42 protein-coding genes (2 of these 42 cut by a window edge) are annotated in these 57,671 nt (G+C 73.7%); 21 read left to right on the top strand and 21 right to left on the bottom strand.

Translation table 11 applies throughout. The annotated features are described in order from the left end of the window. The 3 genes from ACIPN7_RS17835 to ACIPN7_RS17825 all read right to left on the bottom strand — a co-directional run. Nucleotides 1–1,725 carry the 5' portion of a beta-galactosidase gene (locus ACIPN7_RS17835; protein WP_400544983.1) on the bottom strand. It extends 648 nt beyond the left edge of the window, so only the first 1,725 of its 2,373 coding nucleotides appear in the window; it begins with the start codon at nucleotides 1,723–1,725; its stop codon lies off the left edge, out of view. Between the two features lie 90 nt (nucleotides 1,726–1,815). Continuing rightward, on the bottom strand, nucleotides 1,816–3,513 hold the full coding sequence (locus tag ACIPN7_RS17830) for an acyltransferase (RefSeq protein ID WP_400544980.1): 1,698 nt from the start codon (nucleotides 3,511–3,513) through the stop codon (nucleotides 1,816–1,818). A gap of 71 nt (nucleotides 3,514–3,584) precedes the next feature. Next, nucleotides 3,585–4,178 (bottom strand): hypothetical protein, encoded by a 594-nt coding sequence (locus ACIPN7_RS17825; protein ID WP_400544977.1) that lies wholly within the window; start codon nucleotides 4,176–4,178, stop codon nucleotides 3,585–3,587. A gap of 134 nt (nucleotides 4,179–4,312) precedes the next feature. Between ACIPN7_RS17825 and ACIPN7_RS17820 the strand changes: the two genes are divergently transcribed. The 3 genes from ACIPN7_RS17820 (at nucleotide 4,313) to ACIPN7_RS17810 (ending at nucleotide 8,063) form a co-directional block, all read left to right on the top strand. Then, nucleotides 4,313–4,519 (top strand): EF-hand domain-containing protein, encoded by a 207-nt coding sequence (locus ACIPN7_RS17820; RefSeq protein WP_400544974.1) that lies wholly within the window; start codon nucleotides 4,313–4,315, stop codon nucleotides 4,517–4,519. 140 nt (nucleotides 4,520–4,659) lie between these two features. After that, nucleotides 4,660–5,454 (top strand): ABC transporter ATP-binding protein, encoded by a 795-nt coding sequence (locus ACIPN7_RS17815; RefSeq protein WP_400544971.1) that lies wholly within the window; start codon nucleotides 4,660–4,662, stop codon nucleotides 5,452–5,454. Continuing rightward, a complete protein-coding gene (locus tag ACIPN7_RS17810; RefSeq protein ID WP_400544968.1) occupies nucleotides 5,454–8,063 on the top strand; it encodes an ABC transporter permease in 2,610 nt (869 codons plus the stop codon). Before ACIPN7_RS17815 ends, ACIPN7_RS17810 begins: the two co-directional genes overlap by 1 nt. Nucleotides 8,064–8,146: 83 nt before the next feature. Here ACIPN7_RS17810 and ACIPN7_RS17805 read toward each other — a convergent pair whose 3' ends face one another. The 9 genes from ACIPN7_RS17805 to ACIPN7_RS17765 are packed head-to-tail and all read right to left on the bottom strand — an operon-like array spanning nucleotide 8,147 to nucleotide 16,832. After that, nucleotides 8,147–8,530 (bottom strand): YciI family protein, encoded by a 384-nt coding sequence (locus ACIPN7_RS17805; protein ID WP_400544965.1) that lies wholly within the window; start codon nucleotides 8,528–8,530, stop codon nucleotides 8,147–8,149. Nucleotides 8,531–8,534: 4 nt separating this feature from the next. After that, the gene (locus ACIPN7_RS17800; protein ID WP_400544962.1) at nucleotides 8,535–9,419 is read right to left on the bottom strand and encodes an oxygenase MpaB family protein; all 885 of its coding nucleotides are present in this window, start codon (nucleotides 9,417–9,419) and stop codon (nucleotides 8,535–8,537) included. 50 nt (nucleotides 9,420–9,469) lie between these two features. Next, the gene (locus ACIPN7_RS17795; protein WP_400544959.1) at nucleotides 9,470–10,408 is read right to left on the bottom strand and encodes a Ppx/GppA family phosphatase; all 939 of its coding nucleotides are present in this window, start codon (nucleotides 10,406–10,408) and stop codon (nucleotides 9,470–9,472) included. A gap of 10 nt (nucleotides 10,409–10,418) precedes the next feature. After that, nucleotides 10,419–11,222 carry an HpcH/HpaI aldolase/citrate lyase family protein gene (locus tag ACIPN7_RS17790; RefSeq protein WP_400544956.1) on the bottom strand — a complete coding sequence of 268 codons (804 nt, stop codon included), beginning with the start codon at nucleotides 11,220–11,222 and terminating at the stop codon, nucleotides 10,419–10,421. After that, nucleotides 11,207–12,016 (bottom strand): 2-oxo-hept-4-ene-1,7-dioate hydratase, encoded by an 810-nt coding sequence (gene hpaH, locus ACIPN7_RS17785; RefSeq protein WP_400544953.1) that lies wholly within the window; start codon nucleotides 12,014–12,016, stop codon nucleotides 11,207–11,209. The genes ACIPN7_RS17790 and hpaH overlap by 16 nt, the downstream gene beginning before the upstream one ends. After that, complete coding sequence (gene hpaD, locus ACIPN7_RS17780; protein ID WP_400544950.1) at nucleotides 12,013–13,110, bottom strand: 3,4-dihydroxyphenylacetate 2,3-dioxygenase; 1,098 nt, start codon at nucleotides 13,108–13,110, stop codon at nucleotides 12,013–12,015. The genes hpaH and hpaD overlap by 4 nt, the downstream gene beginning before the upstream one ends. Nucleotides 13,111–13,114: 4 nt before the next feature. After that, on the bottom strand, nucleotides 13,115–14,623 hold the full coding sequence (hpaE, locus tag ACIPN7_RS17775) for a 5-carboxymethyl-2-hydroxymuconate semialdehyde dehydrogenase (protein WP_400544947.1): 1,509 nt from the start codon (nucleotides 14,621–14,623) through the stop codon (nucleotides 13,115–13,117). After that, nucleotides 14,620–15,351: a GntR family transcriptional regulator gene (locus ACIPN7_RS17770; RefSeq protein ID WP_400544945.1), complete on the bottom strand. Its 732-nt coding sequence runs from the start codon at nucleotides 15,349–15,351 to the stop codon at nucleotides 14,620–14,622. The genes hpaE and ACIPN7_RS17770 overlap by 4 nt, the downstream gene beginning before the upstream one ends. Next, nucleotides 15,348–16,832 carry a fumarylacetoacetate hydrolase family protein gene (locus tag ACIPN7_RS17765; protein ID WP_400544943.1) on the bottom strand — a complete coding sequence of 495 codons (1,485 nt, stop codon included), beginning with the start codon at nucleotides 16,830–16,832 and terminating at the stop codon, nucleotides 15,348–15,350. Before ACIPN7_RS17765 ends, ACIPN7_RS17770 begins: the two co-directional genes overlap by 4 nt. 94 nt (nucleotides 16,833–16,926) lie before the next feature. On the opposite strand from ACIPN7_RS17765, the gene ACIPN7_RS17760 reads away from it, so the two are divergent. The 5 genes from ACIPN7_RS17760 to ACIPN7_RS17740 all read left to right on the top strand — a co-directional run bounded on the left by ACIPN7_RS17760 (nucleotide 16,927) and on the right by ACIPN7_RS17740 (nucleotide 25,235). After that, entirely contained in the window at nucleotides 16,927–18,843 is a 1,917-nt protein-coding gene (locus ACIPN7_RS17760) for an FAD-binding monooxygenase (RefSeq protein ID WP_400544941.1), read from the top strand. Nucleotides 18,844–19,088: 245 nt separating this feature from the next. Then, nucleotides 19,089–21,938 (top strand): immune inhibitor A domain-containing protein, encoded by a 2,850-nt coding sequence (locus tag ACIPN7_RS17755; protein WP_400544940.1) that lies wholly within the window; start codon nucleotides 19,089–19,091, stop codon nucleotides 21,936–21,938. A 216-nt stretch (nucleotides 21,939–22,154) separates the two neighbouring features. Then, on the top strand, nucleotides 22,155–23,819 hold the full coding sequence (locus tag ACIPN7_RS17750) for a thiamine pyrophosphate-binding protein (RefSeq protein WP_400544939.1): 1,665 nt from the start codon (nucleotides 22,155–22,157) through the stop codon (nucleotides 23,817–23,819). A gap of 130 nt (nucleotides 23,820–23,949) precedes the next feature. Further along, a complete protein-coding gene (locus ACIPN7_RS17745) occupies nucleotides 23,950–24,516 on the top strand; it encodes a hypothetical protein (protein WP_400544937.1) in 567 nt (188 codons plus the stop codon). A gap of 65 nt (nucleotides 24,517–24,581) precedes the next feature. Beyond that, the gene (locus ACIPN7_RS17740) at nucleotides 24,582–25,235 is read left to right on the top strand and encodes a response regulator (RefSeq protein ID WP_400544935.1); all 654 of its coding nucleotides are present in this window, start codon (nucleotides 24,582–24,584) and stop codon (nucleotides 25,233–25,235) included. A gap of 18 nt (nucleotides 25,236–25,253) precedes the next feature. Here ACIPN7_RS17740 and ACIPN7_RS17735 read toward each other — a convergent pair whose 3' ends face one another. Beyond that, nucleotides 25,254–26,945, bottom strand: a complete 1,692-nt coding sequence (locus ACIPN7_RS17735; protein ID WP_400544933.1) for a GAF domain-containing protein — start codon at nucleotides 26,943–26,945, stop codon at nucleotides 25,254–25,256. Between the two features lie 158 nt (nucleotides 26,946–27,103). Between ACIPN7_RS17735 and ACIPN7_RS17730 the strand changes: the two genes are divergently transcribed. Next, a complete protein-coding gene (locus tag ACIPN7_RS17730; protein ID WP_400544931.1) occupies nucleotides 27,104–27,982 on the top strand; it encodes a universal stress protein in 879 nt (292 codons plus the stop codon). A gap of 96 nt (nucleotides 27,983–28,078) precedes the next feature. Continuing rightward, nucleotides 28,079–28,864, top strand: a complete 786-nt coding sequence (locus ACIPN7_RS17725; protein WP_400544929.1) for a lytic transglycosylase domain-containing protein — start codon at nucleotides 28,079–28,081, stop codon at nucleotides 28,862–28,864. Here ACIPN7_RS17725 and ACIPN7_RS17720 read toward each other — a convergent pair. Beyond that, nucleotides 28,861–29,484: a TetR family transcriptional regulator gene (locus tag ACIPN7_RS17720; protein WP_400544927.1), complete on the bottom strand. Its 624-nt coding sequence runs from the start codon at nucleotides 29,482–29,484 to the stop codon at nucleotides 28,861–28,863. The two genes, ACIPN7_RS17725 and ACIPN7_RS17720, sit on opposite strands and share 4 nt — an antisense overlap. 97 nt (nucleotides 29,485–29,581) lie before the next feature. Between ACIPN7_RS17720 and ACIPN7_RS17715 the strand changes: the two genes are divergently transcribed. Together ACIPN7_RS17715 and ACIPN7_RS17710 are read left to right on the top strand one after the other, a co-directional pair. Next, complete coding sequence (locus ACIPN7_RS17715; protein ID WP_400544922.1) at nucleotides 29,582–31,474, top strand: RICIN domain-containing protein; 1,893 nt, start codon at nucleotides 29,582–29,584, stop codon at nucleotides 31,472–31,474. A gap of 56 nt (nucleotides 31,475–31,530) precedes the next feature. Then, nucleotides 31,531–32,190, top strand: coding sequence for a hypothetical protein (locus ACIPN7_RS17710; protein WP_400544919.1), 660 nt, complete (start codon nucleotides 31,531–31,533; stop codon nucleotides 32,188–32,190). Here the strand turns inward: ACIPN7_RS17710 and ACIPN7_RS17705 are convergent. Continuing rightward, nucleotides 32,166–32,993, bottom strand: a complete 828-nt coding sequence (locus tag ACIPN7_RS17705; RefSeq protein WP_400544916.1) for a tryptophan-rich sensory protein — start codon at nucleotides 32,991–32,993, stop codon at nucleotides 32,166–32,168. The genes ACIPN7_RS17710 and ACIPN7_RS17705 overlap by 25 nt on opposite strands. Nucleotides 32,994–33,121: 128 nt before the next feature. Here ACIPN7_RS17705 and ACIPN7_RS17700 point away from each other — a divergent pair, with 128 nt between their 5' ends. Further along, the gene (locus ACIPN7_RS17700) at nucleotides 33,122–34,594 is read left to right on the top strand and encodes an SDR family oxidoreductase (RefSeq protein ID WP_400544913.1); all 1,473 of its coding nucleotides are present in this window, start codon (nucleotides 33,122–33,124) and stop codon (nucleotides 34,592–34,594) included. On the opposite strand, the gene ACIPN7_RS17695 is transcribed toward ACIPN7_RS17700, so the two are convergent. The 3 genes from ACIPN7_RS17695 to ACIPN7_RS17685 all read right to left on the bottom strand — a co-directional run bounded on the left by ACIPN7_RS17695 (nucleotide 34,589) and on the right by ACIPN7_RS17685 (nucleotide 35,863). Next, the gene (locus tag ACIPN7_RS17695; protein ID WP_400544910.1) at nucleotides 34,589–35,077 is read right to left on the bottom strand and encodes a hypothetical protein; all 489 of its coding nucleotides are present in this window, start codon (nucleotides 35,075–35,077) and stop codon (nucleotides 34,589–34,591) included. The two genes, ACIPN7_RS17700 and ACIPN7_RS17695, sit on opposite strands and share 6 nt — an antisense overlap. 95 nt (nucleotides 35,078–35,172) lie before the next feature. Further along, nucleotides 35,173–35,583: a nitroreductase family deazaflavin-dependent oxidoreductase gene (locus tag ACIPN7_RS17690; RefSeq protein WP_400544907.1), complete on the bottom strand. Its 411-nt coding sequence runs from the start codon at nucleotides 35,581–35,583 to the stop codon at nucleotides 35,173–35,175. A gap of 58 nt (nucleotides 35,584–35,641) precedes the next feature. Then, nucleotides 35,642–35,863 carry a hypothetical protein gene (locus ACIPN7_RS17685; protein WP_400544904.1) on the bottom strand — a complete coding sequence of 74 codons (222 nt, stop codon included), beginning with the start codon at nucleotides 35,861–35,863 and terminating at the stop codon, nucleotides 35,642–35,644. A gap of 263 nt (nucleotides 35,864–36,126) precedes the next feature. Between ACIPN7_RS17685 and ACIPN7_RS17680 the strand changes: the two genes are divergently transcribed. Beyond that, nucleotides 36,127–36,855, top strand: coding sequence for a PadR family transcriptional regulator (locus ACIPN7_RS17680; protein ID WP_400544901.1), 729 nt, complete (start codon nucleotides 36,127–36,129; stop codon nucleotides 36,853–36,855). Nucleotides 36,856–36,996: 141 nt separating this feature from the next. Then, nucleotides 36,997–37,473 carry a hypothetical protein gene (locus ACIPN7_RS17675; protein WP_400544898.1) on the top strand — a complete coding sequence of 159 codons (477 nt, stop codon included), beginning with the start codon at nucleotides 36,997–36,999 and terminating at the stop codon, nucleotides 37,471–37,473. A 172-nt stretch (nucleotides 37,474–37,645) separates the two neighbouring features. Here ACIPN7_RS17675 and ACIPN7_RS17670 read toward each other — a convergent pair whose 3' ends face one another. Beyond that, nucleotides 37,646–43,918: a carboxypeptidase regulatory-like domain-containing protein gene (locus ACIPN7_RS17670; RefSeq protein WP_400544895.1), complete on the bottom strand. Its 6,273-nt coding sequence runs from the start codon at nucleotides 43,916–43,918 to the stop codon at nucleotides 37,646–37,648. Between the two features lie 139 nt (nucleotides 43,919–44,057). Next, a complete protein-coding gene (locus ACIPN7_RS17665; RefSeq protein WP_400544892.1) occupies nucleotides 44,058–46,553 on the bottom strand; it encodes a glycoside hydrolase family 2 protein in 2,496 nt (831 codons plus the stop codon). Between the two features lie 230 nt (nucleotides 46,554–46,783). Between ACIPN7_RS17665 and ACIPN7_RS17660 the strand changes: the two genes are divergently transcribed. After that, on the top strand, nucleotides 46,784–49,231 hold the full coding sequence (locus ACIPN7_RS17660; RefSeq protein ID WP_400544889.1) for a X2-like carbohydrate binding domain-containing protein: 2,448 nt from the start codon (nucleotides 46,784–46,786) through the stop codon (nucleotides 49,229–49,231). 53 nt (nucleotides 49,232–49,284) lie between these two features. Here the strand turns inward: ACIPN7_RS17660 and ACIPN7_RS17655 are convergent, their stop codons facing one another. Next, entirely contained in the window at nucleotides 49,285–51,477 is a 2,193-nt protein-coding gene (locus ACIPN7_RS17655) for an alpha-galactosidase (RefSeq protein WP_400544886.1), read from the bottom strand. Nucleotides 51,478–51,589: 112 nt separating this feature from the next. Here ACIPN7_RS17655 and ACIPN7_RS17650 point away from each other — a divergent pair, with 112 nt between their 5' ends. The 5 genes in view from ACIPN7_RS17650 to ACIPN7_RS17630 are tightly spaced (at most 45 nt apart) and all read left to right on the top strand, a layout consistent with a single transcriptional unit that may run on beyond the window. Further along, nucleotides 51,590–52,549: a carbohydrate ABC transporter permease gene (locus ACIPN7_RS17650; RefSeq protein ID WP_400544883.1), complete on the top strand. Its 960-nt coding sequence runs from the start codon at nucleotides 51,590–51,592 to the stop codon at nucleotides 52,547–52,549. Nucleotides 52,550–52,594: 45 nt separating this feature from the next. After that, nucleotides 52,595–53,560: a carbohydrate ABC transporter permease gene (locus ACIPN7_RS17645; protein WP_400544880.1), complete on the top strand. Its 966-nt coding sequence runs from the start codon at nucleotides 52,595–52,597 to the stop codon at nucleotides 53,558–53,560. Continuing rightward, nucleotides 53,557–56,010 carry a glycosyl hydrolase family 95 catalytic domain-containing protein gene (locus tag ACIPN7_RS17640; RefSeq protein WP_400544877.1) on the top strand — a complete coding sequence of 818 codons (2,454 nt, stop codon included), beginning with the start codon at nucleotides 53,557–53,559 and terminating at the stop codon, nucleotides 56,008–56,010. Before ACIPN7_RS17645 ends, ACIPN7_RS17640 begins: the two co-directional genes overlap by 4 nt. Then, nucleotides 56,007–57,032, top strand: a complete 1,026-nt coding sequence (locus ACIPN7_RS17635) for an acetylxylan esterase (RefSeq protein ID WP_400544874.1) — start codon at nucleotides 56,007–56,009, stop codon at nucleotides 57,030–57,032. The genes ACIPN7_RS17640 and ACIPN7_RS17635 overlap by 4 nt, the downstream gene beginning before the upstream one ends. 13 nt (nucleotides 57,033–57,045) lie before the next feature. Beyond that, a protein-coding gene (locus ACIPN7_RS17630; protein WP_400544871.1) for an ABC transporter substrate-binding protein crosses the window boundary here: on the top strand, nucleotides 57,046–57,671 show its start. 733 nt of this gene lie beyond the right edge of the window; 626 of the gene's 1,359 nt are visible here — the first part of the coding sequence; it begins with the start codon at nucleotides 57,046–57,048; the stop codon falls past the right edge of the window.

Genomic DNA, 57,671 nt, shown 5'->3' with positions numbered 1-57,671 from the left:
CGCCAGGGCGGGCGGCAGGAGGACGAGGGTCGTGTCGCCGACGACGACCTCGGCGGCGAGCCCCGGCGCCGCCGTCGGCGTCACGACGACGCGGGTGCCCGGGCCGGGCAGCGGCTCCGTCCGGAGGATCTCCGCTCCCCGGACGTCCGCGGCGTCGACACCTTCGAGCTGGAGCTCGACGTCGACGCCGTCCGTCGTCGCGAACAGGAAGACCGGGCCGCGCTCGGTGTCGAGCCGCGTGATCGGCTGCGCCGGCACGGTGAGCGCCGGCACGGACCCGAAGGGCTGCCGCAGCGGCCAGGCCGCGGACACGCCGGAGCGCAGGGTGGTGGCCGCGGTCGGGACGGTCACAGGGTGCGCGCCGAGCTCGACGTCGAACCGCACCGCCTCGACGTCCGCGAGCGCCGCGACCGCGGGCTGGTGGTTGTTGACGAAGAGGTAGCCGCGCTCGCCGTCGCCCCGCACGGACCAGCGCACGTCGGCAGCTTCGTCGTCCGGCAGCACCGTCGGGTAGGTCGCCAGGTCCGGCCCGAACGTCTCCAGGAAGAGGTGCTGGCGGCGCAGCCGGTGGTAGTGCGGGCGCTGCTGGCCCGCCGCGCCGACGGGCGCCCAGAAGTCGTAGTCGCGCACGGGCAGGTCGTTGGGGTATCCGGTCGCGTGCGACTCCTGGGTGGTGGAGCGGTCGCCGAGCACCTGGGTGCCGCCGTGGTAGAGGTAGTAGCCCTGCCACGCGGAGCCGCTGCCGAGCTTCGTCAGGGCGAGCGCCGCAACGTCGTCCGCGTCCACGTGGGGGCGCCGGTGGTAGGCGACCTGCATGCCGCCGCCGAGCTCGCAGGTGGCGAACGGCCACGGGTCGGCGGCGCCGTCCGCCGCCTGGGCCGTGACGGGGCCGTCGCGCAGGTCGGCGCCGACGGTGAGGTCGTCGCGCACGGTGCTGAACGCGTAGTGGGTGGCGCCGAAGGCGGGCCACCCGGTGGACGACTCCTCCCAGAAGCCGTCGGAGTAGCCCGCGTACACCGGCAGCACGCGGCCGCGCGGCAGGCGGGCACCGCCCCAGCCCGTCGCGAGCCACAGGGGCACGCGCAGGCCGGCGGCCTCGGCGAGGTCGCGGAGCGTCGCGAGGTGCTCGGGCTGGTCGTAGAGCTCGTTGTCGACCTGGATGCCGAGCACCGGGCCGCCGGGCTGCCCGGGCGAGTGCAGCAGGCCGCGTACCTGTTCCTCGATCGCGGCGTACCAGCCGCGGACGAGCTCCACGTAGGCGGGGTCGTTCGTACGGTGCACCACGGGCAGGGCCTGCAGCCAGTCCGGGAAGCCGCCGTTGCGCGTCTCGCCGTGCGCCCACGGGCCGATGCGGAGCACGACGTCGAGGCCGGCGCGGCCCGCGGTCTCGACGAACCGGCGCAGGTCGCGCTGCCCGTCCCAGCGCACCTGCCCGCGCACCTCCTCGTGGACGATCCAGAGCAGGTAGGTCGCGACCACGGTGACGCCCCCGGAGCGCATGGTGCGCAGCTCGGTCTCCCACCGTTCGGGGCGGTCCCGGCTGAAGTGGTACTCACCCATGACGGGGAACCAGGGCCGCCCGTCCCGCTCGACGTACCGGTCGATCACGCGGACGGCGCCCGGGGTGCCGACGGGGTCGCCCATCTCCAGGGGCGCGGGCCGCACCGGCTGCGCCGCCGGGACGGTGACATGACGGACGGTCGGCTGCGCGGGGACGTGGCTCACGCACGCGACCCTACGAAGCCTCGCCCCGCGATGACATGCACGGATCGACGCCGGACCTGGACGATCGCGCGGCCGGCACCCGCGCCCGGGTCACCGCGCCCCGGCGACCGGCGTGATCCGCACCAGCGGGTCCGGGTTGTGCACGCCCCGCGGCCGGTAGCCGAGGGAGTCCGCGACGCCGAGGTAGTCGGCCAGGTACCAGACGATGCTCAGCCACATCTCGGTGCCCTGCAGCCCGGGGACGCCGTCCGGCCCGGTGCCACGTGGGGCGAAGGCGAGACCGGCACCGTCCGCCCAGCTCTCCAGCGCCCGGTCGAGCTGGGTGCGGGCCCAGGCCTCGCCCTCGGCGCGCCGGTGCGCGGTCTGCTTCGCCGCGAGCCAGAGCGGGTGCACGATGTCGAGCACGTTGCAGGCGGTCCAGCCCTCGGGGGTGGCCAGCACGGGGTCGGCCGCGTGCTCCAGCACCGTGTCGACCGCCGCCTCCGGGTAGGGCAGCGGCAGGCCGAGCTGGGCGTACGAGCCACGCGTGAGACGGTAGAACCCGTTCACGGCCTGGAGCCAGCGCGACCCGGGCTGCGGCGCGCCCCACAGGCCCGTGGCCGGGTCCGCCTTCGCGGTCAGCCAGCCCAGGAGCCCGTACAGCGGGCCGACGCCGCCGGCGGGCAGCTCCTCGGCGAAGTCGGCCATGTTGAGGGCGCAGGCCGTGGCCAGCGAGTCGACGGCGGCGCCGCTCCCCCAGGCCTGCGCGCCCCAGTCCCGCGCCTCCAGGGCGTCGACGACGTCGCGGTCGCCCAGCGCGTGCACCGCGCGGACCGGGTGCGGCAGGCGTCCGCCCAGCAGCCGCACCGCGTAGCCGACGCTGAGCACGTGGTAGGCGGCGTCGCCGTCGGTGGCCGACAGACCGTCGTCCGACAGGCCCTGGTCGGAGAGGTCGCCCTCCGGGATCAGCCCGCTCGCGGGGTCCTGGCGGGCGGTGAGCCGCCGGACCAGGTCGGCGGCCTCGAACCCGGGCGGCGGGGTGCCGAGCAGCAGGTCGGCGATCTCGACGGCGTCCGCCCACGGCCGGACCGCCGGGCGAAGGGGCCCCGCGGCGGCGGACGGGCGGTCCACGAACCTGCCGTCCTCGTAGCAGCGGGCCAGCACGTCGCCGGCCTGCTCGCGGGCGCGGTCGCCGAAGGCCGCCAGCCGGGCGGCGAAGTCACCGGCGGTCGCGCCCTTCGTCTCCGCGCGGCGGTCGCGCAGCACCCGGGCGGGGTTGCCCGCGACGACCGCCCAGTCGGGCACGTTCTTGGTGACGACGGCGCCGGCCGCGACGACGACGTGGTCGCCCACGGTCACGCCGTCGAGGATCGTGGCGTTCGAGCCGATCCACACGTCGTCGCCGATCGTGATGCCCTTGCTCCAGGTGTCCTGCTGGAAGACCGGGCGGTCGTTCGCCATCTGGTGGTTGAACCCGAGGATCGAGCTGTGCGCGCCGATGCGAACGCCGTCGCCCATCCGGATCTCCCCGCGCACGACGGCGAACGGGTTGACCGAGCAGTCCGCCCCGATCGTCAGTTCGCCCGAGAGGTAGGCGAGCGCCGCGACGTAGGTGCGGTCGCCGAGGGCGAGCCGGTCGCAGTAGACCGCGGCGTTCGGGGCGACGAACACGCCCGCGCCGAGCTGCGCGCCGGCGTCGGCCAGCTCGCGCTGCCGGGCGGCCTGCGCCTCCCCCTCCGCCGAGGCGGGGTCGTACTCCCAGGGGAGAAAGTCGACACGTCGGACGCCTTGGGCCGCTGAGTGATCCACGCCGCAAGCCTATCGACGTGGTGGACGGCCCCACCCGACCGGCCGGTCCCTGCTCGCCGGGACGGACCGGCTCACCGGCGCAGCCCCAGCGCCCGCAGCTCCAGGTCGGCCAGCCGCCGCACCACGTCCGGGTCGTCGTCCCGCCACGCCCGCACGGGGTCGTCCGAGATCCTGGTCAGGGCCCGCAGCGGCTGGTTCGTCAGGGCGCGCAGCGCCAGCAGCGCCGGGTCGGCCCCGACCAGCCGTCGGCCGGCGCTCGCCCGCCGCACGAACCGCACCCGCAGCGGCACGTAGAGCACGGCCACCAGCAGCACCGGGACGAGGAACACCGCGAGCCCGGCGAGCAGCGCGACGTCGGCCACCGTCTCGGCCTGGGAGCGGCCCGCCTCGGCGAGGCTCTCGGCGGCGTCAGCGGCCCCGCTGAAGGGTGCGGCCAGGTCGTCGCCCACCCCGGGGATGCCGTCGATCCGGCCCCCGACGTCGTGGAACCGGGCGGCCATGTCGTCGGCGGCCGTGGCCGTCGCGCGGCCGGGCCGCCCGAGCTCCAGGGTCGCCGCCCAGACCTCGCGGCCGGCCCACGCCCAGGCCGCGATCCAGGCGAGCAGCAGCAGGTCACCGAGCACCTGGCGGGCGCCCCTGGCCGGCGCGGCGGCATACAACCTCATGGTCCGGACCTCCGGGTGTCGACGTTCGGCACGCCGCACCGTATCGGACTTACCGCCCAGCAATTCCACAACCGATCAAACCGATATGTGGTTGCATACTCTCCGAATTGTTTCCGACTTTGCGAGGTAACAGCATGGCTGCCGACGAGCTCACCCGGACCTTCGTCGAGTTCGACTCCGACGGCGACGGCCGCATCACCGCGGACGAGTTCCGCCAGGCGATGGCCACGCGCGGCGAGGAGACCACGGACAAGGACGTCGACCAGATCTTCGGCAAGGCCGACCACGACCAGGACGGCAAGATCGATCTGGCCGAGTTCACGATCGCCTGGGACGCCTGAGCCCACCGGCCCGAACGCGGACGCCCCCGGACCCTGACCCGGCGGCCCGGGGCGTACGACCTGGGTATGACCCAGGGGCCGACCAAGACCAGCCCGGGGCCGGACGCGCTCCGGTACCGCCGCTCCGTAGCGTCCTTCCCATGGACACCACCGTGTACGCGCCCGGGTCGTCACCCGCAGTGCGCGCCCGTTCCCTGACGAAGACCTATGGCAAGGGTGAGGCGATCGTGCGCGCCCTGGACGGCGTGGACGTCGACTTCGAGCAGGGCCGGTTCACCGCGATCATGGGCCCCTCGGGATCGGGCAAGTCGACCCTGATGCACCTGCTGGCCGGCCTGGACTCCGCCACCGGCGGACAGGCCTTCCTCGGCGAGACCGAGATCACCGGCCTGAACGACAAGGCCCTCACCAGGCTGCGCCGGGACCGGATCGGGTTCGTGTTCCAGCAGTTCAACCTGCTGCCGATGTTCACCGCCGAGCAGAACATCACCCTGCCCGTCGAGCTCGCCGGCGCGACCCTGGACCACGCCTGGCTGAACACCCTCGTGGAGACCCTGGGCCTGACCGGGCGCCTGACCCACCGCCCCGGCGAGCTCTCCGGCGGGCAGCAGCAGCGCGTCGCGATCGCGCGTGCCCTGATCGCGCAGCCCGACGTCGTGTTCGCCGACGAACCCACCGGCAACCTCGACTCCCGTTCCGGCGCGGAGGTCCTGTCCTTCCTGCGCCGTTCCGTGCGGGAGCTGGGCCGCACCATCATCATGGTCACCCACGACCCGTCCGCTGCCGCGTACGCCGACCGGGTCGTGCTGATCGCCGACGGCCGCATCGCCGGCGACATCAGCGACCCCACCCCCGAGTCCGCCATGGCCGGGCTCGACGCCCTGCGCACCCTCGAGCCTGCCGTCACCACCGGTCCCGCCCGGACGGGTGCGTGATGTCGAACTCCTTCCCCACCGCACGCCTCACCCTGGGGCAGATGCGCCGCAGCACGGGCCGGCTCACCGCCGCCGGTGTGGCCATCCTGATCAGCACCGCCTTCGTCACCGTGACGCTGCTGGCCGGCGGCGTCATCAACGGCACCACCCACGACATGGTCGCGGCCGGGTACGCGCGGGCCGACGTCGTGGTGACCAGCCCGGACGGCGACGCCGACGGCATCACCGACGGTGACGTCCGGGCCGTCGCCGCGCTCGACGACGTCGCGGCCGTCCAGCCGGTCACGACCTGGTTCGGCGACCTGCGCAACGGCGGCAAGGGCGGCTTCCAGGCCTTCGCCCCGGTGCCCGCCGACCCGCGCCTCTCGCCCCTGGAGCTGACCGACGGCGCCTGGCCGACGGCCGCCGGCGAGGTGGCCCTGTCCACGACGGTCGCCGAGCGGATGGAGGTCGCCGTCGGCGACACCGTGACGCTCAACCGGACCGTCTACCCCGACGGCTGGGCCGAGAGCCAGGCCGACGACCCGGCCGCGGAGCTCGGCGACCCGAAGGACGTCACCGAGACGCTGACCGTGACGGGTGTCGCCGACGACCCCTACGGCGCCTACACCTCCTACGGCGGCGCCGCAGCGGTCCCGGCCGCGACGCTCGACGCGTGGAACGCGGCCGAGCCCTACGCCGACCCGGTCACCGAGCTGCTCGTCGCGCTCGACACCCCGCTCGACGGCGGCGAGGTCCCGGCGGGGCTGCGCGACGCGCTCCAGGGGGCCGTCCCCGACGCCGCGGGCGACGCGACCGTGCAGACCGTCGAGCAGGTGGCGACCGAGCGGACCGCGGAGCAGACCGGCGGCCAGGACCTCGTCTTCCTGGTGTTCGTCCTGACGTTCGCCGCCATCGCCCTGCTCATCGCGGCCATGGTCATCACCAACACGTTCCAGGTGCTCGTGGCCCAGCGCACCCGCACCCTGGCCCTGCTGCGCTGCATCGGCGCGGACGCCGGCCAGCTCTACCGCAGCGTGCTGCTGGAGGCCGCGATCCTCGGTGTCGTCGCGTCGGCGGCGGGCATCGTGGCGGGTGCCGCGCTGGCGCAGATCGCGCTGCTCGTCGCGCCGTCGTTCGACCTCGGCGTGCCGCTGCCGACCACCATCGCCCTGACCTGGCAGGCGGTCGTGCTGCCGCTCGCCGTCGGCGTGGGCGTGACGGTCCTGGCGGCGCTCGCCCCGGCCCGCTCGGCCACGCGGGTCGCGCCGCTGGCCGCGCTGCGGCCCTCGGACGCGCCGACGCTGCGCGCCCGCACCGGACGGGCCCGCCTGGTGATCTCGCTCCTGTGCGTGGTCGGCGGCTTCGCGGGACTCGCGGTCGGCGTGGCCCTCGGGATGAACGACGCGCCGCAGTTCGGCCTGCTCGCGGCCGTGGGCGGCGGCTCGCTCGCCTTCTTCGGCGTGGTGCTGAGCGCCGTGCTGTGGCTGCCGCGGGTCGCGGCGAGCCTCGGCGCCCTCGTGTCCCGCACCGGCCCGGCGGCCCGCCTGGCCGTCGCCAACACGCTGCGCAACCCGCGGCGGACGGCGGCGACGTCGACCGCGCTGCTCATCGGCGTCACGCTGGTCACCATGATGTCCACGGGGGCCGCGAGCGCCCGGATGTCGGCGGACAGCCTGCTCGACGAGACGTTCCCGTACGACGTGAGCGCGTCGCCGTCCGACCCGAGGTACGTCGACGACGTGCACGAGGCCGTCGCCGGCACGGACGGGGTGACCGACACCGTGCTGGTGACCAACACGAGCGTCACTCTTGCCGGGGTGGAGGACATGTCGGTCGCGGGCGCCGACCCGCACGACCTCGCGGCCGTCGTGAACGTGGCCGAGGAGGCGGAGCGGCTGACCGAGGGCTCGATCCTGCTGACGCAGGACGCCGCGGACTCGCTGGACCTCGCCGAGGGCGACCGCACCACCGTCGAGGGTCCCGGCGGCACCGTCGACCTGACGGTCGTCATCACCACGGCCGACCCGCTCAGCAGCATGATCACGGCCGCGGACCTGGACCGGATCGCCGGCGAGGACGCGTGGAGCGACGTCTGGGCGCACATCGACGGCTCGGATCCCGCGGCGGTGCTCACGGACGTGCAGGACGCCGTGGCGGAGGTCGACGGCGGGGCGTTCGTGATGGGCCCGGCGGCCCAGGCGGCGCAGTTCCGCCAGGTCGTGGACGTGATCCTGGGCATCGTGGTGGGCCTGCTCGCGGTGGCCGTGGTGATCGCCCTGATCGGCGTCACCAACACCCTGTCCCTCTCGGTCATCGAGCGCACCCGGGAGTCCGCGACCCTGCGGGCGATCGGGCTCGGCAAGGACCAGCTGCGGGCCATGCTCGCGGTCGAGGGCATGCTCATCGCGGGCGTCGGCGCGGTGCTCGGCATCGTGCTCGGGCTGGTGTTCGGCTGGGCCGGGGCGGCCACCGCCCTGTCGCTGATGGGTGACGTGCGGTACGCCGTGCCGTGGACGGACATCGCGCTGGTCCTGGCCGTCGCCCTCGTCGCGGGGCTGCTGGCCTCCGTGGTCCCGGCGCGGGCCGCCGTCCGCACCTCGCCGGTCGCGGCGCTCGGCGTGGAGTGAGCGTCCCGCGCTGACGACGGCGCCCGGGCACGGTAGACCGTGCCCGGGCGCTCGGTCGTTCGGGCCCTCGGTCGTCAGGCCGCTCAGTCGTCGGGCATGCTGCGGCGGTCCCCCACCTGCCCGGCCGCGAGCGGGAACGCGAGCGAGCCGGCGGCCACCCACCACTCCAGCACGTCGTACACGAGCCGGCCGGCCGCGACGGACGGGTCGCCGTCGGACAGCCGCGCGGCCTCGTCCGGGGAGCACGCGAAGATCGACATGCCGCGGTACGACGGGTCGCTGCGGAGGTCGAACGGCCCGTTCACCACGAGCAGGCCGCGGCGCCGCAGGTCGGCCCGGTAGGCGAGGTGGCGCGCCTGGAGCTCGGTGAGGGCGTCGTCCGTGATGCCGGGGGCGTCGGGCGGACGCCGCAGGACCACGACCGTGTACACGTCGAAGGCGTCCGGGACGTCGGGGGCGCTCGCCATGTCCTCAGGCTACTGAGGCCCAGCGCTCCCGGCCTCCGGCGGAGCCGAGTCCCCACCGCACGCCCCGGACCGCGACCGCCCCCGCGGGTCCGCCCAGGTTCCGGCTGAACCAGGTCTCGACGTCCAGCTCGGCACGCGCCCAGGCGGGCAGCAGCGCCACGGACCCGGCGGCGAGCAGGCGGTAGGGGCCGCGGGCGGCCCGGGGCAGCGGCGGCTCGCGCAGCAGGAAGTGCGCGGTGTCGAGGGCCTCGGGCGTGGCAGCGAGCTCGTCGCGATAGGACCGCAGGCAGTCGGCCAGCTCGGCGACCGTCTCCGGGACCACCACGGCGCCGAGCGCGCGGGCGACCTGACCTGACTGCGCCACGTACTCGTCCGCCTCCGCCGGGCTGAGCGGCCGCTCGCCGTAGCGCTGGTGGGCGGCCAGGAACGAGTCGGCCTCGGCCACGTGCACCCAGGTGAGCAGGTGGGGGTCGCTCGCGCGGTAGGGGCGCCCGTCGGGTGCCCGGCCCCGCACGCGGTCGTGCACCGCGCGTACGCGGTCGACCATCTCCTGGGCGTCGTCCGCGGTGGCGAACGTCGTGGTCGCGAGGAAGGTGGAGGTGCGGGCCAGCCGCCCCCAGGGGTCGCCGCGGTAGCCGGAGTGGCCGGCCACCCCCGCCATCGCCAGCGGGTGCAGCGACTGCAGCAGCAGCGCCCGCAGCCCGCCCGCGAACGTCGCCGAGTCGGCGTGCACCCGGCGGATCGGGCTGCCGGGCGGGAACCAGCGCGGTCCCGGGGTGAGGTGGATGCGGTCGCGCGCCTCGAACCCCTGGGGCCCGGCCACCTTCGTGAAGAGGGCGTCGCCCACCCGGGCGCGCAGGCGCTCGACGGGACTCGTGACACGGGGCATGCCGCCAGTATCCGCCCGGGACGTCCTCAGCCGGTCATGCGGGAGCGACGTCAGCCCGCCGCGAGGTGCGGCATGAGGTCCAGGCGCTCCAGGATGACGCCCTCGCGCAGTGCCCAGGGGCAGATCTCCAGCTCCGGCAGGTCGAACACGTCCATGCAGGCCTCCGCGACCAGCGCGCCGGGCACGATCTGGTGGGCCCGGCTCGGCGAGACGCCGGGCAGCCCGGCGAGGTCGGCGGGTGCGGTCCGGACCAGCTCACCGATCCGTTCGCGCAGGTCGTCGAGCCGCAGCGTCCGCGGCACGAGCGGCCCGTCCCCCGCGGGCGCGGCGCCGCAGATCCGGGCGAGCGACCGGAAGGTCTTCGAGGTCGCGGCCGCGCGGTCGGGGCGGCCGGAGCGCAGCAGGTCGCCGGCGTTGCGCGCGATGTCGGCGCGCAGGTCCCGGCGCAGGGCGCGCAGCGCCCCGGCGTCGGGCGCCGTGCCGAAGTGCGTGCGGGCCAGGCGCGCCGCCCCGAGCGGGAGCGACCACGCGGCGTCCGGCGCCTCGTCGGCGCCGCCGGCGATCTCCAGGGAGCCGCCGCCGATGTCGAAGACGGCGAGCCGCCCGGCCGACCAGCCGAACCACCGGCGCACCGCGAGGAACGTGAGCCGGGCCTCGTCCGCGCCGCTGAGCACCTCCAGGAGCACCCCGGTGCGCTCCTGCACGGTCCGCAGCACCTCCTCGGCGTTCACCGACTCGCGCACGGCGGACGTCGCGAACGCCAGCGTCTCCGCGCAGCCCCGGTCCTCCGCGACGCGCACGGCCTGCGCGGTGAACCCCACGAGGGCCTCCACGCCCGCCGGGCCCACGGCGCCGGCGTCGTCCAGGTGCTCCGCGAGCCGCAGCGGCTCCTTGTACGACGACGCGGGCAGCGGCGCGGCGCCCCCGTGGGCGTCGACCACCAGCAGGTGACCCGTGTTGGAACCGATGTCGAGGACGCCCAGACGCATGGACCGAACGCTACCCGGCGTCCTGCGGGGGACGGGGTCCGGTCCACCGGTCCGCGAGCGCCTCCGCGCCGCGGGCCAGGAGCGCGACGTCGGCCCCGACGAGCACGAACGACGCGCCGTCGTCCAGGTAGGCCTGGGCGACGGCGGGGTCGAAGGCGTTGACGCCCACGGGCTTGCCGGCGCTGCGCACGGCCTCGAAGGTGCGGTGCACCGCCGCGGTGACGGCGGGGTGGGTCTGCTGCCCGAGCACGCCCATCGACGCGGCCAGGTCGGAGGGGCCCACGAAGACGCCGTCCACCCCGTCGACGCCGGCGATGCGCGCCGCGTTCTCGACGCCCTCGACGGACTCGACCTGCACGAACAGCGAGACGTGCCGGTCGGCGTCGGCCAGGTAGTTCTCGACGCGGTTCCAGCGCGCGCCGCGGGACAGGGCGCTGCCGACGCCGCGCACGCCGCGCGGCGGGTAGCGCACGGCCCGGACCACGTCGTGGGCCTGCTCGGCGGTGTCGACCATGGGCACCAGCACGTTCTGGGCGCCCAGGTCGAGGAGCTGCTTGAGCACCACGGGGTCGCCCGACGGCGCCCGCACCACCGGGGTGACCGGGTACGGGGCGACCGCCTGGAGCAGGGCCGTCGTGGTCTCCAGGCCGATCGGCGAGTGCTCGCCGTCGATCAGCAGCCAGTCCAGGCCGCCGCCCGCGCAGATCTCGGCCACCACGGGGCTGCCGGAGCACACCCACATGCCGGCCAGCGGCCGGCCTGCGGCCTCGATGCGGTCGCGGAACGTGGGCGGGAGGGTCAGACGAATCGGCACGAGACGGTCCCCAGCTCTCGGTAGTCGGCCAGCACGGTGTCCCCCGGCTCCACCCACATCGGCCGCGTGAAGGAGCCGGCCAGGACGATCTCGCCGGGCTCCAGCGCCGCGCCGTGCCGGGCGAGCTTGTTGGCGAGCCAGGCGACGCCGGCCGCGGGGTGGTTCAGCACGGCGGCGGCGACGCCCGACTCCTCGATGACCTCGTTGCGGTACAGGAGCGCGGCGACCCAGCGCAGGTCGGTCTCTCCCACCCGCACCGGGTTGCCGCCGTAGACCATGCCGCCCATCGCGGCGTTGTCGCTGATCGTGTCGACGATGGTGCGGCCGGCCAGCTCGATGCGCGAGGACAGGATCTCCAGCGCGGGCACCACGTACTCGGTGGCTCGCAGCACGTCGAACACCGTGGCGTCCGGCCCGGCCACGCGCTGGTTCAGCACGAAGGCGAGCTCCACCTCGACCCGCACGTTCGAGAACCGGGCGTGCTCGATCACCGAACCGTTCTCGAACACCATGTCGGCGAAGATCGCGCCGTAGTCCGGCTCGGTGATGCCGGTAGCCGCCTGCATGACCTTCGACGTGAGCCCGATCTTGCGGCCCACCGGGCGGCGTCCGGCCTCGATGCCGCGCCGCCGCCAGGTGTTCTGCACGGCGTAGGAGTCCTCGATGGTCATGCCGGGGTAGCGCGCCGTCAGGAGCGGCACCGTGGCGCGCTCGGCGTCCGCGCGGGCCAGCTCGTCGGCGATCGCGGTGACCGTCGTGTCGTCGAGCGTGCGGCCGTCCGCCTGGCCCGTCACAGCTGGTGCCCCAGCTTGTACTCGCCCTGCTTCCAGGAGGGCAGCGCATCGGCGTCGTCCTCCGGGCGCGTGTACGAGAACCCGTCCGCGCCGATCGTCACGGCCATCTCCGAGGTGTCGGTGCGGGCGACGACCGGCTGCGGCACGCCGTCCAGGTCCAGCACGAGCGACGCCTCGGTGTACCAGGAGGGCACCACGGGGTTGCCCCACCAGTCGCGGCGCTGGTTGTCGTGCACGTCCCAGGTGACCACGGGGTTGTCGGGGTCGCCCGTCCAGTAGTCCTGCGTGTAGATCTCCACGCGGTGCCCGTCCGGGTCGCGCAGGTACAGGTAGAAGGCGTTGGACACGCCGTGCCGCCCGGGCCCGCGCTCGATGCGGTCGCTCAGGCGCAGCGCGCCGAGCTTGTCGCAGATCGCGATGATGTTGTGCTTCTCGTGCGTGGCGAAGGCGACGTGGTGCATGCGCGGACCGTCGCCGCCGGTCATCGCGGTGTCGTGCACCGTGGGCTTGCGGCGCAGCCACGCGGCGTAGGTGGTGCCCTCGGCGTCCTGGATGTCCTCGGTGACGCGGAAGCCGAGGTCCTCCATGAACCGCACCGCGCGCGGCACGTCCGGGGTGACCTGGTTGAAGTGGTCCAGCCGGACCAGCGCGCCCGGGGTGTGCAGGTCGTAGCGCCAGGCGAGGCGCTCGACGTGCTCCACGTCGTAGAAGAACTCGTACGGGAACCCGAGCGGGTCCACGACGCGCACCGAGTCGCCGATGCCCCGGGTGAAGCCCTCCGGGGCGCGCCGCACCTCGCAGCCGAGCTCCGTGTAGAACGCGACGGCCCGGTCCAGCTCCTGCGGGCTGCGCACCCGGTAGGAGAAGGCGGCGACGGCGGCCACCGGCCCCTGCCGCAGCACGAGGTTGTGGTGGATGAACTCCTCGATGCTGCGCAGGTAGACCGCCTCGGCGTCCTCCTCGGTGACCACCAGGCCGAGCACGTCGACGTAGAAGTTCCGGGAGGCGGCCAGGTCGGTGACCACGAGCTCCATGTACGCGCAGCGCAGGATGTCCGGCGGTGGCGCCACGGGGGTGGGGATCGATTCAGGCATCGCGTCAGGCTCCCTTGCCGAACGTGGGGTGGTGCGCCGCGCCGAGCGTGACGTGCACGGCCTGCTGGTGGGTGTAGAAGTCGATCGAGCGGTAGCCGCCCTCGTGCCCGAGGCCGGAGGCCTTGACCCCGCCGAACGGCGTGCGGAGGTCGCGCACGTTGTTCGAGTTGAGCCAGACCATGCCCGCCTCGATCGCCTGGCTGAAGGTGTGCGCGCGCCGCAGGTCGTTCGTCCACACGTAGGCGGCCAGCCCGTAGCGCACGCCGTTGGCCAGCGCGAGCGCCTCCTCGTCGCTGTCGAACGGCGTGATCGCCACGACCGGGCCGAAGATCTCCTCCTGGAAGATCCGGGCCGACGGCGGCACGTCCGCGAAGACGGTCGGCGCCACGTAGTTACCGGTCTCCAGGCCTTCCGGGCGCCCGCCGCCCGCCACGAGGCGGCCCTCGCCCTTGCCGATCTCCACGTAGCCCATCACCTTGGCGAAGTGCTCGGGATGCACCAGCGCGCCCACCTCGGTGGCTGGGTCCTGCGGGTCGCCCACCACCACGCGCTTCGCCCGGTCCGCGTACCGCTCCACGAACTCGTCGTAGACCGCGCGCTCCACGAGGATGCGGCTGCCCGCGGTGCAGCGCTCGCCGTTGAGCGAGAAGACGCCGAAGATCGTCGCGTCGATCGCGGCGTCCAGGTCGGCGTCGGCGAAGACGACGGCGGGCGACTTGCCGCCCAGCTCCATCGACAGGCCCTTGAGGTGCGGCGCGGCGTTGGCGAAGATCTGCTCGCCGGTGCGGCTCTCCCCCGTGAACGAGATGAGCGGCACGTCGGGGTGCCTGACGAGCGCGTCGCCCGCCTCCTCGCCGAGGCCGTTGACCAGGTTGAACACGCCCTGCGGCAGCCCCGCTTCCTCGAAGATCCCCGCCCACAGCGACGCCGACAGCGGCGTGAACTCGGCGGGCTTGAGCACCACCGTGTTGCCGGTGGCCAGCGCGGGCCCGAGCTTCCAGGACTCCAGCATGAACGGCGTGTTCCACGGCGTGATGAGGCCCGCGACGCCGATCGGCTTGCGGTTGACGTAGTTGAGCTGGCGGCCGGGCACCTTGAACGCGTCGTCCGCCTGGGCCACGACCAGGTCGGCGAAGAACCGGAAGTTCTCGGCGGCCCGCCGGGCCTGGCCCAGCGCCTGGGTGATGGGCAGGCCGGAGTCGAAGCTCTCCAGCTCCGCCAGCCGCGCGTCGCGGGACTCGACGAGGTCGGCGATCCGGTGCAGCACCCGCGAGCGCTCGCGAGGCAGCATCCGGGGCCACGGCCCGTCGGTGAACGCCGTGCGCGCGGCGGCGACGGCGCGGTCGACGTCGGCGGCCTGCCCCGCCGCCGCGCGCACGTAGACCTCGTTGGACACGGGGTCGAGCACGTCGAACGTGCCGCCGTCGAGCGAGTCGACGAGCGCGCCGCCGATGTAGTGCTGGATGCGGCCCGGCAGGTCGGCGGGCACGTGGCGGGTGGGGAGGTCGGTCACGGTGTCTCCGGGGGTCGGGTCGGGTGGCGCGCGGCGCCGTCGCCGCGCGAGTCGAGGAAGGCCTGCATGGTGGCCCAGCGGTGGTCGCGCGCGGCGATCTCGATCTCGAGCGGGTCGGCGCGGCGCGCGATCAGGTCGAGGATGTGGGCGTGCTCGGCCACGGAGTCGTGTGCCCGGCCGGGCACGAACGCGAACGTGGAGTCCCGCAGTCCGGAGAGCTGCGCCCAGCCGCGGTGCACCATGTCCAGCAGCAGCGCGTTGGGGCACGACTCGAACAGCACCGAGTGGAACTGCCGGTTCAGGGCCGTGAACGCGTGCGGGTCGAAGTGGTCGAGCAGGGCGCGCAGCCGGTCGTTGACCTCGGCGGCCCGGTCGAGGTCCGCGGCGGAGATCGCGGGGGCCGAGAGGCCGGTCGCGGCGCCCTCGACCACGCCGAGGGCCTGCATGGCCTCGACGTAGCCCCGCTCGTCGATCATCGCGACGCGCGCCCCGACGTTGCGCTCGAACGTCACCAGGCCCTCGGCCTCCAGCCGCCGGATGGCCTCGCGCACGGGGACGACGCTCATGGCGAGCTCGTCGGCGATGGTGCGCAGCACCAGCCGGTAGCCCGGCCCGAGGTCGCGGCGCGCGATCCGGTCGCGCAGGTAGGTGTAGGCGACCTGGGACTTGCTGATCTCGCCGGCGAGCGCGGCCTCCACGGCCGAGCCGGCCACGCCGTCGAGCGTCATCGGGAAGCCCGCCATTCCTCGTAGCGCGCCCGCCACGCCGCGTCCGGCGGGAACAGCCCGTCGATCGGGTGCCCCGCGGCGACCTGCTGCGCCACCCAGGCGTCCTGCTCCTCCTGGGCGACGGTCGCGGCGGCGACCTCGGCGACCAGGTGCGGCGGGATGACGACGACGCCGTCCGCGTCGCCCACCACGACGTCGCCGGGCAGCACGGTGGCGCCGCCGCAGGCCACGGCCACGTCGGTGTCCCAGGGCACGTGCCGGCGGCCGAGCACCGCGGGGTGCGGCCCGCGGCTGAAGACGGGCAGTCCCGTGGCGGCGACGGCGTCGACGTCGCGCACGCCGCCGTCGGTGACCACGCCCGCGGCCCCCCGCACCTGCGCGCGCAGCGCGAGGACGTCGCCGAGGGTGGCCGCACCGGTCTCGCCGCGCGCCTCGATGACGATCACCTCGCCGGGACCGACGGTGTCGAACATGCGCTTCTGCGCGTTGTAGCCACCGCCGTGGGCGGCGAACAGGTCTTCCCGGTTCGGGACGAAGCGCAGCGTCCGGGCGCGGCCGACGATCGTGGCGCCCGGCACGGTGGGCCGCACGCCCTCGACGATCACGTTGTCCAGGCCGCGCCTGCGGAGCTGGGCGGAGAGCCCCGCGACCGGCGCGCGGCGTAGCAGGTCGAGCAGCTCGTCGGTCAGCACGAACGGCTCGGGCACGGGGCCCAGACCCGCCGCCTCCCGGCTGCCCCACGCGTCGGCCCGCTGGGCGTCGTCCACCCGGGGCCCCGCGCCGACGTCGGTGAACGGCACCTCGCCCTGCACCACCGTGGTCACCAGGCGGCCCGACGTCGGCGCGCCGGGCGCCGTCGGGGCGTCGACCTCGACCTCGACCACGTCGCCGGGCACCACGACGCTGGACCCCGCGGGCGTGCCCGTCAGGATCACGTCGCCGCGCTCCAGCGTGAGGTGCTGGGACAGGTCGGCCACGATCTGCGCGAACGGGAACAGCAGGGCGCCCGGGCCCGTGGTGTCGTCCTGCACGAGCGAGCCGTTGACCCAGGTGCGCAGGCGCAGCCCGGCCGGGTCGACCGCGCGCGCGTCGATCAGCCAGGGGCCGAGCGGCGTGTACCCGTCGCGCCCCTTGGAGCGCACGTTGGAACCCTTGTCGGCCCAGCGCAGGTCGTAGACGCCCAGGTCGTTCGCCGCGGTGACCGCGGCGACGTGGTCCCAGGCGTCCTCGACGGTCACGTGCCGGGCGGGCTCGCCGATCACCAGCGCCACCTCGCCCTCGAACGCGAGCAGCTCGGTGCCCGCGGGCCGCTCGACCACGCCCCCGCTCACGCCGAGCGAGCTGGCGGGCTTCAGGAAGTACGAGGGGGCGGCGGGCCGCCGTCCGCGCTGGTCGGCACGGGAGGCGTACGCGAGGTGGACGGCGACGATCTTGCCCGGCCGGACGTCGAGAGGCGTCGGCGCCTGCGCTGCGGTACCCATGAGCTCCCTTGCTCTCTGGTGCTTCGTATCACAGATCGTATATGGTCTGGAGGGGCCCGGCAACGTCGCCGACCACGGGCAGAACGGACGAACGATGCAGTTCCACCACCACGGCTACGTGACCGGAGACCCGCGCGTGCAGCCGGCCGCCGGGTACGGCATCGACCGGCCCGCCGAGCTGCCGGACGAGGTCGACGTCCTGATCGTCGGCAGCGGGCCCGCGGGCATGATCGCGGCGGCGCAGCTCGCGCAGTTCCCCGGCATCCGCACACACGTGGTGGAGCGGCGGGCCGGGCGCCTGGAGATGGGCCAGGCCGACGGCATCCAGGCGCGCAGCGTCGAGACGTTCCAGGCGTTCGGGTTCGCCGAGCGGATCACCGCCGAGGCCTACCGCATCACCGAGATGGCGTTCTGGAAGCCGGACCCCGCCGACCCGCACAAGATCGCGCGCGCCGCCGTGCCGCCCGACGACCCCGACGGGATCAGCGAGTTCCCGCACCTGATCGTCAACCAGGCCCGGGTGCTGGACTACTTCGCCGAGGTTGCGGCCCTGGCGCCCGCCCGCGTGACCCCCGACCACGGCCTGGAGGTCACCGGCCTCACGGTCCCCGAGGCGCCCGGCGAGCCCGTCGCCGTGACCCTGCGGCACACGGCCGGACCGCACGAGGGCGCCGAGCGCACCGTGCGCGCGGGCTACGTGATCGGGGCCGACGGCGCGCACAGCGCCGTCCGGCAGGCCATCGGCCGCAAGCCGGTGGGCGACAGGGCCAACCACGCCTGGGGCGTGATGGACGTGCTGGCCGTGACCGACTTCCCGGACGTGCGTACCAAGTGCGCCATCCAGTCGCACGACGGCGGGTCCATCCTGCTCATCCCCCGCGAGGGCGGATTCCTGGCCCGCTGGTACGTCGACCTCGGCGAGGTGCCGCCCGGCGAGGGCGCCCGTGTCCGCGCCACCACGCTGGACGAGATCATCGCGCGCGCGAACCGCATCCTGCACCCCTACGCGCTGGACGTGAAGGACGTGCCCTGGCACAGCGTCTACGAGGTGGGCCACCGCGTCACCGACGGGTTCGACGACGTGCCCGCCGACCAGGCCGGCGCCCGCACACCGCGGGTGTTCCTGACCGGCGACGCCTGCCACACGCACAGCGCCAAGGCCGGGCAGGGCATGAACGTGTCCATGCAGGACGGGTGGAACATCGCCTGGAAGCTGGCGCACGTGCTCACCGGCCGGGCCCCCGAGTCGCTGCTGGCCACGTACTCGGCCGAGCGGCAGGTCGTGGCGCAGGACCTCATCGACTTCGACCGCGAGTGGTCGCGGCTCATGGCCACGCCGCCCGAGGACCTGCCCGACCCGACGTATCTCGAGGACTTCTACGTCAAGACCGCCGAGTTCCCGTGCGGGTTCATGACGCAGTACCAGCCGTCCATGATCGTGGCCGACGCCGCGCACCAGGGGCTCGCCACGGGCTTCCCCGTCGGCAAGCGGTTCAAGTCGGCGCCCGTCGAGCGCGTGGCCGAGGGCAACCCCGCCCACCTGGGCCACCACGCCCGCGCCGACGGGCGGTGGCGTGTCTACGCGTTCGCCGACGCCGCCACCCCCGGCGAGCCCTCGGCGCTGCGGGACTGGGCGCAGTGGCTGGGCACCGCACCCGGCTCGCCCCTGCTGCGGCACACCCCGGCCGACGACGACCCGGACGCCGTGCTCGACGTCAAGGTCGTCTACCAGCAGGACCACTTCGGGGTCGAGTTCGCCGACGTACCCGAGGTGTTCCGGCCGCGGGTCGGCCCGTTCGGCCTGGTCGACCACGAGAAGGTCTACGCGACCGACCCGGCCCAGGACATCTTCGACCTGCGCGGCATCGACCGCGGCGGCGCCGTCGTCGTGGTGCGGCCGGACCAGTACGTGGCCGCCGTCCTGCCCCTGACCGCCACCGCCGACCTGGCCGCCTTCTTCGCGAAGGCCCTGCTGCCTCGGCACACCACGATCACCCCGGAGAACGCCTGACCCAGCGAGCGGGTCCGCTCGGGGTCGTCCCGGCCGCGCTCGTGGAGCGCGCGGCGCCGACGAACGAGAACACGTTCCGTTCGACCAGCTCCTGCGGGTGAATTCGTTCATTCATGGACGAAAAAATCACGATTTGCTTTCTTTATAGGCCGATTTCCGGTAGGTATGCGGGCGCCGCCACTTCCCGTGGCCTTCTGCCTCTGCCGTCGCACGACCCATGTCGACGGCCTGAACTGGGAGAAAGCATGAGAACACCCTCACCCCGTGCGTTGCGGCGCACGGTGGCCGCGATTCCCGTCCTCGCGCTCACCGTCGCCGGGCTCGCCGCGACCGGAGGCACGACGACGGCATCGGCCACCGACAGCGATGCGTCCACCATCGAGAGCTCCGAGCACTACATCAACTACGCCGACGTCGCGACACAGCCCGAGATCGACGACGACGTCGAGATCACGGCCGACGGCAGCACCATCGTCCATCGGGCCAAGGCCAAGAACGGTGTGGGCGTGGACGCCTCCGTCCAGGCCGCCTCGGACGAGATCGACGAGAAGTACGCCGGCGGCAACCCCGCGGCGGCACACAAGCTGGCGGAGCTCGAGAACGAGGCCGTCGTCACCGGCTCCAGCCCCAGGGAGATCAAGCACTCGCGCTACAAGCGTGCTCCGCAGACCCAGGAGGCCAAGCTCCTGACCATCCTGGTCGAGTTCGACGAGAACGCGAACGACGACTTCACCGACCAGATGGTCCCCACCTACTGGGGCTCCTCGGAGTGCATGCCGGGCAACGTCCAGAACGGCCCGCTGCACAACAACATCCCGAACCCGGCCGACGCGTCGCAGCCGGACAACAACTCGATGTGGGTCCCGGACTTCTCGTCCGAGCACTTCGACAAGATGCTCTTCACCGACCGGGGCATCACCCAGCGTGTCCGCACGGACCTTCGTGGACCGGACGGCAGGCGGGGAATCGACATCTCCGGCTACACCATGAAGAACATGTACGAGGAGATGTCGCGCGGCGCCTACACCGTCTCGGGTGAGGCCACGCCGTGGGTCACGGTGCCGCACTCCGAGGGGTACTACGGCGCGCAGCGCTGCTTCCAGAACGACGAGGGCGAGTGGGAGGCCGGCGCCTACCAGTCCATGAACGGCCACCCCGACAACCCGCTCGGAGCAGGTCAGCTGCCCATCGACGCAGTGGCGGCGCTCGCCGAGCTGCAGCCCGACTTCCCGTGGGCCGACTACGACATCGAGGACCAGGCCGACCGTGACGACGACGGCAACGTCTACGAGCCGGACGGCGTGATCGACCACGTGGTGCTCGTCCACGCGGGTGAGGACAAGTCGGGCGGCGGTGGCGAACAGGGCACCTACGCCATCTGGGCCCACTCGTCGGCCGTCGCGGGCGGCGCCGACATCCCGGGCACCGACCTGAAGCTCTCCAACTACATCGTGCAGCCGGAGGACTCCGGTGTCGGCGTGTTCGCCCACGAGTACGGCCACGACCTGGGCCTGCCCGACCTGTACGACACGGGCAGCGGCGGCAACTCCGACGTCGACTTCTGGGACCTGATGAGCTCCGGCTCGCACGCGGGCCCCATCTTCCAGTCGATGCCCACGCACATGGGCATCTGGGACAAGTGGGTGCTGGGCTGGGTGGACCCGGTGGAGGTGAACCCGGGAGACGACCGGACCACCGTCAGGGTGGGCCAGGCGTCCCGCCCGCTGAAGGGCACCGAGGACGGGGTCAAGGTCAACCTGCCCGACAAGGAGATCACGCTCGGCACACCGCACAGCGGCGAGAACATGTGGTATTCCGGCGCCGACCAGGACTGGGCAGACGTGCGGCTGTCGCGCACCATCGAGGTCCCGGCCGACGCCACGTTCTCCTTCTGGGCCGACTACGTCATCGAGGAGGACTGGGACTACGGCTTCGTCGAGGTCTCGACCGACGGCGGCACCACCTGGGCGGAGCAGAAGGTCGTCGACGACGCGGGCGTCGAGATCACCACACCGGACGGGTACGCGGACCCGAACGGCCGCATGGCCGACTTCGGCGACAAGAAGTACGGCCTGACCGGCTCCACCGACAGCTGGGCCCACCTCAACGTGGACCTGTCGCAGTTCGCCGGGACCACGGTGGACGTCCGGCTGCGCTACGCCACGGACGCCGCCTTCCAGGAGCGCGGATGGTTCTCCGACGACTTCGAGCTCACGAGCGGTGACACGGTCGTGTGGAGCGACGACGTGGAGACGGCGGACGCGGGCTGGACCACCGAGGCGACGACGTTCGTCGACACGACCGGTGCCGGCTGGCACACCACCTCCGGCTCGTCGGTCCAGGCGCAGTACTACCTGGTCGAGTGGCGGAACCTGGACGGCTTCGACAAGGGCCTGAAGTACGGGTACGACTCCACGTACGCGGCTCCGCAGACCGACGCGTGGAAGGTCGAGAAGGTCGCGTACAACGCACCAGGCATGCTCGTCTGGTATCGCGACACCACGTACGGCAACGCCAACCTCGTGCTGAGCAACCTGTCGGCGCTCCCGAGCACCGGGCCGAAGGGCGGCCTCCTGCTGGTGGACAGCCACTTCGACCCGCTGCGCCGCGACGACTCGGCCACGCCGGACACGTCCGTGCTGAAGAACATCCCGTCCCGCGCGCAGTCGTCGAACGTGGCGTTCGGCCTCAGGCCGACGTACCCGTTCACCGAGTGCATCACGGGTACGGACACCACGAAGGAGTTCTGCACGGACTTCCCGGCCCAGGCGCCGGTGCGCACGTTCACCGACGACCACGGCTGGTACCCCGGCCTCGAGCTGAACGACAACGAGAGCCTGTACTACCGGGACAACGACGCGTCGACAGTGGTGCCGTCCGTCGACAACTCGCCCTACACGGTGCGGATGGTCGACGAGCGCGGACAGCTCCTGCCGGAGCTGTTCGGGCAGGACTTCGGCATCGGCGCCGTCACGGGCACCGGGGACCCGGAGGACGACGGCGTCGGCTACGGCACCGTGATCCACCTCAAGAAGGCGTTCAAGGGCAACACCTCGGCCCTCATCCAGATCACGCCGCCCCTCTCGGGGCAGTGACCTCACGGCATTGATCCTGCCGTCCGGACGGGGACCATCCCCGTCCGGACGGCAGGAGGGCCCCGCCGCGTGGATATACTCCACATCGTCAAGGCGGACAGCACCGACAGCACCGCCTGCGCTCGAAAAAGGGGCGCGCGACGGGCCCTCGGCCGGGCCCGCACGGGACACATACGGACTGCACCACTCATCCGTCACTGTTTCCCTGGAGGCCCTGTGCCCACCGTGTCCGCACACGTCGCCCGTACCGTCGCCCGCCACGTCGACCACGTCTTCGGCGTGATGGGGAACGGCAACGCCTGGTTCCTCGACGCGCTCGAACGCTCCACGACCGCGCGGTTCACCGCCGTGCGCCACGAGGCCGGCGGCGTGGTCGCGGCCGACGCCCACTTCCGCGCGTCAGGCCGCATCGCGGCCGCCACCGCCACCTACGGGGCCGGCTTCACCAACGCGCTGACCGCGCTCGCCGAGGCCGCCCAGGCCCGGGTGCCGCTGGTGCTGCTCACGGGCGACGAGCCGACGTCGGGCCCGCGCCCGTGGGACGTGGACCAGATCGCGCTCGCGGCCGCCGTCGGCGCGCGCACCTACACGGTGGGCCGCGCGGACGCCGCCGCCACCAGCGTGATCGCCATCGAGCACTCCCTGACCTACCGGGTCCCCGTGGTGCTCGCGATCCCCTACGACGTCGCCGCCCTCGACGCCGGGCCGATCCCGGACGCACCCGAGCCCGTGCTCCCCCGGCCGCTGGCCCCGGCCGGCCCGTTCGACGCCGCCGCCATCACCGACCTGGCCCGCCACCTGGCCGAGGCCGAGCGCCCCCTGCTGCTCGCGGGCCGCGGCGCCTGGCTCGCCGGGGCCGGCGGCGCGCTCGGCGAGCTCGCCGAGACCACCGGGGCGCTGACCACCACGACGGCCCTGGGCCGCGGCGTCTTCCCCGACGGCCGGTACGACCTCGGCGTCGCGGGCGGCTTCGGCGCGCAGGGGGCGATGGACCTGGTCCGCGAGGCCGACGTCGCCGTCGTGCTCGGCGCCTCCCTCAACCAGTTCACGATGCGGTTCGGCGAGCTGTTCGCGCCCGGCACCCGCGTGGTCCAGGTCGACATCGCGCCCGCCGCCACGCACCGGCACGTCGGCGGGTTCGTGCGCGGCGACGCCGCCCTCGTGGCCCGTTCCCTGGTGGACGAGCTGCACGCCCTGGGCGCCAAGCCCTCCGGCTGGCGCGAGACGGTCGACGTCGCCGCGGCCCGCACCTATGACACCGGCCCCGCCGACGGGATCGCGCCCGACGGGCGCCTCGACCCCCGCACCGTCGCGCACCGACTCGCCGGCCTGCTGCCCGCCGACCGCGTGGTCGTCTCCGACGGCGGGCACTTCATCGGCTGGGCCAACATGTACTGGCCCGTCGCCTCCCCCGACCGCATGGTCATGGTCGGCACCGCCTACCAGTCCATCGGGCTCGGCTTCCCCAGCGTCGCGGGCGCCGCCGCCGCGCTGCCCGACGCCGCCGTCGTCCTCACCACCGGCGACGGCGGCGGGCTGATGGCGCTCGCCGACCTGGAGACCGCCGTGCGCACCGCGCGCGGCCGCGGCATCGCCGTCGTCTGGAACGACGCCGCCTACGGCGCGGAGGTGCACGTCTACGGGCGGCAGGGCATCACCGAGGAGCCCATGCTCATCCCCGAGGCGGACTTCGCGGCGCTCGCCCGGGCCGTGGGCGCCGAGGGCGTGATCGTGCGCTCGATGGCCGACCTGGAGCGGGTGGCGGCCTGGGCCGCCGAGCCCGTCGCCGACCGGCGGTTCCTGCTCCTGGACTGCCGCGTGTCGGGGTCCGTCGTCGCGCCGTACCAGGAGGAGATCCTGCGCGCGAACCGCACCCGATAGCGCCCTGACCTCGGTGGACGGGACCAAGGTCCCGCCCCGGCGGGCACGGCGACCCTGCCGGCGGTGACGGTCCGGCGAGAGGGTGGAGACAGACGCCGGAAAACTCCGACGCTGTCACCGGGAGGACATCATGAGTTCCGTCAGCCACTCCGCTTCGTCGGCGCACGGACCGGTAGCGCGCGAGCAGGCCGCCGTCGCCACGCACGTCACGAGCGAGGCCGTCGCCCGGTACGCCTTCGCGGGCGTCCGGCTGCTGCTGGCGTTCGAGTTCCTCTGGGCCTTCGGCGACAAGCTCTTCGGCTGGGGCCGCGCGACCCCGGCCGAGGGCGCCTGGCTCAACGGAGGCTCACCCACGGAGGGCTACCTCGGCAGCATCGAGGGCACCTTCGCCGGGTTCTTCAACTCCATGGCGGGCATCGCCGTCTTCGACTGGCTGTTCATGCTCGCCCTGCTCGGCATCGGCCTCGCGCTGGCGCTGGGCATCGGCATGCGGATCGCAGCCGGGGCCGGCCTGGTCCTGCTGATGCTCATGTGGCTGGCGTCATTGCCGCTGGAGAACAACCTGTTCGTCGACTACCACCTGGTCGACGCGGTGCTGCTCATCGGCCTGGCCGCCTTCCTGGCCGGTGACACCGCAGGCCTCGGCAAGTGGTGGTCGCAGCGCCACATGGTGCAGCGCTTCCCCGCGCTGCGGTGACGGCGGACCCCGCGGTGCCCGTCCCGGCCGCGACCGGGACGGGCACCGCGGCTACGGTGGGGCACATGGACGTGCGCGTGTTCCTCGTGGACGACCACGAGGTGGTCCGCCGCGGCGTGGCCGACATGTTGGAGTCCGAGCCGGGCGTGCGCGTCGTGGGCGAGGCCGGGACCGCGCGGGAGGCGCTGGCCCGGGTGCCCGCCGCCGAGCCCGACGTCGTGGTCCTGGACGTGCGGCTGCCCGACGGTGACGGCATCACGGTCTGCCGGGAGCTGCGCTCCCGCATGCCCGACCTGGCCTGCCTCATGCTCACCTCGTTCGCCGACGACGAGGCCCTCTACGACGCTATCCTCGCCGGGGCCGCCGGCTACGTGCTCAAGCAGGTACGGGGCACCGACCTGGTCAAGGCAGTGCTGACCGTCGCCGCCGGCGGCTCGATGCTGGACCCCCGCGCCACGGCACGCGTCATGGAGCGGCTCCGGGCGGAGGCCCAGCACGAGCCCGACCCGCTCGCCCAGCTCACCGACCAGGAGCGGCGCATCCTGGCGCTCATCGGCCACGGCCTGACCAACCGGCAGATCGGGAGTGAGCTGTTCCTCGCCGAGAAGACGGTCAAGAACTACGTCTCCAGCATCTTCGCCAAGCTCGGCCTCGAACGGAGGGCCCAGGCCGCCGTGCTCGCCGACCGGCTGGAGCAGGACAAGCGCCAGCACCCGTGACGGACGCCCGGGACGTCGTCAGGGCTCCAGCGTGCCGTCCCGCGGCAGCGGCACCCGCCACTCCAGGCGGGTGCCGCTCTGCAGGGCGGCCGGGTCCACCGGCATGACGACGAGCAGGCCCCCGGACTCCGCGGCGCGCCGGGCGAGGTTGAGCAGTCCGCTGCGGGTCGCGTCGGCCGGGATGCCCACGCCGTCGTCGCTCACCGTGAGCACGACGTCGTCCTCGACGGCGAGGAGGACCTCCGCCCGGGACGCGTGCGCGTGCCGGGTGATGTTCGACAGGGCCTCCCGCAGGACTGCGACGACGTGCTCGGCGATGTCGGGCGGGACCAGGGTGTCGACCGCCCCCTCGAACCGCAGCCGGGCACTGAACCCGAGCCCGGCCGCCGTGGCGTCGACCTCCGTGATCACGCGGGAGCGCAGACCCACCCGCCGGGCGCGCGCGTCGCCGGGCTGATCCCCCGGCTGCAGCCGGTAGATCGTGGTGCGCACCAGCGAGATGGTCTCGTCCACCTCGTCGACCGCCTTGGCCAGGTGCTCCGCCACCTCCGGGGACGCACCCCGGGCCACGCGCTGGAGCGACAAGCCCGTCGCATAGAGCCGCTGGATGGCCAGGTCGTGCAGGTCGCGCGCGATGCGCTCGCGGTCGCGCATCAGGGCGACCCGTTCGGCGCCGGCACGGCCCTCCGCCAGCTCCAGGGCGACGGCGGCCTGCGCGGCGAACGCGCCCAACGCCTCCACCACCACCGGAGAGAACGGAGGCCGGCCCTGGATCCGGCCGGCGGCCAGGACGCCTCGGGCGCTGCCCGGCTGCCCGAGCGGCCAGACGGCGAGGGGGCCGAGGCGGCCCGGCAGGTCCAGTGCCAGGCTGGCCCGCTCGTCGACGGTCGCGTCGTCGGTCACCACCGGCACGCCCGTACGAAGCGTGAGGGTGGCGAAGGTGCCGTCGGCGGCGAGCACCGATCCCACCTGCGCCTCGGCGTCCAGCCCGGAGGCCGACTGGAGCACCAGCCGGCCGCTCACCGGGTCGGGGAGCGCGATCACCGTCACGTCGGCGTCGGCCACCTCCTGCGCCTCGCTGCCGACCAGGGTCAGCACGTCGCTCGGGGAGGAACCGGTCATGACGTGGCGCGATATCCGGTCGTTCGCGCGCGCCCAGCGTTCCCGCAGCCGGGCGACGTCGTACAGGCGGGCGTTCTCCACCGCCACGCTCGCCGCCGCGGCGAGCGCCTCCAGCACCCGCTCGTCCTCACGGGTGAACTCGCCCCCGCCGCGCTTGTCCGTGAGGTAGAGGTTGCCGAACGGTGAGCCGTGCACCCGCAGGGGCATGCCGACGAAGGTACGCATCGGCGGATGGTGGGCGGGGAACCCCACCGAGGCGCTGTGCGCGGACAGCTCTCGCAGCCGCAGCGGCACGGGGTGGCGGATCATCTCCCCGAGCACGCCCCGGCCGGTGGGGTACGCGCCGATCGCCGCCACCTCGCCGTCGGTCATCCCGACCGTGAGGAACCTGGCGATCTGGTTGTCGGCGCCCAGCAGCCCGAGGGCGCCGTACCGGGCGTCCACGAGCGAGACGGCGGCCTCGACGATGCGGTGCAGCAAGGACTCGAGGTCCAGGCCGCGGGCGAGCCCGACGACCGCCTCGAGCAGCACGTCGGTACGGTCGCGCGGAGTGCTCGTCGGGTCCATCGGCACCTCCCGGGGGTCCATCGGCACCTCCCAGGAGCCACGCTAGCGCGCGGGCACGCGTGCCGGCACTCGGGACCTTGGTCCCGGGGCCCCGGGGCCTCCCGGCTCTGCCGGGCCACCGCCCACGGCTGGTGTGCTGGGGGTGAGAACTGGACGTGCGACGTGTGAGGAGCAGGACGATGAGCATCACCTGGTACCGGGGCATCGCGGTCGGCGTGGACGGCTCGGAGGAGAGCCTGTCCGCGCTGGACTGGGCGGCCCACGCGGCCGACGTGCACGAGGCGCGCCTGACGGTCGTGGCCACCCATGCCACGCCGGCCACGCCCGTCCCCGGGTTCGGCGACTCGACCCGGGACAACCGCGACGAGGCCTTCCGCGCCGCGCGGGCGGCGCGCGCCCGGCTCGGCGAGCGCCGGCCGGGCGGCCGAGACGTCGAGGTGGTCGTGCTGCCCGGCACCGCGGCGCACGTGCTGAGCCAGCGGTCGCGGACCTGCGACCTCGTGGTGGTGGGCCGCCGAGGCCTGGACGCGCTGGACCGGATGCTGCTCGGCTCCACGTCGTCGGCGCTGGCGGCGTCGTCCCCGGGGGCCGTCGTGGTGGTGCCGACGGGTGCGACGACCGGCGACCCCCGGCGGATCCGCGTGGGCATCGCCCGGGACGACGAACCGGACGTCCTGGGTACGGGGTTCGCCGAGGCCGCCGCACGCGGCTGCCCGCTGGAGGTGGTGCACGTGACGGGCACGGACCCGATCAGCTCCGTGCTGTACCAGGCGGACCCCGTCGCCGCGACGTGGCACGAGGCGGCCCGGGCCGAGGTCGCCGACCAGGTGGCCCGGTGGTCGGAGAAGTACCCGCAGGTCACCTGGACGACGGCGATCCGGCGCGGCGACCCGGCGGGCACGCTGCTCGAGGACCTGGCCCCGGACGACCTCGTCGTCATGGGCGGGCGACGGCACCCCACGGTCCTGGGCCGCATGCTGCGCAGCGTGCCCGACGCCGTGCTGCGGGCCGCGCCGTGCCCCGTCCTGGTGGTGCACGCCCGTCGCCCTGTGAGGTGACCGGCGGGCACGCCCGGGCAGCGGAAAAGCGCACGTTTGCGGGAGGTCTTGTCATGGCCTACCGGATCGGCGCGGCGCGGCCGTAGCGTCAGCACCGTGAGAGCACGAGCTGGGGCCGTCGTCTGCGCGGCCGCGTTGCTGTTGACCGCCTGCTCCCCGGGCGGGAGGACGTGGCCCGAGGTGCTGGAGCGGGACTACCCGCCCGCGCCGGCACAGCGGGTACCCGGGTCCGGCGAGAGCGGCGGGTCCGGCCCCGGGGCCTCCGCCGGGGACGGGAGCGACGCCGTCCCGGTCGCCGACCTGGCCGACCCGGAGTGGCTGCGCGACACCGCGGAGCGCACGGGGATCCCGCGGCGGGCGCTGGCCGCCTACGCCGGGGCGTCGCTCCGGCTGGCCGAGACGCTCCCGGAGTGCGGCCTCGGCTGGAACACGCTCGCGGGCATCGGCGCGGTGGAGTCGATCCACGGCAGCTACCTCGGGGCGAGCACGGATGCCGACGGGCTGGTGAGCCCGCCGATCATCGGCATCGCGCTGGACGGCAGCGAGGGGGTCATGGAGATCCTCGACACCGACGAGGGCGAGCTCGACGGCGACGTGCGGTGGGACCGCGCCGTCGGCCCGATGCAGTTCATCCCCACCACCTGGAGCGACCACGCGCAGGACGGGAACCTGGACGGCCGGGCCGACCCGCACCAGATCGACGACGCGGTGCTGACCGCCGCGTACTACCTGTGCGCGAGCGGCGGCGACGTGACCACCGACGACGGCTGGACGGCCGCGCTGGCCGCCTACAACCGCTCGGTGTCCTACGCCCACGACGTCGCGGACCTCGCCACGTCCTACGGCGCGGAGCCTGCCGACGGCACGGAACCGGGCGCCTAGCGGCTCGGCGCGGGCGGCAGGTCGCGGCCGATCAGGCGGACGATCGCCAGCTCCGTGGCCGGCGCCATGTCGACCGAGCCGGGCTCCAGCAGCCACTGGAGCTGCAGGCCGTCCATGGTCGCGACGATCACCCGGGCGGTCGTCGCGGTGTCGACGTCGTCCGCCACCTCGCCCCGGCCCCGGGCCTCGTCCAGCGCCTCGACCACCAGGGCGAGCAGCCCCTGGTACCGGTCGCGGAAGTAGTCCTGCGCGGGGTGCTCCGCCGTCACGCTCTCCGCCGCGAGCACGGTGTAGAGCCGCACGATCCCCTCGCGCTCGGTGTTGCGGCGCGTGGTCTCGACGAGGTGGCGCAGGAACGCCAGGCCGCGGGGGCGCTCGTTGCCGAGCTCCTCGATGTCGGTCGAGTCGCGCAGGTCGAGCACGCCGGTGAGCAGCCCGGCCTTGGACGAGAAGTAGTGCAGCACGCCCGCCTGGGTGAGCCCGACCCGCGCCGAGATCTCCGCGAGCGACGCGCTCTGGTACCCGCGCTCCGCGAACGTCTCCATGGCGATGCGCAGGATCTCCGCCCGGCGCTCCGCGGGCGGACGCCGCGTCCTGGCGCCCCCGGCTTCTCGTGTCATCCGAGGGAGTCTACGGGTACGTGGATCCACTACCTACCGAGTGCTTGGTAGGTAGGAGTAGGGTGGCGCCCACATTCCACCCACCGAGGGAGTCGCAATGACGCGCACCACCCGCACCGGGCACCTCCGGACGGCGCTCGCCACGCTGAGCGTGCTGGCCGTCGGCGCCGTCGGCATCGGACCGGCCGCCGGCTCCGCCGCCGCCGCCCCGACCAGCGCACACGTCTGGGTCACCGCCGCCGACGGCAGCCGCAAGCTGACCGACGGTGGCACCATCACGTTCGACACCGGCCCGCAGGCCACCGACATCCGGGTCAGCCCGGGCCAGGTCGCCCAGCGCTTCACCGGCGCCGGCGCGTCGGTCACCGAGGCGTCCGCCGCGCTGATCAGCGGCCTGCCCGCCGGCACCCGCGACACACTGCTGCGGTCGCTGTTCTCCCGTGCCGGCGACGGTATCGGACTCAACTACCTGCGCCAGCCGCTCGGCAGCACGGACTTCAACTCCGGCGGCTTCTACACCTACGAGGACACGCCCGGGCAGTTCAGCATCGCGCGGGACCAGCAGCAGATCCTGCCCGTGCTGCGGCAGGCCCTGGCGATCAACCCGAACATCCGGTTCATGGGCAGCCCGTGGTCCCCGCCGGCCTGGATGAAGTCCGGCGGCTCGCTGAACGGCGGCAGCCTGCGCGCCGAGAACTACGACGAGTACGCCGACTACCTGGTGCGCACGATCCAGGCGTACGCGCAGCAGGGCGTGACGCTGAGCGACCTCACGGTGGCGAACGAGCCGCTCTTCGCCACGAGCTACCCGTCCCTGAGCATGTCGGCGGCCGAGCAGGCGCAGTTCCTCCGGGTGCTCGACGCCCGGCTGACCAGCGCCGGGCTGGGCACGCAGATCTTCGCCTACGACCACAACTGGGACCGGCCCGACTACCCGCTGGAGGTCTTCTCCGGCACGCAGGGCACCTCCCGGGTCGTCGGCGCCGCCTTCCACTGCTACGGCGGCTCCCCCGAGGCGCAGGCCCAGGTGGTCGCGGCGGGCAAGCGCGTGTACTTCACCGAGTGCTCCGGCACCGACAGCGACAACGCGGCGAACACCTTCGGGGACACCCTGGTCTGGCACGCGGAGAACCTCGTGGTGCGCAACATGCGCAACGGCGGGGAGACGACGATCAACTGGAACCTCGCGCTCGACCAGAACGGCGGCCCGCACCAGGGGCACTGCGGCACCCGCTGCAACGGCGTCGTCGAGATCGCGGGCGGCACCGTCACGCGCAACGCCGAGTTCTACGTGCTGGGCCACCTCACCAAGTTCGTCGACGCCGGCGCCCGCCGTATCGGCTCCACCAGCGAGCAGTCCGGCGGCCTGCAGAACGTGGTCCTCCAGAACCCGGACGGCACGCGTGTGGCGTACGTCGTGAACGCCTCCTCCGCCAGCCGCACGTTCTCGATCACGGACGAGGGTCGCTCGCTGACCCACACCCTGCCGGGGCGCGCGGTGGCCACGTACACCTGGGACCCGCAGACGACCACCACCCCGGCCGACCCGGACCCGGCCTCCTGGTACCAGGTCAGCCCGACGGCGAGCGGCAAGTGCCTCGACGCCGCCGACTGGGGCACCGCCGACGGCACCGGCCTGCAGCAGTGGGCCTGCGGCGCCGCCGGCCAGGCGAACCAGCGCTGGCGCTTCACGCCCACCTCGGGCGGCTGGTACCAGGTGGCCAACCAGCACGCCGGCAAGGTCTGGGACGTGGCCGGCGGCCCGGGTGCCGTGCCCGACGGAACCGCGGTGCACCTGTGGTCGTACGTGGGTGGCACCAACCAGCAGTGGCGGCCGACGACGACGGGTGGCGGCGTCACCTTCACCGCCCGGCACAGCGGCGCCTGCCTCACGCTCGGCTCCGCGACCGGCGCCGACGGGACCCGGTTCACGCAGCAGCCGTGCACCGGCTCCGCGGCGCAGACCTTCCGGCTCACCCGGGTCGGCTGACCGGCGCCGGGAACGAGCGGTCCCGACGACCGGTCCGCACCAGTAGGGTCCAGCGCATGGAACCTGCAGCGGAGCGCACCGCGGACGACCTGCTCGGCGCGGTACTGGGATATGACCGCGTCTCGGGCCGCGCCGGTGCCTGGCTCGCCGGGGTCGGGGCCCTGCTGTTCGCGGCCGTCGTGTGGGGCCTGGCCCCGGTTCTGTGGCGCGCGCTCGACCACGCCGCCTGGCTGGGTGCCCCGGCCGGGAACGGGACGCCGCTCGCGGTGGACGGCAACACGGCCTACGTGGGGCTCTACGCCGCCGCGTACCTGCTCCTCGTCACGCCCGCGCTGGTGCTCGTCGCGCTGGCGCTCGTGCACCGTGGGCGCCACGGCGCGCGGGCCCGGCTCTCGAACGCGATGTTCGGCGCCGTGCACGCCGTGGCCGTGGTCCAGCTGGCGTTCGTCAGCGCCACGTTCGGCGACCCGTACTCCGGCCGCGACCTCGGCGACCGGGCCCACGACGCCGGCCTGGGCATCTGGGCCGCCGACACCGTCGAGCGCGGCTGGCTCGTGGGTCTCGCCGCCCTGGCGCTGATGCTCCTTGCGGCCGCCGTGGCCGCGGCAGTGCGTCGCGAGCGCCAGGTCCTGGTCCTTCTCCTGCTCCTCGTGCCCGCGCTCGCCCTGCCGTGGCTGGCGCTCGGCACCGACTACCTGGTACCGCCCGCCGGCTGAGACGAGCCCGCGCGCAGGCGAACGGCGAGCGTCGCGCCGAGGACGGCGACGGCGGCCGCGAGCGCCGCGGCGGCGGTCGGGGCCGAGTACGGCGTGCCGTCCCACCGCTCGACGGCGATCCAGGACAGGCCCCACGCGATCGCGAGGGCGACCGCCACGGGCCCGTTGCCCCGCACGGCCAGGACGACGCCGATGACGCCGACCACCGCGAGGACGCCGACGGCCCACCAGTCGGCGGCGAGACCCGCACCGTCGAACCCCGCGCTGGTCAGCGCCGCCGCGATGTTGGCCGCCGTGGCCACGCAGACCCAGCCCAGGTAGATGCCGAGCACGCCGTCGACCAGCACCCGGTCGAGCAGCCCGTGCGCGCGGGTGCGGAGCAGGATCAGGAACACCCGGACGAGCAGCGTGAGCAGCGCCGCGATGACCAGCACGCTCACCCAGAGCCACCCGGCCTGGACCACCAGGATCCACGCCGCGTTCAGCAGCATGGTCCCGGCGACCGGCAGGCGCAGGCGCCGCTGCCGGGCCCGCGCCTCCGGCGTCGGGGCCGGGAACCACTGGAGCACCGTGTACCCGGCGAGGCCGACGTAGACGACGGTCCACACCGAGAACGCCGCGGACGCCGGCGCGAGCAGAGTGGCGTCCGTGTCCAGTGCTCCCCCGGCCGCCGCGTTGACGGACGTGCCACCGAACACGCCGACACCGATCATGGAACCGATGACGCAGACCACGAAGCTGACGGTGACGACGATCTGCTGCAACCGGTCGTGCGATGTGTCGCGCGACGTGCCCTGTGCCATGGGAGCCCTCCTCGGGAAGACCCGGGCGGCCCCTGTACCTGCCCCGGCAGGCAACCACCCGGCGAATATGCCTAGCCTATCTAGTAAATCGCTCGGCTTCCTGTTCTGGAGAAAGGTTGGTGTCGTCCATGTCCCGAGTCCTCGTGACCGGAGCCACCGGGTACATCGGCGGGCGGCTGGTGCCCGAGCTGCTCGCCGCCGGGCACGACGTGCGGGTGCTCGCCCGCCACCCCGAACGGATCGCCTCGCGCGACTGGTCCGGCTCCGTCGAGGTGGTCGAGGGTGATGCCACCTCCCGCGCGGACCTGCGCCGGGCCCTCGACGGCGTCGACGTCGCCTACTACCTGATCCACGCCCTCGGGGCCGGCCCCGGGTTCGCGGAGCGCGACCGCAGCACCGCCCGCGGCTTCGCCGTCGTGGCACGGGAGGTCGGCGTCGGCCGGGTCATCTACCTGGGCGGCCTCTACCCCGACGGCGAACCGCTCTCGCCCCACCTGGAGTCCCGCCGCGAGGTGGAGCAGATCCTGCTCGACGGCGGCGCGCCGACGATCGTGCTGCGCGCCGCCGTGATCCTCGGCTCCGGCAGCGCGTCGTTCGAGATGATGCGGTACCTCACCGAGCGGCTCCCGGCCATGGTCGCGCCCCGCTGGATCAACAACCGCATCCAGCCGATCGCGGTGCGCGACGTGCTGCGCTACCTCGTCGGTGCGGCGGGCATCCCGGCCGACGTCAGCCGCGGCTTCGACATCGGCGGCCCCGACGTGCTCACCTACCGCGAGATGATGCAGCGCTACGCCGCCGTCGCCGGGCTGCGCCCGCGGGTGATCCGCGCCGTCCCCGTCCTGACGCCGCGGCTGGCCAGCCTCTGGGTGGGCCTGGTGACACCGGTGCCGCCGGGTATCGCGAAACCCCTGGTGGGGTCGCTCGTGCACGAGGTGGTGGCCCAGGAGGACGACATCAAGCAGTACGTGCCCGACCCGCCCGAGGGGCTGATCGGCTTCGACCGGGCGGTGGGGCTCGCACTGGCCCGGATCCGGGACCTCGACGTGCGCACGAGCTGGGTGTCCGCCTCCACACCCGGCGCGCCGTCCGACCCGCTCCCCGACGACCCCGACTGGGCCGGCGGGAGCCTGCTGGTGGACGACCGGTCGAGCGTGGTGGACACCACGAGCGAGGCGCTCTGGACCGTGATCGAGGGCATCGGCGGCGCCCACGGCTGGTACTCCTGGCGCCTGGGCTGGGTGGCGCGCGGCGTCATGGACCGTCTCTTCGGCGGGCCCGGCCTGCGGCGCGGGCGCCGGGACCCGAACCGTCTCGCGCCCGGCGACGCGCTCGACTGGTGGCGGGTGGAGAAGATCGTCCCGGGCCGGCTGCTACGGCTGCGCGCCGAGATGCGCCTGCCCGGGCTGGCCTGGCTGGAGCTGTCCGTCGAGGACGAGGCCGCCGAACGGCCCACGTTCCGCCAGCGCGCCGTCTTCCTGCCGCACGGGCTGCCCGGGCAGCTGTACTGGTGGGCGATCAGCCCGTTCCACGGCATCGTGTTCGGCGGCATGCAGCGCAACATCGCCCGCGCGGCGGCCCACGCCGCTGCCGGGTCATGATGCCGTGGGCGTGCGGGGCCGGGCGTCCTCGCGGCCGGGCGCCTCCGGGGCCGCGCGGGACCGACGGCGGCGGCCGCCGAGCCGCGACGTGCTGCCGGGCACACCGGCGTCCCAGGCCCGGGCGATGCCGAGGTGCCGCAGGTGGCCGTCGGTCACGGTGACACCGTCGGGGCCGATCCAGTGCTCGACGCCGAAGCGCTCGTCGGTCGCGGCGTCCCAGCGGCGCATGAAGGGCGTGCCGTTGTCCGTGATGACCACCGACCCGTAGGTGGTGGGCAGCGGCTCGGCCGGCAGGTGGATCACGGTGTAGACGCCCGCGAGGTCGGACGGGCCGACGGACGACACGCTGTACCAGTTGCCGTCCCGGTCCCGTTGGATCGCATAGCCGCTCGCGTCCAGGGCAACACTGAGGTGCGGCAGGTCGGCGTCGAGGAGCTCCTGGCTGTTCTGGTAGACGGTGCCGACCTGGGCTGCCTGGGTCATCGCGCGGGTCTCCTTGACGTCGGATCGGGGATATTCACCCATCCAAGCGGATTAGTCGCGATTTGGCTGGTCAACCGGGCAGCCCGGGACGCGGGTCAGCCGATCAGCCGGAAGATCGGGAAGGCGCGCCCCTCGGCCGTCTTCTCGTACGCGGCGAAACCGCTCGAGGACCCCTTGAAGCGCGCCCACATCGCGTCGCGCTCCTCGCCGGTCAGCTCCTCGACCTTCGCCCGGACGGTCACGACCGGCTCGCCCGGCACCTCGACGTCGACCTCCTCCGCGCGCCGCAGCCCGTAGACCCACGCGGGGTGCTTCGGCGAGCCGCCGGCGCTCCCGACCACGTACCGGGCGCCGTCGTCCTGGATCGCGGCGAGCGGCGCGATGCGCACGCCGCCGTCCTTTCTCGGCACGTGCACGAGCACGAGCCCCTTGCCGAACCGCACGGGCTCGTTGACCTCGCCGCCGTTGGCGCGGAAGGTGTCGACGATCTGCTGGTTGAAGTCCATGCCCGGGGCAACGCGAGCGAAACCGACGGCATTCCGCCGAAGGTGGTCCCGCGCCAGGTCAGCCGGCGTCGAACCGCTCCTCGCCCTCCAGGTCCGGGTTGTCCTCCGGATCCTCGCCGGGGACCGCCGCGCCCGCGGGGTCCTCGCCCGGGATCGCGGTGTCCGCCGCGCCCGCCGCCTCGGCCTTGAGGCGGTCGGCGTCCTCCTTCGACACCTCGACGTGGTCCCGGTGCTCCGAACCGTCGTCCGCCGCCGTGCTCCCGTGCTCACCCTCGCTCATGCCGGCTCCTTCCGCGACCCACCAGGTGCTCGGCCGGACGCGGCGCCCGGCCAGTTCTCGACGCTACGGCAGCCCCCGCACACTCGCACCCACGAGGCCGCACGGCGGCCGGCGAAGGCCGGGGGGTTGCGTAACGATATATCTTTGATCTATCTTTAGAGCGTCGGTCGAGCGGCAACGCTCCCGATCGGCGGGTCTGACGAGACGCCGTAGTGCGCGATCGCGCACCGCCTCGCCCCGCCGCGACACGTAGGAGACACACCATGCGTACCCACGACGACAACCCCCAGAACACCGGACGACGCGGCCGCGGCCGCGGCTTCCTGCCCTCGTTCGACCGCGCGAGGTTCGACGGCCCGGGCTTCGGCCCCGCGTTCGCGATGGCCGGCGGTCCCGGCCTGCCGGACGACCGCGACGACGTAGACCCGCGGGACTTCGGCCCGCGCGGGTTCGGTCCCGGCGGCCCCGGCGGGTTCGGCCCGCGCGGACCGCGCGGTGGCCACCACGAGGGCGGACGGCGGGGCCCCCGCGGCCCGCGCCGCGCCGGCCGCGGTGAGATCCGCGCCGCGATCCTGCTGCTCCTGGCGGAGCAGCCGATGCACGGCTACCAGATCATCAGCGAGCTGGCGGAGCGGACCGACGGCCGCTGGCGCCCCAGCGCCGGCGCGGTCTACCCCGCGCTGTCCCTGCTCGCCGACGAGGGCCTCGTGGCCCTCACCGAGGACCGCGGCCGCAAGCTCGCCACACTGACCGGCGAGGGCACCGCCTACGTCGAGCAGCACAAGGACGAGCTCGGCACCCCCTGGGAGCAGGTCGGCCACGGTCACGGCCGCCAGCTGCGGCACGAGCTGCGCGCGCTGGCCGACGCCGTCGAGCAGGTCGCCCGCACCGGGACCGCCGAGCAGGTGGCCACCGTCACCGCGGTGCTCGACAAGGCCCGCCGCGAGGTCTACCTGACCCTCGCCGGCGAGCCGCCCGCCCAGGACCGCTGACCCAGGACCCGACCCATGACCACCGACGGGCGGCGCCACGCGACAGCGTGGTGCCGCCCGTCTCCGCGCACCCCGGTAGACGCCTCGTGAACCACCCCTGCCCGGAGAGCGGTTACGCAGCACTCTTGACAGAATGACCGCATGACCGCACTTGAGGACCTCCTCGACGACTACCTGCTCCGGTCGGAGTCGGAGACCGAGCGGGACGAGAAGTTCGAGGAACTGATGAAGGCATTCCTGCGCTCCGACGCGGAGTGGGCCGCCGCTTTCGACGCCGTGTGGTCATGGGACGAATGGCCTGGCCACGAAGGTCCGGGCAACGGGATCAGCCTGGTCGCGCGCGAACAGGACACCGAGAACCTGGTGGCCGTCCAGTGTGCATTCCACGATCCGGCACGGCCTTTGTCGAAGCCGGATGTCGCCGCTTTCCTCTCGGCGTCGAACAAAGCCACTTTCACGACCCGGCTCGTGGTCGCGACGACCGATACCTGGGACAAAGAGCTGGAGGAACTGATCCAGGACGAGGAAATACTCGTCCACCGCATCGGGCTGACCAGGATGCTGGATTCGTCCGTCGACTGGGCCCGGTTCGGACCGGCGGCCGTGACCGCCGGATAGCCCAGGAAACCACCAGGAGGCGGCCCTGCTCCTGGGGCGCCAGGCGCACGAGCGGTCCGAGCTGCGCGAGCTCGTCGCCCGGTTCGTCGCGTCGTTCACGGCGGGCGCGCCCGCGACCCGCTGACACCCGAGGCAGGCCCCGTCAGGACGGGGCCTGCCTCGGGTCACCGGATCAGCCGCGCGGGTCCTCCCGGACCGTGAGCGAGCTGAGCACCGGGTCGCCGTCACCGAGCTCGCCCACCAGCTCGACCGTCAGGTCGCCGCCCGCGTGCTCGACGGTGGCGGTGTGCGTGTCCGCGGCGAGCCTGCCCACCGCGGCCTGCACGTCGTGCTCGTAGAGCACCGCCTCGCCGTCCACCAGCACGTCGAACGCGCGCCCGCCGACCGGGACCCGGTCGAGCTCGGCGAAGCCGAGGCCCACCTGGTACGTGCCTGCCGGAACGTCCTCGAACACGTAGGAGAACGTGCGGCCGGTCCGCTGGGTGCGGAAGAGCTGGTCGTCGTCCGTGCCCGCGATGTCCGCCCGCGTGGTCCTGACCTTGCCGCCCACGTGACCCCACGTGGCGCCCGGCCGCTTGCGGTCGAGGGCCTGGTCGGCGGACCAGACCGTGCCGTCCGCGCCCGTGAGCCCCTTGCCGCCCACGTCCACGCCGAGCCAGTAGGCCGACGAGCCGAGGGTGACGGGCAGCAGCTGCGATCCGTCCCGTCCGGCGTTCGACGCCACCAGCACGTCGCCGGTGAGCTCGCCCGGCGTGGTCCCCGAGGTGTCCACGGTCGCCGTGACCGCCGTCGACTCGCCGACCGCGAGCACGGTCGGACCCTCCAGGGGCGCGCCGGAGAGCGCCAGCCAGGGCAGGTCCACGGACCCGCTCTGCCCCCGCTCCTGCTCCGCGAACGAGACCTTCAGGGGGGCCGAGCCGGTGTTGGTCACCTGCACCTCGGCGGTCGCGGTCTGGTCCGGGCCGAGGAGCCAGTCGAGCTCGTCGCCCGAGACCTCGGCGACGCCCGTGGTCAGCTCGGTGTCGAGCGTCCGGGTCTGACCGCCCTCGGCGAGGGTCACCGTGCCGGTGGTGGCCACGTAGTCCGGCGACCAGACCTCCACGGTGCTCTCGCCGAGCAGCGCCTGGGCCTTCCAGCGCCCCTGCTTGGTGGTGGTGATCGTCCGGGTGCCGCCGTCCGGCGCCGTGAGCGTGACCACGGCGCCCGCGACCGGCTTGCCGTCGTTCGCGTCCGTGACCGTCCCCTCCAGCGTGCCCGACGCCGGCAGGGTGTACTCCAGGCCCGTACCGGCCGTCAGCGTGGCCTCCTCGTAGGAGTAGACCTGGTGGGCCCCGGTCAGGCTCTCGACCCCGATTGTCGCCGAGGAGCCCTTGGTGAGCGGGTTCTCGCCGCCCACGCCGGGGCCGTAGCCGATCTGGATCCGCCCGTCCGCCACCAGCGTGACCGAGAAGCTGACCCGCTCACCGGGCGCCTCCTGGAAGGTCACGTCGCGGTACTCGATGACCTGCGCGTCCTGGCCGTCGACCTCGGTCACGCCGAGGTAGATGCCCGCGGCGTCGTCGACCTCCAGGTCGTCCCAGAACGGGTAGAGGGCGTCGACCGGGGCCGACGACGGCAGGTCGGTGTTCCCCCAGCTGCTGCGCGAGCGGTCGAAGGTGAGCATGCCGGCGGGCGACACGCACACCCCGTCCCACGTGGTGTCGTAGAAGGGGAAGTCGAACGTGAAGAACAGCGGCCCGCACCCGCCGGTGCCGGTCCACGGAGACTTCACCGTGCCCTCCCGGTACAGACCGGTGGTGACCTTCTCCTCGTAGGTGCGGCCGGCGGGCGACACGGGGACGTCCTCCGGCCGCTCCGGCTCGGCCGGCTCCTGGGGTGCCTCCGCCTCGCGGGGGTCGAGCGTCACCAGGAGCGTGGCGATGCTCGGGGCCCGCAGGCCGTTGGTCCCCCGCAGCTCGACGGTCAGCGGACCGCCGTCGTGCTCGACGACGGCGGTGCGCACGTCCGCCGTCCCCTGGCCGGCGGTGCCCGCCGGGTCGTAGGCGTAGTGCTCCAGGGACCCGTCGACGAGCACGTCGAACACGCGCTTGCCGCGCGCCGCCTTCTCGATCTCCGCGAACCCGAGGTCGACCCGGTAGGTGCCGGCGGGGGCGTCGTCGAACACGTAGGTCAGGTCCCGGCGCACCGGGGTGCGCTGGGTCTGGAACAGCGCGTCGTCCGAGGTGCCGGCGATGGCCGAGCGCGTGGAGACGGTCCTGGTGCGACCCTCGTAGCCCCAGCCGCCGTCGCGGTGCGCCCGGTCGGCCGACCAGGCGAAGCCCGCGCCGTCGGTGAGGTCCGGCCCGCCCGCGTTCACGGCCACCTGGTACGCGGTGGTCGTCACGGTGACGGGCACGTACTCCTTGGACTGCCGGCCGGCGTCGGAGCGCACCACGATGTTCGCGGCGAGCGTCCCGGGCTCGACGTCGTCGGTGGAGACGGAGACGTCGACGGTCGTCGACTCCCCCGGTGCGAGCGTGCCGCCGGTGGTGGACAGGGACAGCCACGGCAGGTCGGTGACCTGGTCGTCCTCGACGTCGACGAGCAGCACCTCGTCCGAGATCTGGTCCGTGGCCCACAGGGCGCCGCTGGCGTCGGTGGCGAGACCGCCGCCCTGGTACGGCTTCGGCTCCGGGAACCACCAGGCGTTGACCAGCGAGCAGTCGACCGGGTCCACCTGGAGCAGCCGGCTGCGCCCGCCGGCCAGGTCGGTGTACCAGATGGTGTCGGACGCCTCGTTGTACGCCAGGCCCATGACCTGCGGCAGCGGCGGCGCGCAGAACGACAGCAGCTCGCCCGGCGTCTCGTGCGAGGTGCCGGCCACCGTGCCGATCATGCCGTTGATCCGGCCGCCCACGTAGAACACGTCACGGCCCGCGTCGTAGGCGAGGCCCGTGAGCTGCAGGGTGGACCAGTCGCCCTTGATCTCCCGCGTCTTGATGCCGGTCTCGGTGTCGAAGCAGTGGATGTAGCTGGCCGGGCTGTCCTCCATCTGGCACATGTCGCCGGTCAGCGTGTCGAGCTCCATGTCGAAGGCCCGGTAGTCCGGGTTCCAGTCGGCCGCGAACGACTTGCCGGCCTTCTTGCCCGTGACGGTGAAGGCCGTGTTGGTCTTCGCGTCGTAGTCGTGGACCCACACGTCGCCGTCGTAGCCGAGGCCGGACGGCTCGCCCTCCGTCGGCTTCCCGGAGGGCTTGAACCGGGTGATCACGTCGCCGCCCGCGAGCGTGTCCGTGACGAGCGTGTCGGCGGCCGTGTCCTTGCCCGCCGCCGCGCCCTGGGTCCCGGCGTCCACGCTCGACGCCGTGTGCTCCCGCGTCGAGCCGGACTTCCAGGCGGCCAGGTCGATGCTGCCGTTCGCACCCTTCAGGGTGCTCGTGGTCGCGCCGGCGCCGTCCAGCTCGGGGTGCCGCGCCACCTCGGCCAGGTCGAACGTGACCGGTGCCGACCCCGTGTTGGTCAGCGTGAGCGACCCCTGGTCGTGCTGGTCGGTGCCGAGCACGGTGTCCAGGCCGTCGGTCGCCAGGTCGGCGACGCCGGTGGCCAGGCGTGCGTCGACCCGCGCCTTGGCGTAGAGCTCGTCGAGCGAGAACTCGTACGACCGCGTGACGTAGTCCGGCGCGGTGACCGTCATGGTGTAGTCGCCGGTCGGGAGCTGGCGGTGCACCAGCCCGGTCCCGTTGGTCACGACACTCTCCACGAGCCGGCCGTCGCGCGTGAAGGCGACGTCCGCGCCCTCGACCGGGAGCCCGTCGTTCTCGTCGACGACCGTGGCGTCCAGGTAGCCGAAGTCGGGCAGGTCGTACGTGACGACCATCCCGTCACGCAGCACGGGGGCGTCCTGCGAGAACCGGATGCCGTCCACGCCGGCCCAGCCCTGGATGCCGGTGGTGGCGGTCGAGCCCGCGCTGAGCGGGCCGTCCTCCCCCACGCCGTCGCCGTAGGCGATGATCACCGTGCCCGAGCGCGTGATGGTGACCGAGAAGCTGATCCGGGCCGTGGTGACGTTGTCGACCGCCTCGGCCTGGACGTTCCGGTACTCGACCACGTACGCGTCCTGGCCGTCGACCGTGGTCGTGCCCGTGTAGACGCCGCCCTGGTCGTCGATCGTCAGGGGCCGGCTGATCCAGAACGGGAAGATCGCCGCCCCGCCGCTGCCCGGCCCCGCCGTGTCGGAGGCGCTGGTCGTGATGACGCCGCGCCGGCCGATGTTGAGGGTCTCGTGCGTGCCGTTGTAGAACGCGATCGGGAACGGCAGGGCCACGTCGGCCCACACGCCGTTCGTGATCTCGACCCGGTCGGTGCCCCGGCGGTACTCGCCCTCGGACACCGAGCAGGTGTACCCGCCGAGGTCGACGACGCGGTCCACCGTGACGGTCAGTGACTCGGCGCCGTCGACCGCGAACGCCGTGGTCGCGGGCGACAGGCAGGCGTTCGGGCGCACGGCGAGCGTGTACTCGCCCTCGGGGACGGCGGGCACGGTGAACGTCCCGTCGGCGCCGGTCCGGACGGCGTCCAGCGGGGTGCCGTCCACCGACACATCGGCGTTCGGGACGGGCGCGCCGTCCGGGTCCACGACCGTGCCGGTCACGTCGTATCGTCGCGCGGCGGTGAGCGTCGCGTCGAGCGTGCTCGTCGCGTCGACGGCGACCGTCGCCCGCGCGGAGCTGGGGAGGTACCCGAAGGCGCTGGTCGTGACCTCGTAGTCGCCCGCGATCACGCTCATCGAGTAGGTGCCGTCGCGGCCCGTGACGGTGCGGGGCGAGTGGCGGCCCTCGGCGGCGACGGTGGCGCCCGCGACGGGCTCGCCGTCGGCGTCGGTCACCGTGCCGGCCAGGGTGCCGGCGCCGCCGGAGGCGAGGGCCTCCTGGACCAGCGCCAGGGCGTCGATCTTGCCCTCGCCCCAGACGTTGTTGTCCTCGGCCGTGCCGCCGCAGGTCAGGTCCTCGGTATCGTGCGCGGTGCCGTCCAGCAGGGTCTTGGTGCTCTCGATGTCACCGACGAGGCTGGGCACGGCGCTCCACAGCAGCGCCACGACGCCGGCCACGTGCGGGGCCGCCATGGACGTGCCGGAGCCCGCGCCGTACCCGCCGCCGGGCAGCGCCGAGAGCACGTCGACGCCGGGCGCCGCGATGTTCGGGTTGATCTTGCCGTCGGTGCCGGGGCCGCGCGAGGAGAAGTACGCGATGTCCCCCGCGGCGTCGTACGCGCTCACGGAGTAGGTGTGGGGGTAGCGCGCGGGAAGCCGGCCGGACTCGCAGCCCGCCTCGCCCTCGTTGCCCGCGGCCCAGACGCCGAAGATCCCGGCGGCCTCCCAGGCCTCGGTCTCGTCGCCCATCCAGTCGGCGATCGGGAGCGTGTCCTCCTGCGACTGCGGGATGCCCCAGGAGTTGTTCACCACGTGGGGGCGCATCGCGGGGTCGGGGTCGCTGCCGTCGGCGCGCGTGGGCGCCAGGAGCCACTGCGCGCTGCGCAGGTAGTCGGCGCGCTCCATCGAGTTGGCGCACCGGTCCACGCAGTTGGTCGCGATCCACCGGGCGTCGGGTGCGACGCCGATCTGGTGGTCCGCGCCGTCGTCGCCCACCATCGTGCCCATCGTGTGCGTGCCGTGGCCGCCCACCTGGTTGATGATCGGGTCGCACGGCGAGCCGCTGCACAGGCCGGGGCGGTCGTACCAGTTGTAGTCGTTCTCCACCGAGCCGTCGGGCTGCGTGCCGCGGTACTTCGCGCGCAGCGCCGGGTGCTCCAGGTCCACGCCCGTGTCGAACCCGGCCACGGTGATGCCCTCACCGGTGAAGCCGAGGTCCCAGACGTCGTCCGCGTTCATCTCGTCGATGCCCCAGGTGACGGCGGCCTCGGCGGCCTGCGTGGCCCGCTCGTCCGCCGCCGTGCGGCCCGTGGGGTCCGCCGACTCGGTCGGCGGGTCCACCAGCTCCATCGCGATCTCCTCGTGCACGAGGGCGACGTCGCTGCCGGCGGCGACACGTTCGGCGAGCGCCTCGGTGCCGTCCTGGACGTGGATCGCGTTGCTGATCCAGAACGTCTGGTACTCGACGCCCGCGGCCTCGAGCTGGGCGACCACACCGGCCTGGGACTGCTCGGCGTTCTTCACGAGGGCGTCGTAGACGTACCGGCCGCGCTCGCCCCAGTCGGCGATGTCCTTGGCGGGCTCCAGGTCGGGCCGGTCGGCGAGCTGGACCCAGAAGTCGGCGCGCACCTCCTCGGCCAGCGTCTCGGCCACCTCGTCGGTGACCTTCTCGGCCACCTCGTCCCGGGCGGGCGGCGTCGGGTCGGCGGCCGGTGCGGCCCCCGCCGACGGCACGGCCCACAGGGCCGTGGTGAGGACGGTGGCGACCGACAGGGCCGCCGCCACCGCCCTGCGCGGATGCGGATGAGCTGAGGGCACGTTCACTCCATGGTTCGTGGCCGGGGCTTTGCCCCGTCGTGGGGCAACGAGCGCAAATTTGCGCCCCGACGACGGCGGCCACAAGGTCAATCACGCTGCTGACCAGCGCAATTGCACAGATGAGAAGTGCACGCCGGGCTCAGCCGACCAGGTCGCCCGCGTGCCGCAGCACCGGTCCTCCGCCCGGGATCGCCTCGGCGATCGTCTCCGTGAGCCCCGGGTCCGCCCCCGCGATCCGGAAGGCCGCCGACTCCCCGGGCAGCAGCGTGACCAGCGCGTCGCCCACCGAGGCTCCGGCGTCGAGCCGGTCGGCGTGCAGGGTCAGGTCGCGCACGAACGCGTCGGTGGTGACCGTGACCTCGATGTCGCCGGAGCCGTCGGCGAGCGGCACCGCCTTCACGTCGAGCCGCGGGCGCGGGTAGGCGAGGTCGCGGTCGACGGTGAAGTACCGCCAGGCGCGGGCCGCGCCGTCGACGTCGGCCACCAGGAGCTCGGCGGCGGCATCGCCCGGCTCGGCCAGGCCCGGGTCGAGGGCCAGCGTCGCGCCCGCCACGGAGCCGACCTCGAACGTGACCGACTGCTCGGCCAGCACCCGGCCGTCGAGGCCGACGCGGCGGACCGTCGCCGAGCCCGCCCAGTCCTCGACGCCGTCGTTGACCAGCACGAGCGCGAGACCGCCGTCGCGCGGCTGGATCGTCGCGAGCCGCGGCGCGAACGCGGCGCGCACGGCGAACCAGGCGGGCCGGCGCCGCCCGGCGGAGTCGACCACCGCCCACGACGCGACCGGCCAGCAGTCGTTGAGCTGCCACACGATCGAGCCCATGTTGAGCGGCCGCAGCGAGCGGAAGTGCTCGATCGCGAAGGTCAGGGCGCGCGCCTGGTTGAGCTGCATCGCCCAGTGCCAGTCGGCCATCCCCGTGGGCTCGTCGAAGTACGGCGCCAGGCCGCGCGACAGCTTGAGGGAGCCGTCGACCGCCTTCTGGTGGTGCAGCACGCCCGGCGAGTCCGGCAGCAGGGGGTCGTCGCGGACGGCGTCCGTCAGGGTGCGCCAGGCGGGCGGCCCCTGCCAGCCGAACTCCGAGACGAACCGCGGCCGGTCCTCCTGGAAGACCTGGTAGCCCTGCTCGTTCCAGCCGTCCCACAGGTGCACCACGCCGCGGGAGCGGTCGTTCGAGTACACCTCCGGGGTGCCGGAGTACGGGCTGCCCGGCCAGTAGAACGCGTGCGGGCTGACGTCGGCGACCACCCGCGGCAGGACGTCCAGGTAGTACCGCTCGCCCCAGGGCCGGTCGCCGAGGCGCTCCTTCCAGCCCCAGTCGTGCCAGCCGAGCCAGTTCTCGTTGTTGCCGTTCCAGATCACCAGCGAGGGGTGCGACATCAGGCGCACGACGTTCTCGCGCGCCTCCGCCTCGACCTCCTCCAGCAGCCACTCGTGCTCCGGGTACGGCGCGCACGCGAAGGCGAAGTCCTGCCAGACCAGGAAGCCGAGCTCGTCGCACTGCGCGTAGAAGTCGTCCGACTCGTACAGGCCGCCGCCCCACACGCGCAGGATGTTCGCGTTCGCCTCGGCGGCGTCGCGCAGCCGGGCGGCGACGTCGTCGTGCGTCACGCGGTGCGGGAAGCAGTCGTCGGGGATCCAGTTGAAGCCGAGCGCGGCGACCGGGCGCCCGTTGACCACGAACGCGAACGACTCGCCGTCGGCGTCCGGGTCGCGGCGCACCTCGACGGAGCGGAAGCCGACCCGCCGGTCGTCGCGGTCGAGCGGCTCGCCCGTGACGCGGTCGAGCAGCTCGACCTCCAGGTCGTGCAGCGGCTGCGCCCCGGCGCCGCGCGGCCACCACAGGTCGGCGTCCGCCACCGGGACCTCGACCACGAGCCGCGCCGAGGTCTCCGCGGCAGGCACCACGATGCTCCGCTCGGCGCCCGCCACCCGCACGACCACGGCGACGTCGTGCGCCGTGGTGGTCCGTTCGAGCTCCACGCCCACCTCGACCACACCGCGCCACCCGGTGCCGTCCCGTTCGGCGCGCGCCTCGACCCGCGTCTCGGCGAGCCGGGCGACCGACCACGACTCGATGCGCACCGGGCGCCAGATGCCGGCGGTGACCAGCGTGGGACCCCAGTCCCAGCCGAAGTTGCACGCCATCTTGCGGATGTGGGCCGACGGCGAGTCGAACGCGCGCCGCTCCTCGTCGTCCAGGCCGTCGAAGGGACCCCAGGGCGCGTCGAACACGACGGAGACCTCGGCCCCCTCCGCCCGGTCCAGCGGCACACGGTAGGAGCGGAACATGTTGCGGGTGCGCAGGCGCTCGATGCCGTCGACGGACACCGTGGCGAGCGTGTCGAGGCCGTCGAGCACGAGGTCGGTGCGCTCCGCGCGGGGCGCACCGGGCAGCGCGGCCGCCGGCAGCGTCGTCTCGTAGCGCCAGCGCGAGCGGCCGATCCACGGCGTCAGCAGCTCGTTGCGGTCGAGGTACGGGTCCTCGATGAGCCCGGCGGCCAGCAGGTCGGTGTGGACGGTGCCAGGGACCGTGGCCGGGACGGGCAGTCCGGCGAGGACCGCGGCGTCGGCGTCGGGTCCGGCGGTGTCGAGGTGCAGGGTCCAGGGACCGGGCGCGGCGGTGCGCGTGAGCATGGGAGGCCACCAGGGATTCTCGGAGCGGGCAGAGCGGGACGAGCGTTCCAGGAATTTCTTTCCGCTGTCAAGCAAGTCTCGCCCAACCCTTGCGCGGAGGGCGCGGGCTGTGGTTATTTGATCGCGTCAAAAAAGGACGTATCGCCCGCCGGGCGGCGTCCAGCGCCTGGAACAGTGCCGTTCCGCACGTCGCCAACGCGCATCCTCGTCAAGGATGGAGAGCAGCACCCATGACAAGCCCCCGACGCCTGCTACGGCAGGCGCTGTGCGGACTCGCCCTCGTCGGCCTCGTGGCCGCCGGCTCCGCCGCTCCCGCGGTCGCCACGGCCCCGACGGCCGCCGCCGACCCCGCCCCCACGCCCCCGCCGGCCGTCCCCCGCGTCGAGCCCGGCGACCTCGCCACGTCGCCGTACATGGGCTGGAGCAGCTTCAGCATGCAGGTCTACAGCGGCGACGGCCGCTGGATCGACGCCGACCAGCTCATCGCCCAGTCGGACGCCATGCACACCAAGCTGCAGCGCTACGGCTACGACCGCATCAACGTGGACGCGGGCTGGAACGACGGCGTCGACGAGTACGGCCGCCCCAAGCCGAGCACGTCGCTGTACCCGGACGGCCTGCAGGCCGTGATCGACCACGTGCACGACAACGGGCAGAAGTTCGGGCTGTACTTCATCCCGGGCATCGGCCCGGAGGTCTACGAGGCCGACCTGCCGATCTGGAACGCGCCCGGCTGCAGCACCGGCGACATCGTCAAGCAGCCGCTCACCCGCGCCGACTACTGGGGCATCGGCTGGGCGCTCGACTTCGACAACCCCTGCACCACCAGGTACATCGACTCGATCGGCGCCCTGCTGGGCGACTGGGGCGTCGACTTCGTCAAGTTCGACAGCGTGACCCCCGGCTCCGGCATCTCCGACCTGTCGCTCGACGCCCGCCGCGACGTCGCCGCCTGGTCCGACGCGCTGCACAGCCGCGACATCTGGTTCGAGCTGTCCTGGGCGCTCGACCCGGCCTACGCGGACTACTGGAAGGAGCAGGCCGACGGCTGGCGCCTCGACTGGGACGTCGAGTGCTACTGCGAGAACGAGGCCCTGACCACGTGGCCCAACATCGCGCGCCTGTTCCCCAAGGCCGAGCAGTGGTGGCGGCACACCGGCCCGGGCGGGTTCGGCGACCTCGACTCGCTCAACGTCGGCAACGGCCGCATGGACGGCCTGACGCAGGACGAGCGCCGCACCGCGACCAGCCTGTGGGCCATCTCCGCGGCCCCGATGTACACCGGGAACGACCTCACGCAGCTCGACACGTTCGGCCTGAGCCTGCTCACCAACGAGGAGGTCGTCGCGATCAACCAGGCCGCGATCCCGGCGCACCCCGTCTCGACGTCGGGCAAGCGGCAGGTCTGGTACTCGCTGCAGGACGACGGCTCGTACGTGGTCGGGCTCTTCAACCTCGGCTCGACCGACGCCGACGTCACGGCCGACTGGACGGATCTCGGGCTCGCCGACGGCGGCCACAAGGTGCGCGACGTGTGGGCGAGGAAGAACCTCGGCACGTTCACCGAGGGCTTCACGGCCACCGACGTGCCGCCGCACGGCGTGCGGCTGCTGCGGGTCACGCCCGCCGCGCGCGCGGCGTCGACCGTGAACGACGACGTGCTCCAGGTGGGCTACGGCGGCGACTGGCAGCGCAACGGGAACCAGGAGGTCGCGGCGACGTCGCAGGACCTCGCGGTCTCGGTCGTGGCGGACGGCGACGAGCCGCCCGCGCCGGGCGACACCGACGCCCGCGTCACGCGGCTCAACGACGACGCGTCCGAGATCACCTACTCCGGGAGCTGGAGCCACAGCACCGGCCGCGGGTTCGGGGACCACGAGGACGACGTGCACTGGACCGAGAAGGACGGCGACGCCTTCGAGCTGACCTTCCGCGGCACCGGCGTGACGTACGTGACCGAGCGCGACGAGTCGCAGGGCGAGGTGGCGGTCCACCTCGACGGCGAGCTCGTCGACACGGTCGACGCGTCGCTGCCCGCCGGCACGCCGCGCGCGAGCCAGCAGGCCGTGTGGACGACGTCGGACCTGGAGGACGGCGAGCACACACTGCGGATCGAGAAGAAGAGCGGGCGGTTCATGCTGCTCGACCGCATCGACGTGGAGCAGGAGAACCTCGTGACGCCGAACGCGATAGTGGTGCCCGACGAGCAGGCCGACGCGGCCCGCATCGAGCTGGCCCGCGACCCGGGCGAGCTCACGGCGGTCCGGCACGGCGACACGGTGCTGCAGCGGGGCACCGACTGGACCGCGGACGGTCAGGCGGTCGTGCTGTCGGCCGGGTTCCTCACGGCGCTGCCCGCCGGCGACACCGCGCTCACGTTCGCGTTCCGTGGTGACGGCGCCGACGACGTGCACACGGCCACCGGCGAGGCCTGGACCGACCTCACGTTCACCGGCACGGGGGCGACGTGGATCGCGCCGACGGCGCCGGACCAGGGTCCCGTGCACGTCTACGTGGACGGGGCGCTGAAGCAGACCGTCGACACGAGCACGGCCACACGCCGGACGCAGCAGGAGCTGTACTCCGTGTCCGGCCTCAAGCGGGGCAGCCACCGCATCGTGGTGGTGAACGGTTCGGACGCGCCGATCCGGAGCGACGGCTTCCGGTTCGACCGCTAGCCCGCACGTGTCAGACGCTCAGGTCCCCCGGGGGGCCTGAGCGTCTGACACGTTCACTCTGCCGTGAGCTCCAGCACCATGCCCGACGCCGGCTGGAGCACCGGCAGCGTCAGCCCGACGCCGGCGAGGATCGCGCCGGACACCCGGAAGCCCTCGGCGTCGCGGGCCCGCGCGATCCACGCGGGCTCCTGACCGTGCATCGCGGCCGGGCCGAACGCGTCCGGCACGCGCACCACGTAGTCCCGGTCGCGGTCCAGGCCCGGGAACGGCACCCGCGCCGTCTGCGGCCCGGCCGAGCTCGCCAGCCGCACCCACGCGAACAGCGCCCGCGCGCCGTCCTCGGCCACGGTGCCGTGCAGCAGCGTCTGCTCGTCGGCGAGGTCCGCGTGCACGCGCGCTCCCCCGTGCAGCAGGTCCCGCCGCGACGTCACGAACGCGGCCCAGGACGCGAGCCGCTCCATCTCGTCCTCGGTGCAGCCCGTGATGTCCCACTCGATCCCCGGCGCGGCGAACGCCGCCGTCACCAGTCGGAACGACAGGTCGGTGACCCGGTTCGTGGTGTGCGCCCGTGCCGCGCCCACGTGCGAGCCCAGCAGCTCCGGCGGCAGCAGCAGCTCGCTCCAGAGCTGGATCTGCTGGCGCTCCACGGGGTCGTTGCAGTCCGACGTCCAGACCCGCTCGGTGCGGTCCAGGATGCCGAGGTCGATGCGGCCGCCACCCGACGCGCAGCTCTCGATCTCCAGGTCCGGGTGCCTGTCGTGCAGCTCGTCGAGCAGGGCGTAGAGCGCCAGCGTCTGCCGCCGCACCCCCGGCCGGTCCCCGGCGGCGCCGCCGCGGACCACCGCCTCGTGCAGCTCCCGGTTGTGGTCCCACTTGATGTAGGCGATCTCGTAGCGCTCCACCAGCTTCGAGATCGACTCCAGCAGGTAGGCGTACGCGTCGGGGTGCGCGACGTCGAGCACGTACTGGTTGCGGAAGCTCGAACCCACGCCCGCCGACGGCGCCAGCAGCCACTCCGGGTGCAGGCGCGCGAGGTCGGAGTCGAGGTTGACCATCTCGGGCTCGAACCACAGCCCGAACTCCATCCCCGCCTCGCGCACCCGCGTGACGAACGGGTCGAGCCCGTCGGGCCAGACGTCCGCCTCGATCTGCCAGTCGCCGAGGCCGGCCGTGTCGTCCCGCCGGCCGCGGAACCAGCCGTCGTCGAGCACGATCCGCTCCACGCCCACCCGGGCCGCGCGGTCCACGAGCTCGCCGAGCCGGCCCAGGTCGTGGTCGAAGTAGACGGCCTCCCACGTGTTGAGCACCAGGGGCTGCGGCACCCGGCGCGGACGGCGCGCGCGGGTGCGGCGGTGGAACCGGTCGGCGAGGCCGTCCAGCCCGGCGTCCGACCAGGCGAACAGCACGTCGGGCGCCGCGTAGCTCTCCCCCGGGGCCAGCCGCACCTCGCCGGGGCGCAGCAGCTCGCCGCCGCCGAGCACGGCCGCGTGCGCGCCCGCGCCCTCGGACAGACGCTGCACGATCCAGCGCTGGTCGCCGCTCCACGCCACGTGGGCCGCCCAGACCTCGCCCGACCGGTGGGCGAAGCCCGGCGTGCCGACCGCGACCAGGTACGGCGAGTCGAGCCCCGGCTTGCCCCGGCGCACCTCGCGCAGGTGCGTGCCGTCCACCAGCGGCAGCCGCTGCGGCTGCCGCTCCCGGCTCCAGCGCCCGCTGAAGTCGAGCACCTCCGTGGCGCGCGCCGGGAGGGGCAGCAGCGCCACGACGTGCGCGAGGTCGTAGGCGTCCGCGCCGTCCGCCCCCGCTGGCCCCGCGGTCACGGTCCACCGCACCCGCAGCACGCCCGTGGCCTCCAGCTCCACCTCGGCCGCCAGCGCGAGGTCCGCGATCGGCTCGCGCACGTCCAGGCGCACCGCGCCGCCGACGCCGTCGGCCGGGACCTCCACGGTCGCCCCCACCAGCTCCGGGCGCGGCGTGGTCGCCGTCCCGGCGCGGTGGCCCTCGAGGCCCGGCAGGCCGGACCAGGTGTCCCGCTCCACGGGCAGGAGCGTGACCGCGCGCGGCGCCTCCGGCGAGTTGGCGACCCGTGCCGTCACCGCGGACTCGCGCAGCGCGGCGACGCCGTCGGGGCCGACGTCGCCGAGGTCCTCACCCCAATGCAGCACCCGGGGCATCTCGCCCGCGAGATCGAGCACGAGCGACACCCCGGCCGCGCGCAGCACCGCGTATTCATCACCAGCAGACATCTTCACCACCCCGAATCGACTTTCTTGACAGCGGAAACTTAGTCGCCCTACGCTCTCGGCAGCAAGCGAGGTGCCTACACCTCCTGCACTTCGACGACGAGGGATGAGGCCGATGGCGATCTCCACCACGACCCCGGCGCGCGAGCGAACCGCGGCCGGACGTGCACGCACGACGGGACCGGTGCGCCGCACCAGTTCGCCCGCCCACCGCGGGGACGCGCGGCTGGCCTGGGTCCTCATCGCCCCGGCCGTCATCGGCTTCCTCGCCTTCGCGGCCTACCCGACGCTGCGCGGGATCTACCTGAGCTTCACCGACTTCCGGGTGCTCACCCCGCCGGAGTGGACCGGCCTGGACAACCTGAAGCGGCTCGTGGCCGACGAGGTCTTCTGGCACTCGCTCGGCGTGACGGCGTACTTCGTGCTCCTGTCGGTCGTGATCGGCATGACGCTGTCGGTCACGACGGCCGTGGTGCTGCACCGGCTCACGGCCTCCACGGCCCTGCGCGGCGTCATCATCCTGCCGTTCCTCATCTCCGGCGTCGTCGCCGCGACCACGTGGTCCTGGATGCTCGACGCGCAGCTCGGCATCGTGAACATCGCCATCCGCCAGCTCGGGCTCGACCCGGTCTTCTTCCTGGGCTCCAGCAAGTGGGCGATCCCCACGATCGCGCTGATCAGCGTCTGGAAGGGCATGGGATACAACGCGATCATCGTGTTCGCCGGCCTGCAGACCATCCCGCCGACCGTCTACGAGGCGGGGCGGATCGACGGCGCGAACGAGATGCAGATGTTCCGGCGCCTCACGCTGCCCCTGCTGCGGCCCGTGCTGGCGATGGTGCTGGTGCTGACGGTGATCGGCTCGTTCCAGGTCTTCGACCTCGTGGCCGTGACCACCCAGGGCGGCCCAGCCCGGGCGTCCAACGTGCTGCAGCTCTACATCTACGACAAGGCCTTCGGCCAGTTCGAGTTCGGCTACGCCGCCACGATGTCGCTCGCGCTGTTCGCGATGCTCATCGCCATCACCTTCCTGCAGATGCGCCTGCTGCGCGCCGACGAGTCCGACACCGACTGACCCGTCGCCCGTCCGCGCCGCCCCGAACCAGTGAGGAACCCACGCATGTCCGCATCCGCATCCGCTGCACCGGCCACCGCCGTCCGGCCCAGCGGTTCCACGACCCGCTCCGGCACCCGGCCGTCGCCGTCCCGCCGCCGCCCCAGCCTCGGGCGCGCCGTCGCCTGGACCTACCTCGGCGGCGTCGTGCTGGTGACGCTCTTCCCGTTCTACTGGATCCTGCGCACCTCGTTCTCGAACAACTACGCCCTGATCACCCACCCCTCGTCGCTGCTGCCGGTCGACTTCACGCTCGGCGCGTTCCGCCGGGTGCTCGGCATCGCGACGTCGGCGGAGTCGCTCGCGGAGGGCGGCTCGGGCGCCAGCATCAACATCCTGCACTTCGCGCTGAACTCGCTGATCTTCGCGACCCTCTCGACCGGCCTGGTCGTGTTCTTCTCGCTGATCGCCGCCTACGCGTTCGCCCGCCTCGAGTGGCCCGGGCGCGACCTCGTGTTCTCGATCCTGCTCACGGCGCTCATGGTGCCCGGCATCCTGACGCTGCTGCCGAACTTCGTGCTGATCAAGGACCTGGGCCTGCTCAACACGTTCGGCGGGCTGATCCTGCCCGGGGCGCTGTTCTCTGCGTTCAACATCTTCTTCCTGCGCCAGTTCATGCTCGGCCTCAGCCGCGAGATCGAGGAGGCCGCGCTGATCGACGGCGCGAGCCGGCTGCGCGTGCTGTTCCAGATCACGCTGCCGATGACGTCGGGCCCCGTGACCACGCTGTCCATCCTGGGCTTCATCGGCGCCTGGAACGACTACTTCTGGCCGCTCCTGGTCACCAGCGACGACAGCGTGCGCCCGCTCACGCTCGCCCTGGCCGTGTTCAAGCAGTCGTCGCCGCAGGCCGCGCCGGACTGGGCGGGCCTGATGGCTGCCACGCTGGTCGCGGCGCTGCCCATGCTGGTCCTGTTCCTCGCGTTCGGCCGCCGGATCGTGGACTCCATCGGCTTCTCGGGGCTCAAGTGAGTACCGCACCGCGCCCGGTCCGCCTGCGCTGGACCGCGCCCGCCGCGCGCTGGGGCGAGGCGACGCCCGTGGGCAACGGAGAGATCGGCGGCATGGTGCTCGGCGACGCCCGCGGGCGCATCGGGCTCAACGACGCGTCGCTGTGGTCGGGCACGCCGGACGGCCCGCGGCGCGCGCTCGACGCCGTCGTCGCCGGCGGCGCGGGACCCGAGCGCCTCGCCCGGGTGCGGGACGCCGTCGCGCGGCACGACGACGACGAGGTCGAGCGTCTGCTGCGCACCTTCGAGGGCCCGTGGAGCCAGGAGTTCCTGCCGCTCGGCGACCTCGACCTGGACCTCGGGCGGATCGACGCGGCGGGGTACGAGCGGGTGCTCGACCTCTCGTCCGCGGTGGTCGACGAGACGTTCCTGCTGGACGGCGTGCCCGTGCGCCGCAGCACCTGGGTCTCCGCGGCCGACGGCGCGCTCGTGGTCGAGCTCGTGGCCGACGCGCCCGTCTCCGCGGTGCTGCGGCTGCGGTCGCCGCTGCGGGTCGCGGGCTCGGACGCCGCCGTGTCCGACGGCGGTCTCGCGCACCTGTCCCTGCTGGTGGAGACGCCGGTCGACGGCGCGCCGAAGCACGAGCCCGACGCCGTCGCGCACGTCTGGCGCGAGGACGGTCCGGTGTCCGACCGTGCCGCCGACGGTGGGTCCGGGTTCGACCCGTCCGCCGCCGTCGCGGCGGCGGTGCGGACCGACGGCGCGGCGGCCGTGGTGCCCGGGACGCACGCGGTGGTGATCACCGGGGCGCGCCGTGTCCTGCTCGCGGTCACGACCGAGACCAACGCGCGCCGCTGGTGGCGGCACGAGCCGCAGGCGCCGCGCGCCGAGCTCGTCGCGCGCGCCGCCCGGCGCGCGCAGGAGGTCGCGGCGTCCGACGCCGGGGCGCTGCGCGCCCGGCACGAGGCCGCCGCGCGCGAGCTGCTCGGCCGGTCCGGCCTGGAGCTCGGCGTCCCCGACGACGACGAGCCCGTCGACGTCGACGCCCTCCTCGCCGACGCGGACGACCGCGCCCTGGCGCGCGTGATCTACGCGTACGGCCGCTACCTGCTCGTCTCGTCGTCGCGGCCCGGTTCGCCGCCGGCCAACCTGCAGGGCATCTGGAACGCGTCGATGCGGCCGCCGTGGTCGTCCAACTACACGATCAACATCAACACCCAGATGAACTACTGGCTCGCCGAGCGCACCGGCCTGGGCGAGCTGCACGAGCCGCTGCTGGACCTGATCGAGCGCGTGGCCGGCGAGGGTCGTGCCGTGGCCGGCGCGCTCTACGGCGCCCGTGGCTGGGTGGCGCACCACAACACCGACCCGTGGGGGTACGCGCTGCCCGTCGGCGCGGGGCACAGCCCCACGTCGTGGGCGTTCTGGCCGATGGGCGGCCTGTGGCTCGCGGACAACCTGTGGCAGCGCTGGGAGTACGGGCGCGACCGCGACGAGCTCGCGGGGCGGGTGCTCCCGCTGCTGCTCGGCGCGAGCGCCTTCGCGCTCGACTGGCTCGTGACCGACGAGAACGGCACGCTCGGCACCTCGCCGTCGACGTCGCCCGAGAACTTCTTCCTCCGCGCCGACGGCACGTCCGGCGCCGTCTCCACGTCGTCCGCGATGGACCTCAGCCTGATCCGGGCGACGCTCGAACGCACGCTCGCGGCCGCGGAGGCCGTAGGTGTGGCGGACGAGCCCCTGCTCGACGAGATCCGCGCCGCGCTGCCGCGCATCGCGCCGCTGCGCGTGGCCGACGACGGCACCCTGTACGAGTGGGGCGACGACTCGGTCTCGCTCGAACCGCACCACCGCCACATGTCGCTGCTGATCGGGCTGCACCCGCTGCACGCGATCGACGTGGAGCGCACCCCGGAGCTGGCCGACGCCGCCCGCCGGACCCTCGACGCCCGCGGGCCGGGGGCCATGGGCTGGTCCTGGTCGTGGAAGATCGCGATGCGGGCGCGGCTGGGCGACGGCGACGTCGCGCGCGACCTGCTGCGCGAGGCGACCACTCCCTACCCGGGGGACCCCGACCTCGACGCGCCGCCGGACGGCTCGGAGTGGGGCGGCCTGCTGCCGAACCTGTTCTCGACGCACCCGCCGTTCCAGATCGACGGCAACTTCGGCCTGGCGGCCGCGATCGCCGAGATGCTGGTCGGCACCGGCGAGGGCACGCCCGACATCCCGGTCCGCCTGCTGCCCGCCCTGCCCGCGGCCTGGCCGGACGGCCGGATCACCGGCGTCCGCACCCGTGCGGGTGTCGCCGTCGACCTCGACTGGCACGGCGGCCGCCCGGTCGCGCTGCACCTGCACGACGTCGTCGGCGCGGGTCCGCGCGACGTCGTCGTGAGCTTCGCGGGGCAGTCCCGGACGGTGCCCACGGGCTCGCCCGTCGCCGCCGCCGACCTGTTCGCCGGGGAGACGTCATGACGGCCGTGACCACGGACGCCCGCGCGTCCGTCGCGACCCCGGACCCCCGCGAGCCCGCGCTGCGCGCCTACCGCTCGACGCAGGAGCTGCCGGACGACTTCGCCGCGTTCTGGCGCGACACCCTGGCGCAGGCCCGGCGGTACGACGCGCCGCCGTCGGCCGTGCCGGTGGAGACCCCGCTGGGCGCGATCGACGTGCTCGACGTGACCTTTCCCGGGTTCGGCGGCGACCCGGTGCGCGGGTGGCTGCGCCTGCCGCGGCACCGGGACGGCCTGCTGCCCGCGGTGGTCCACTTCACCGGCTACGGCGCGGGCCGCGGTCACGCGATCGACGACCTGACGTGGGCCGCGGCGGGCTACGCCCACCTGGTCATGGACACCCGCGGCCAGGGCGACGGGTCCACGCCGGACGGCCCGTGGGGCGACAGCACGGGGTACATCACGCGCGGCCTCGCGGACCCGGCCGACTACTACTACCGGCGCGTGCTCACGGACGCGGCCCGCGCCGTCGACGCCGTCCGGCGGCTGCCGGGCGTCGACCCCGGCCGCGTGGCGGTGCTCGGCAACAGCCAGGGCGCGGGGATCGCGCTGGCCGCCGGGTACCTCGCCGACGACGTGTCGGCGGTGCTCGCCCAGGCGCCGTTCCTCGCGGACCTCCCGGGTGCGCTCACCCTGAGCGCGCACGGGCCCTACCGGGAGCTCGCCGACCTGCTGGCCCGGGACCGGGCGCGCCGGGAGCGCGCCCTGGCCACGCTCCGCTACGTGGACGTGGTCAACTTCGCGCGCCTGGCGCGCACGCCCGCCTGGTTCTCGTGCGGGCTCGACGACGACGTCACTCCCCCGCACACCGTGTTCGCCGCGCACAACGAGTACGCGGCGCAGCACGACATCACCGTCTGGCCGTCCAACGGCCATGACGCCGGCGGCAGCCTCGACCGGCAGGGCGCGCTCGACGTGCTCGGCCGCCTGTTCGGGACGACCGCCGGCCCTACCAACCCGAACCGAACCCACCCGGTCCCTTGATCGAAGAGGAATCATGAAACCGAAGCACATGCTGAGCATCGTCGCTGCAGCCGCTGTCACCGTCTCGCTGGCCGCCTGCGCGGGCGGCTCGGCCGGCGGAGCGGCCGAGGAGGGCGCCCACGCGGGCACCGTCAACTGGTGGACCTGGGACGAGAAGCAGGCGGAGTCGTACAAGACCTGCCTGCCCGCGTTCCAGGAGAAGTACCCCGACATCACGGTCAACATCACCCAGTACGCGGTGGACGACTACTTCACCAAGCTGACCGCGGGCTTCGTGGCCGGCAACGCCCCCGACGCGTTCCAGAACAGCGTGGAGTTCCTCGACTCGTACGCGAAGCAGGGCCAGCTCGAACCGCTCGACGACTACATCGCCGAGTCGGACTACGACCTGGGCGTGTTCAACGTGGGCGTCCCCGCCTTCACGTACACGGACGACAAGCAGTACGCCCTGCCGCTCGACTGGGCCGGCTCGGCGTTCTACTACAACAAGGACATGCTCAAGGACGCGGGCCTCACGGAGGACGACGTCCAGAACATGACCTGGAACCCGGAGGACGGCGGCACCTTCGACGAGGTGGTCGCGCGCCTCACCGTCGACGAGAACGGCAAGCGCGGCGACGAGAAGGGCTTCGACAAGGA

The organism is Promicromonospora sp. NPDC090134 (genome assembly GCF_044746965.1).
GTDB lineage: Bacteria > Actinomycetota > Actinomycetes > Actinomycetales > Cellulomonadaceae > Promicromonospora.
This window is presented reverse-complemented; position numbering and strand designations above follow the sequence as displayed.

Bases quoted from the DNA above. Each gene is read 5' to 3' on its own strand.
- ACIPN7_RS17825 (WP_400544977.1), bottom strand. From the start codon at position 4,178: ATGAGGTTGTATGCCGCCGCGCCGGCCAGGGGCGCCCGCCAGGTGCTC.
- ACIPN7_RS17820 (WP_400544974.1), top strand. From the start codon at position 4,313: ATGGCTGCCGACGAGCTCACCCGGACCTTCGTCGAGTTCGACTCCGAC.
- ACIPN7_RS17815 (WP_400544971.1), top strand. From the start codon at position 4,660: ATGGACACCACCGTGTACGCGCCCGGGTCGTCACCCGCAGTGCGCGCC.
- ACIPN7_RS17810 (WP_400544968.1), top strand. From the start codon at position 5,454: ATGTCGAACTCCTTCCCCACCGCACGCCTCACCCTGGGGCAGATGCGC.
- ACIPN7_RS17805 (WP_400544965.1), bottom strand. From the start codon at position 8,530: ATGGCGAGCGCCCCCGACGTCCCGGACGCCTTCGACGTGTACACGGTC.
- ACIPN7_RS17800 (WP_400544962.1), bottom strand. From the start codon at position 9,419: ATGCCCCGTGTCACGAGTCCCGTCGAGCGCCTGCGCGCCCGGGTGGGC.
- ACIPN7_RS17795 (WP_400544959.1), bottom strand. From the start codon at position 10,408: ATGCGTCTGGGCGTCCTCGACATCGGTTCCAACACGGGTCACCTGCTG.
- hpaD (WP_400544950.1), bottom strand. From the start codon at position 13,110: ATGCCTGAATCGATCCCCACCCCCGTGGCGCCACCGCCGGACATCCTG.
- ACIPN7_RS17770 (WP_400544945.1), bottom strand. From the start codon at position 15,351: ATGACGCTCGACGGCGTGGCCGGCTCGGCCGTGGAGGCCGCGCTCGCC.
- ACIPN7_RS17765 (WP_400544943.1), bottom strand. From the start codon at position 16,832: ATGGGTACCGCAGCGCAGGCGCCGACGCCTCTCGACGTCCGGCCGGGC.
- ACIPN7_RS17760 (WP_400544941.1), top strand. From the start codon at position 16,927: ATGCAGTTCCACCACCACGGCTACGTGACCGGAGACCCGCGCGTGCAG.
- ACIPN7_RS17755 (WP_400544940.1), top strand. From the start codon at position 19,089: ATGAGAACACCCTCACCCCGTGCGTTGCGGCGCACGGTGGCCGCGATT.
- ACIPN7_RS17745 (WP_400544937.1), top strand. From the start codon at position 23,950: ATGAGTTCCGTCAGCCACTCCGCTTCGTCGGCGCACGGACCGGTAGCG.
- ACIPN7_RS17740 (WP_400544935.1), top strand. From the start codon at position 24,582: ATGGACGTGCGCGTGTTCCTCGTGGACGACCACGAGGTGGTCCGCCGC.
- ACIPN7_RS17735 (WP_400544933.1), bottom strand. From the start codon at position 26,945: ATGGACCCCCGGGAGGTGCCGATGGACCCGACGAGCACTCCGCGCGAC.
- ACIPN7_RS17730 (WP_400544931.1), top strand. From the start codon at position 27,104: ATGAGCATCACCTGGTACCGGGGCATCGCGGTCGGCGTGGACGGCTCG.
- ACIPN7_RS17720 (WP_400544927.1), bottom strand. From the start codon at position 29,484: ATGACACGAGAAGCCGGGGGCGCCAGGACGCGGCGTCCGCCCGCGGAG.
- ACIPN7_RS17715 (WP_400544922.1), top strand. From the start codon at position 29,582: ATGACGCGCACCACCCGCACCGGGCACCTCCGGACGGCGCTCGCCACG.
- ACIPN7_RS17710 (WP_400544919.1), top strand. From the start codon at position 31,531: ATGGAACCTGCAGCGGAGCGCACCGCGGACGACCTGCTCGGCGCGGTA.
- ACIPN7_RS17705 (WP_400544916.1), bottom strand. From the start codon at position 32,993: ATGGCACAGGGCACGTCGCGCGACACATCGCACGACCGGTTGCAGCAG.
- ACIPN7_RS17700 (WP_400544913.1), top strand. From the start codon at position 33,122: ATGTCCCGAGTCCTCGTGACCGGAGCCACCGGGTACATCGGCGGGCGG.
- ACIPN7_RS17695 (WP_400544910.1), bottom strand. From the start codon at position 35,077: ATGACCCAGGCAGCCCAGGTCGGCACCGTCTACCAGAACAGCCAGGAG.
- ACIPN7_RS17690 (WP_400544907.1), bottom strand. From the start codon at position 35,583: ATGGACTTCAACCAGCAGATCGTCGACACCTTCCGCGCCAACGGCGGC.
- ACIPN7_RS17685 (WP_400544904.1), bottom strand. From the start codon at position 35,863: ATGAGCGAGGGTGAGCACGGGAGCACGGCGGCGGACGACGGTTCGGAG.
- ACIPN7_RS17680 (WP_400544901.1), top strand. From the start codon at position 36,127: ATGCGTACCCACGACGACAACCCCCAGAACACCGGACGACGCGGCCGC.
- ACIPN7_RS17675 (WP_400544898.1), top strand. From the start codon at position 36,997: ATGACCGCACTTGAGGACCTCCTCGACGACTACCTGCTCCGGTCGGAG.
- ACIPN7_RS17665 (WP_400544892.1), bottom strand. From the start codon at position 46,553: ATGCTCACGCGCACCGCCGCGCCCGGTCCCTGGACCCTGCACCTCGAC.
- ACIPN7_RS17660 (WP_400544889.1), top strand. From the start codon at position 46,784: ATGACAAGCCCCCGACGCCTGCTACGGCAGGCGCTGTGCGGACTCGCC.
- ACIPN7_RS17655 (WP_400544886.1), bottom strand. From the start codon at position 51,477: ATGTCTGCTGGTGATGAATACGCGGTGCTGCGCGCGGCCGGGGTGTCG.
- ACIPN7_RS17650 (WP_400544883.1), top strand. From the start codon at position 51,590: ATGGCGATCTCCACCACGACCCCGGCGCGCGAGCGAACCGCGGCCGGA.
- ACIPN7_RS17645 (WP_400544880.1), top strand. From the start codon at position 52,595: ATGTCCGCATCCGCATCCGCTGCACCGGCCACCGCCGTCCGGCCCAGC.
- ACIPN7_RS17635 (WP_400544874.1), top strand. From the start codon at position 56,007: ATGACGGCCGTGACCACGGACGCCCGCGCGTCCGTCGCGACCCCGGAC.